Raw genomic sequence first — 54,669 nt, forward strand, 5'->3', positions numbered from 1 at the left:
GAGCTTCGTTGCGTACGGACCGGGCCGACCGCGCATCGTCATACCGTCGCGACCTGCGCACTCACGTGATCACCGGGACTTTGAAACCGCCCTGCCCCCGGGGGTCCCACTCGAAGAGTGTTGATACGCATGCTGGTGCCGGATTTTGCTCTGCTGATGCTCGTACCCTCCAGGGGCGACGCCACTGACAGGCCCGACGACAACGAGTCCTTCCGTTGCCGGGCGGCGGCCTGACCCCGTGCCAGGGTCCCGCGCGTACGCTCTCCCCATGACCCACCCCGGCCTCCGTGAGCGTAAGAGACAGCGGATGTACGAGCACGTCTCCGAGGTCGCCATCCGGCTGTTCCTGGAGAAGGGGTTCGACGCCGTCTCCGTCGCCGAGGTCGCTGCCGCTGCCGAGATCTCCAAGCCCACCCTCTTCCGGTACTTCCCGGCCAAGGAGGACCTCGTCCTCCATCGCATCGCCGACCACGAGGACGAGGCCGCGCGCATCGTCGCCGGTCAGGCGCATCCCGTCGACGCCCTGCGCCGGCATTTTCTTGAGGGGCTGGACGAGGGGGATCCCGTCACCGGGCTGAGTGACCATCCTCAGGTGCTCGCCTTTCATCGGCTGCTCTACGGGTCCCCCTCCCTCGTCGCCCGGGCGTACGCCCATCTCGAACGGTCCGAGGCCGCCCTCGCCGAGGCCCTCGGCGGCGGGCTCGACGCGCGGCTCGCCGCCGGGCAGATCCTCGCCGTGCAGCGGATTCTCGCCATGGAGAACTGGCGGCGGATCTCCGCCGGCGAGCCGGTGGCGGACGTGAAGCCCGATGCCGTCGCCGCCGCCGAGCGGGCGTTCGCGCGGCTTGCGGCCGGGTTGCCCGACCTCACCTAGGTGATACCTGGTAAAAAATTTAACCCGGTTACATTATTCCGGTAGGCTCGGTGGAATGACGTCACCCGACCCTGCTCTCCAAGACGCCCTCCGTCGCGAACGCGCCCACCACGACCGCTGCCGCGCCGCCCTCGCCGCCATGGTCGACGGTGCTCGGGAGCACGTCTTCACCGGCCAGGACGTCTCCGCCTCCGGAGCTGACGCCGAAGTGCTCGGGTACGAACTGCGCAGTCGGGCCAAGGTGATGGGGGAGTTGCCTCAAGGGCCCCTTTTCTTCGGGCGGTTGGACTTCGCCGGCGGCGCGGGACCGCACGCCGGGGAGAGCTATCACGTCGGCCGGCTGCGGATCAGCGAGGAGCCCACCGTCCCGCCTCTCGTCGTCGACTGGCGTGCTCCCGTCTCCCGCGCCTTCTACCAGGCCGGTGCCGGTGATCCGCAGGGCGTTTCCGTACGGCGGCGATTCGGGTGGGCCCCCGGGAGCCACGGTGACTCCACCGACCTCACCGGGCTCGAGGATGAGCCACTCGCAGATCAATCCAAGACTGGACGGCCGCGTGTCAGCGGCATCGTCACCCGTGAGATCGAGCGCCCCCGCGTCGGGCCCATGCGCGACATCGCCGCGACCATCCAGCCCGAGCAGGACGATCTCGTACGAGGGGACCTCGCCCTGTCCGTGTGCGTCCAGGGCGCCCCCGGCACCGGCAAGACCGCCGTCGGGCTGCACCGCGCCGCCTATCTCCTCTACACCCACCCCCAGCGGATCCGGCGCGGCGGTCTGCTCATCCTCGGGCCCAACCGGACCTTCCTGTCGTACATCTCCGAGGTGCTGCCCGCGCTCGGGGAGACCGGGGTGCGGCAGTCGACGCTGGAGGAGGAGATCGCCCGGCACCCGGTCAGGGGGACGGATGGCGAGCGGGCCGGCGTGGTCAAGCACGACGCGCGAATGGCCGAGGCGCTGCGCCGGGCGCTGTACGCCCGTGTCTCGAGCCGGCACGCCGACTCCCTCGCCGTCAAGGACGGGTCGTACCGGTGGCGGGTGCGGGCTGGCGAACTCGTACGGATCGTCGACGACGTGCTGGCCGAGCAGCCGCCGTACGGCGTCGGGCGGGAGCGGGTGCGCGGCCGGGCGGTGCGGTGTCTGCAGCTGCAGGCCGAACGGCGGGCCGGGGCGCAGAGTGCGGCCTGGGTGCAGAAGGTTTCGAGGGCCCAGGCCGTCAAGGAGTACGTGGACGCCGTATGGCCGCGCGTTCGGCCCGAGGAGGTCCTGGCCGAACTTCTCACCGACAGCGATGTGTTGGCTGCCGCCGCCGACGGGCTGCTGGACGCTGACGAGCAGAAGGCGCTGCTGTGGACAAAGCCGCCCCGGTCCTGGAAGTCGGCCCGCTGGTCGGCCGCCGATCTCGTCCTGCTCGACGAGGTCGCCGGGCTCATCGAGCATCCGGAAGGCTACGGCCATGTCGTCGTCGACGAGGCGCAGGATCTCTCCGCGATGGAGTGCCGGGCCATCGCCCGCCGCGCGCCCTTCGGGTCCCTCACCGTCCTCGGTGACCTGGCGCAGGCGACCACGCCCTGGGCGGCACGGTCGTGGGAGACGGTCCTGCGGCACCTGGGCAAACCGGACGCCGCCGTCGTGCCGCTGACCACCGGATTCCGGGTTCCGGAGGCCGTCGTCTCGCTCGCCAACCGGCTGCTGCGACATCTCGACGTGGAGGTGCCCGCCGGTCGATCCCTGCGCACGGACGGAGAGTTGAGGGTGCGCGCGGTGCCGGTGGACGGCGTGCCCGGTGCCGTCGTGGACGCCGTACGCGATGCCCTGGAGCGGGAAGGGTCGGTCGGGGTCGTCGCCGCCGACGGTCAGGTGGAAGGGGTCGCGGACGTGCTCGCCGAGGCGGCGATCCCCACCGCCGGGCCCGACGATCTGCGGGCCCGCGTGGCCGTGGTGCCGGCCTCGCTGGTCAAAGGGCTTGAGTACGACAACGTCGTCGCCGTGGAGCCCGCGGCCATCGCCGAGGCGGAGGCGCGCGGGCTGCACCGGCTGTATGTCGTGCTGACCCGGGCGGTGTCGCGGCTGGAGGTGGTGCACGGGCGGCCGTTGCCTTTCTAGGAGACGCTCCAGGCGGCCCCCCCGGTCGCCCGTGCCCCCTGGGTCACGGGCCGAGGAGTGGGATCAACTCCTCCTCCTCGTAGGTGAGATGTGCTTCCAGGTCGAGCGTCAGGCGCTCCACCTCGGCGCGCGCAGCCGCCGGGTCCTCGGCCTCCGCTCCCACGGCCCGGCGTAGTCGCTCCACCAGCACGGCGATCCGCTCGTGTTCCTCGCGCAGGCGCGCCAGCGCCGGCTCCGCCGACGGGTACTGGGTGCCGATGTGCGGGAACAGCATCGTGTCCTCGCCGGTGTGGTGGTTGTGCAGGCCCTGGCAGAAGGTCAGGCAGTTGATGCGGAGTTGGGCGCCCAAGGTGCCGGTGCCAGTGCCGTTGCCGTTGCCCATGCCGTTGTCGGGGCCGTTCGCCATCTCCTTCCGGATCAGGGCGAGTTCGCGGCGGAAGGCGTCGTGTACGACCTTCATCCCCTCGGCGAAGGGGGAGGCGTTGACGTTCGGCGGGCCGCCCTGGGCGATCGCGGACAGGGCGACCACCGGGATGAGGCGTGTCGTCTTCTCCTGGTACGCCGCCCAGCCGGGGTCCGTCTCCACGGCCCGCGCCCAGGCCCGCTCCCGCTCCTCGCCGGTGAGGACGTCGGCCCGTGCCTCGTAGGTGAACGAGCCGCTTTCCACGGTGACGTGGGGATCGGCGAGAAGATTGCGGTACCAGTCGGGGTGCTTGGGGGAGCCGCCCGCCGAGGCGATGATCAGGACGCGGTCGCCGCCGTCGGGGAGGTAGCCGACGGGGGTGGTGTGCCGGGTGCCGGTGCGGGCGCCGGTCGTGGTGAGCAGGAGCAGACGGGCGTCCGCGAAGTGGCCGGTCAGGCGGCCCTTCTCGGCCCGGAACTCGTCGATGATCTTCTGGTTGAAATCGTTGGGCATTCTCTTCTTTCTCTGTCGCTGGTGGCTTCCGTCGATGTCGATCTCGATGTCGGTCTCGATCTCGAAGGCAACGCAGAGAAAGAGGCGGGCTCCTGGCCCGCCCTGGCCTCACTCAGAGGCCGGGCACCCAACTCGCTCACGGCACATGGCCGACCCGGCAGTCATGGAAGGGGACGGTAGCGTCCGGGACATGACTGACGCCACCGACTTCCAGGCGGTCCCCACGACCACCCTCGCCGGCCTCCTCGGCCGCGCGCGGGTGATGGACATCGGAATCCGCCCGCTGTGGGGTCCGGCCGGGAGGCTGGCCGGGCCCGCCTTCACCGTCAGCTGTCCGCCCGGGGACAACCTGATGCTGCACGCGGCGATCCATCGCGCCGGGCCCGGAACGGTCGTCGTGGCGGAGTCCGGGGACCTCGACTGGGCGCTCGCGGGCGGCAACGTCTGCGCGGTCGCCCGGCGCCGCGGCATCGCGGGCTTCGTCCTCGACGGGCTGATCCGCGACCTGGCCGAGGTGCGGGAGATGCGGTTCCCGGTGTTCGCCCGGGGTGTCATCCCGATCCCGGGCGCCAGGTGCGCGTCGTCTCTCGAGCCCGGCGCCCTTCGCGTTCCGTGCCCGGCACCCTTCGCGTTCCGCGCCCGCCGCCCTTCGTCTTTCGCGCCCGGCGCCGTTCGCCGATCCTGGCAGTGATGCTTCTCTTCCTCGATGTCGACGGCACGCTGCTCCCGTTCGGGGCGGCGCAGTCGTACCCGTCCTACGAGGCGCGGTTCGCGCTGCCGACGGCGGCCGGGGAGCATCCGCTGGTCGACCGCGTCGATCCCGCGCTCGGCGCGCGGCTGACCGCCCTGGGCTGCGAGCTGGTGTGGGCGACGACCTGGATGGACGACGCGAACGTCTGCCTCGCGCCCTGGCTCGGCCTCCCGCCGCTGCCGCTGGTGGACTGGCCGGACGAGGACGAGCTGCCGGCGCCGCTGCACTGGAAGACCCGTCCGCTGGTGGCCTGGGCGGACGGCCGTGCCTTCGTCTGGGTGGATGACGAGATCACCGCCGCCGACCGCGACTGGGTCGCCGCGCATCATCCGGCGCCCGCGCTGCTGCATCAGGTCGACCACCGGTACGGGCTCACGGAGCGGGACTTCGTCGTGGTGGAGGAGTGGCTCGGCGCCCGTCGGGCCGGACGGTGACCCACCCGCCGTCCCCGATGTCACATCTCCGCGGCGGGTGGTGTCTTCATGCCGACAAGGCACGAACCCGCTGACGTACCGGGAGAGAACGATGACGCTACGCGTCCCGAAGGCCGAGCTTCCCGCCGAACTCCGCACCGCCCTGACCGAACAGCTCGGCGCCGTGCCCGAGCCCGTGGAAGTGCTGTGGAACAACCCGAAGCTGGCCGAGGCCAGCCAGTACCACTCGGCGCAGGTGGCCGGGTGGGACGCGGTCGACGCGAGCCTCAAGAGCTTCGCGCACATGGCCGTGGCCGCCCAGGTCGGCTGCAGCTGGTGCCTCGACATCAATTACTTCCTCGCGCTCGACCAGCGGCTGGATCCGGCCAAGGCGAGCCAGGTGCCGCGCTGGCGCGACGCGGACGTGTTCACGCCGCTGGAGCGGGAGGTGCTGGAGTACGCCGAGGCCATGACGAACACCCCGACGACCGTCACGGACGAACTGGCCGCGAGCCTGCTGGAGCAGCTCGGCGCGCCGGCGCTCGTGGAGCTCAACGCCTACATCGGCTACGCCAACATGGCGGCCAGGTGCAACACGGCCCACGGGATCACCTCCCAGGGCTACTCCGACGCCTGCGAGATCCCGCTGGCCGCGCGCCCGTCGGCAAGCGGCAGCACGGCGCCGACGGCATGAACGAAGACCCGTCCGTCCCGCCCGAAGACCCTTCCCTCATGTCCCACGACCCCTTCCTCACCCACCGCAACCTCCTCTTCACGGTCGCCTACGAGATGCTCGGCTCCGCCGCCGACGCGGAGGACGTGCTGCAGGAGTCGTGGCTGCGGTGGGCCGGCGTCGACCGCGCGCGGGTGCGCGACCCGCGGGCCTACCTCGTCCGTATGGTCACCCGGCAGGCGCTCAACCGGCTGCGGACGATGGCGCGCAGCCGCGAGGAGTACGTCGGCGAGTGGCTGCCCGAACCGCTGCTGACCAGCCCCGACGTGGCCGAGGACGTGGAGCTCGCGGAGAGCGTGTCGATCGCGATGCTGACCGTCCTCGAAACGCTCGGGCCCACGGAACGCGCGGTGTTCGTCCTGCGCGAGGTCTTCGAGATGCCGTACGGGGAGATCGCCGAAGCGGTCGGGAAGACGTCGGCCGCGGTGCGGCAGATCGGTCGGCGGGCCCGCGAGCACGTGGCGGCCCGGCGGCCGCGGGTGCGGGTGAGCAGGTCGGAGCAGGAGGCCGTGGTCGAGCGGTTTCTCGCCGCGCTGGGCACCGGTCGGCTCCAGGACCTGCTGGACGTGATGGCCCCGGACGTGGTCATGATCGCCGACGGTGGGGGACTGGCGGCGGCCGCCGCGGAACCGGTCCACGGCGCCGAGCTCGTGGCGAAGCTGCTCGCCCGCCCGGACCGCTCGGTCGCGGTCGTCTGGCTCAACGGCGCGCCCGCCGGCCGGGTGGAGATCGACGGCCGGGTGGCCGCGGTGAGCCTCGTCGTGGAGAACGGCAAGGTCACCCGTATCCACGCGGTCGTCAACCCGCTCAAGCTGACCCGCCTGGACGAGACGACGAAGCTGGCGAGATAGACGACGGAGATAGACGACTGTCCGTTCCCAAAAGATCTGGATCGAGGAGGTGTCTCTGACCTGGGCCTTGTCAGTTCTGCTGGGACGGGTTGGAAGCCGGGCGGCCCAGTGGATCTGGACGCTGCTGCGCCTGCTTGAGTGCGAGCTGAGACGGTCCCATTTGTTCTGTCGGACGGTACGGCCGTGGCCTGGTGTCTTTCAGTTCTGGTGGGACTCATCCCGTAGGGCGTCGTAGTCGTCCGGCGTCGTCACCAGCATCAGTGATCGTCCCAGGGAGTCGGTCCAGCGAAAGAGGGGGTCGTTGGAGAAGGCGTGGGAACGGAGCTTCTCGCGGAGGGTGGGGACGTTCAGCCGGCGCTCGGCCTCTGTGTAGACGGCGTCGATGGTGCGCCGGTGCTGGCTGAGGTTTGTCCGTCGGCCAGGTTCCCGTAGTGCCCGCCAAGCAGGATCGGCCAGTATGCCCAGCAGCGTGACGAATTCGGGATAGGTGGCGATGTACTCCCGCTCGTCGACGCGTCGCCTGATGATGTTCCCGTAGATGGCTTCCTTGGGAGGGAGCTGGGCGAGGCGGTCGTGAAGTCCAGCAGCATCGCGTGATCCCGCTCCAGCCACGACTCGAACCCCACATGCCCGCCTGTTGTGGCCGACCAGTACAGGCCCGGGAAGTTCCGCTGACCGCGGTATGAAGGGAAGCCACGTACTGGCAGTCCCGTCTCGAACTCGACCTCCTCCGCCTCACTCAGCGGTCGGCGGTGTTCACCTTTGGCATCCCGCCAACCGGCCTCGAATCCGCCCACGTCCAGCGGTGCCGTATCACTCGTCCCACCCAACCCCATGGACTTCACTGTCCAGAATCAATGGGAATCCACCAGAATTTTTGGGCTGAAACCCCTCATGTGAGTGATGCTGCGAGCCAGCTCAGTCAGAGTCTTCATGATCACTGGCGAGATCGTCTGAGGCGGGTCGAAGCCTGCGACGCGCCGCGTCCAGGCGTTCGCCATAGTCCGCTGCGAAGATCCCAGGCAGGGACTTGTCGAGCGTTCCGGCCAGCCTATGAATGGGCGCCCAGACGGCCTCGTCGTCGACGAGACGGCTGAGGTCCGTCATCTCCACTCGCTCCAGCCAGTCCGACAGGACCAGCGCTTCATCAGAGGTGAGCTTGATGGTGATCTCCGTGTTCTCCACTGCTCGAACATAGTTCGCCGACCCTGCGGTGTCAGAGGTGCCTGGCACAGTGCCGCCGTGGACATCGATTCCTTCTGGAAGCTCATCGAAGAGTGCCGACGGCAGACGCGGGGCCGGGACGAACGGCTGACGTGGTTGCGTGACGAGTTGTCGCGGAGGCCGCTGACAGAGATCGTGCAGTTCCAGGTTCGCCTGGACGAAGTGACGCACGAAGCCTTCACCTGGGATCTCTGGGCTGCTGCGGAGCGGATCTTCGGCGCCTGGTGTTCGGACGACGGATTCTGCTACTTCGGCCTGTGGATGGTGGGGATCGGTCGGGAAGCCTTCGTGCGTGCAGTGATCGATCCCGACTCTCTGGCCGACACCCCAGAGGTTCAGTGCCTGGTGGGTCGCCCTCGGGAGCTCTGGAACGACGACTGGCCGGAGTGGGAGTCTCTCGACTACGTCGCCATGGAGGCGTATGGACTACTCACCCGCGCGGATGACGACTGCGGCGACGCATTCTATGAAGCCGTCGAAGCCGAGGAGGGCGCTGTAGGCGGCAATCGAGGGCCGCGCGGCGAGCAGTGGGACGTGCGATGCGAAGACGAGGCGATGCGCAAACTGCCGAGACTGAGCGCGATGTTTCCCCTCCGGCCACTGGTCGTGTAGGCGCGAAAGCGCGAGGGATCAGGCCGAGGCTTCGGGGGTGTCGACAGACAGGCGATGCCACGCGTGGCCGCAACCGTCGGAGCAGAAGCGCTCTCGTCGGCGTTCGTCGGCGACGGCCAGCACCGCGATCAGTAGCCGGAATGACTTGAGGCGCTCGTCGTGCGGGGTGAGACTGGCGATCTTTCCGAGTTGCTGGTCGATCCGCCCTCGTGTGATCAGAACTGCCGGTGTGTGGGTGGCGCGAAGTCCGGCGCGTCGGATACTTTCCGGGCCGTCCTCGGCGGTGGCGCGGGCCTGAATGCAGAAATGTGACAGGAGGCGCAGGGTGTTGGACTGCTCCTCAGTCGAGAGGCCCTCGAACCACTCGATGCCCTGTGACATCGACCGAAGCTCTTGGGCGAGCTCGTTCAGGATGATGTACGGATCAGCCATCCTCACGCCCCCGTTGCGCTCGATTCACAGACTTTCCCGGTCATCCAAGCAGACCCTCGGATGCCTAGAAAGGCAGTTCGTCGGCTTCCAACGGCTCTGAGTACCCACGTACCCAGTGGCCGGGGAGGGCGGTGCAGAGCGACTCCAGGTCGGCGAACGTACTTCCCCGAACGTGCAGCCAGCTGTGGTCACTCAGTCCGTCGAGCCGCAAGAGCTTCCCCGGCGCGGAGAACCAGCACACGGGTGACCCTTCCTTCCCCGTCCACATCGGGTACTCGGGAAAGTCCACCGGCGCGAACCGGCTCGGCAGCTCTCGAATCAGGCTGGCGGGAAGTTCGCAGGCGTTGTAGAGCCGTCCTTCGCTGCCCAGCAGCGTCTCGCTGAGTACCAGCTCGACACAGGCCAGGGAGACCCGCTCCAGGAAGCGGACCCAACCATCCCGTGACTGGACGAACACCGGCGGATCGTCCTGACCGAGGTCCCGCCGCCGTACTCCCCAGAAAGCGCACCCCTGGTTCTCGCTGCGGAAGACGAGCACTCCACCGAACTCGTCGTGCACGAACAGCTCAGAAGGGCGCAGCAGCGGGTCCTGGTTGCCGGTGAGGTCGTGACGCGTACCGAGAAGCGAGTACGCCTCGCGCAGCGCGGTCGGCAGCGCGAGCCCCAGCGTCTCCTCGGCTCGCTCCAGCTCCTCCGGTCGCGTACCCGCGCTGTCGGCGAGCGGCTCCGCCCATGCTGCGGCAAAGTCCCGAACGAAGGCCCAGGCTCGCGCCCTGTCGGGTATCCCACCCTGCAGAGCTTGAGCCACATCGAACTCGTCAACCATGCGGTGGACCGTACAGGCCGGCCAGCTTCGCCGGGACTCCGCCAGGTCGTTTGCCAGAACCATTGGGACTCGCCACATCTACTGAGAACGGACAACGACGGAGCTTGCGAGGCAGGAGACCGGACGTGGCGTGGCGCACTATTGCAAGCATGTGCTTGCAATAGTTAGCGAGGGTGGTGCACAGTGGAGGCATGGCATCGCTCAACGTCGGCAATCTCGGCGAGTATCTGCGCGAGCAGCGGCGCTCCGCGCAGCTGTCGCTCAGGCAGCTCGCCGACGCCGCCGGGGTGTCCAATCCGTATCTGAGCCAGATCGAGCGCGGGCTGCGCAAGCCGAGCGCGGAGGTGCTGCAGCAGGTCGCCAAGGCGCTGCGCATCTCCGCCGAGACGCTGTACGTGCGCGCCGGCATCCTCGACGCCGAGCGGGACCGGGACGAGGTCGAGACGCGCGCCGTCATCCTCGCCGATCCCACGCTGAACGAGCGGCAGAAGCAGGTGCTGCTCCAGATCTACGAGTCCTTCCGCAAGGAGAACGGATTCGGGAGCGGCGCGGACGGCGAGGAGGCCGATCAGGCCCCGGTGGACGGCGAGGTGGTCCTGACCGCCGAGCCCGGGCCGGGCCCGGCGGCGGTCCCGGACGCGGAGGACGGCACCGCCCTGGGCAGCGCCCGCACGACCCGTGCGGCCGGGGGACGGAAGTCCGCCGCGCGCCGCACCCGCACGTCCGACGGCAGCGACGCCGAACCGCACGACCCGCAGCGGCCCGCCGGCTGACCACCGGCCCGGGTTGCCCGCGGGATCAAAACCCTCAGCTGAAAGCGACCGGGAGGACCATCGCCATGCCCATCACCGACGATCTGCGCAAGACCCTCAGCGACCCGACGCCGCTGTACTTCGCCGCCGGCACCGCCGACCTTGCCTTCCAGCAGGCCAAGAAGGTGCCCGGCCTGGTGGAGCAGCTGCGCACCGAGGCCCCGGCCCGTTTCGAGGCCGTCCGCAACACCGACACCAAGGCCGTCCAGGAGAAGGCGCAGGCCCGGGTCAAGGAGACGCAGGCGCGCGTCAAGGAGACGCAGGAGTCCCTGCAGACCAAGGTCGGCGAGTTCATCGCGACCCTCGACGGCGACCTGAAGAAGCTCGGCACCACCCTCGACGCCGACCTGAAGAAGTGGGGCGAGTCCGCCCAGGACATCGCGCTGCGCGGTGTCGGCGTCGCCGCCGAGTACGCCGTCAAGGCCCGTGAGACCTACGAGAAGGTCGCCGAGCACGGCGAGCAGGCCGTGCGCACCTGGCGCGGCGAGGCCGCCGAGGGCATCGAGACCGTCGCCGAGGACGTCGAGGACCTCGCCGTCGCCGTCGAGCCCAAGGCCGAGCCGGTCGAGGTCAAGGGCGGGACCAAGCCCGCCGAGACGAAGGCCGGATCCGCCGCCGCGAAGAAGCCGGCCGCCCCCAAGAAGGCGCCGGCCCGCAAGACCACCACCGCGAAGAAGACCACGCCGCCCGCGAAGTGACACGGACGGGTGATCGGTCACGGGTCGGGCACTCCTGGAGGGCCCGGCCCGTTCTCCGTACAGCGGCGCCGTCGGAACGGGTACGGTGACCGCGTAGGAACAAGCCGAGTCTGGTGGTGGACGTAGTGCTGATGCAGGGGTTCGCAGGGTTCATGTGGCTGTTGAGCACGGCCCTGATCCTTTTCAGCGGCTTCGCGCTGATCGACGCCGCCACGCGCCGCGAGGACGCCTACCGCGCGGCCAGTAAGCAGAGCAAGCCGTTCTGGCTGATCGTCCTGGCGATCGCCTTCGTGGTGAACCTGATCTTCAACATCCTGTCGTTCCTGCCGGTGATAGGGCTCATCGCGACCATCGTGTACATGGTCGACGTGCGTCCGGCCCTGCGCGGCCTGCCGGGCGGCGGCCGTAACGGCCGCCGGGGTTCGAGCAGCGACGGCCCGTACGGCCCGTACAACGGCGGCCGCTGAGGCGGGCGGGGCGCCCCGCAGGGCTCCGCTCAGCCCTCCCGGTCCAGCAGCAGCACGGCGACGTCGTCCGTCAGCTCGCCGCCGTTGAGCTCGCGCACCTCGTTCACGGCGGCCCGCAGCAGCTCCTCGCCGCGCAGACCCCCGGCGAGCTGGCGCCGCACCATCTCCACCATGCCCTCCTGGCCGAGCCGTTCCCGGCCCACGCCGATCCGGCCTTCGATCAGGCCGTCGGTGTAGAGCATCAGGCTCCACTCGCGCCCGAGGTCCACCTGCATCCGCGGCCACCGGGCGCCCGGCAGCATGCCGAGCGCGGGACCGTTGTTGTCGTACGGCAGCAGCCGGGCCGGCCGGCCCGGGCGGGCGATCAGCGGGGACGGGTGCCCGGCCAGGCACAGGCCGGCGCTGCCGCCGTCCGGCGAGATGTCCACCGTGCACAGCGTCGCGAAGATCTCCTCGTCGGAGCGCTCGTGCTCCAGCACCTGCTGCAGGGTCCCGAGCAGTTGGTCGCCGCACAGGCCCGCCAGCGTCAGCGCGCGCCAGGCGATGCGCAGTTCCACGCCGAGCGCGGCCTCGTCCGGGCCGTGCCCGCAGACGTCGCCGATCATGGCGTGCACGGTCCCGTCCGGGGTGCGGACGACGTCGTAGAAGTCACCGCCGAGCAGGGCGCGCGAGCGGCCCGGGCGGTAGCGGGCGGCGAACCGCAGGGAGGAGCCCTCCAGCAGCGGCGTCGGCAGCAGCCCGCGCTCCAGGCGGCGGTTCTCCTGCGCGCGCACCCGGCCCTCGGCCAGCCGCCGTTCGGCCGTGTCGGAACGTTTCCGCTCCACGGCGTAGCGGATGGCCCGGCTCAGCAGCCGACTGTCCAGTTCGTCCCGGAAGAGGTAGTCCTGGGCGCCGACTCGCACCGCCTCGGCGCCGCGCTCGGCGTCGCCCGAGGTGGTGAGCGCGAGGACGGCGTGCCGGGGCGCGAGCTCCAGCACGTGCCGGAGCACGGCGAGCTCGTCCTCGTCGGCGCCGCGGCCCGCGGCCGGCAGCGCCAGGTCCAGCAGGATGCAGTGCACGTCGTCGGTCAGCAGCCGCTCGGCCTCGGTGAGGTTGCGGGCCGTGCGGACGCGGATGGGCCGGCCGGCCGCGTCCTGCAGCTCGGGCACGACCGCCGAGCCGCCGGGATCGTCCTCGATCAGCAGCAGCGTCAGGTTCGTGGTGGCGGCGTTGTTGTCGACCGTTGCTTCCTTGCGCGGATTCTCGTCCGTGGAGGTGCCGCCTGGGTGCGCGGCTTGCGCCTGACCACTCTCCGCGGCCGGGATCGCTCTCTGCCGCGGTATGGGTACGGGCATCGTCTTGAGTTCCTTCCCTCCCCCCGAGGGCGTGGTGGGGCGAGAGATCTCGATCCACCGACGGGGACCATAGCGGGTGGTGGTGCAGTAAAGGAATGGTGTGAGACACGCCGCTTGGAGACACGCCAGCGTCATATGCCGCGATCCGTACCGCAGTTGGACAGCAGGGCCCGTCCTTCGGAATGACGAACGTCACGTCCGCCGTGGGTTTGCGGGGGTGTTCGGCGTGCCCTGGGTCACGTGACCTGCCTCTCAGGCGTCGGGCCTGACCACCCCGAGGATCGGCATCGACCCCGCGCCGGTGATCGTCACCGTCCGTCCGGGCCGCGGGGCGTGGACGATCGCACCGTCACCGATGTACATCCCGACATGGGTGGCGTCATGGAAGTAGATGACCAGATCGCCGGGCCGCATGTCCTTCACGTCGATGTGCCTCAGCTGCTTCCACTGCTCCTGCGAGGTGCGCGGAATGGCATGCCCGGCATCGGCCCAGGCCTGTGAGGTGAGCCCCGAGCAGTCGTAGGTGTCCGGCCCCTCCGCGCCCCACTCGTACGGCTTCCCGATCTGGGCGGTGGCGTAGGCGACCGCCTTCCTGCCCTGCGCGGACGCCTTGCCCTTGATCTCGTCGAGGACCCCGGAGTCGAGCCAGGCGGTCTGGGCCTTGAAGGCGGCGTCCTCCTCCAGCTTGGCGAGGCGTTCCTTCTCCCTCTTCGCCAGCCGGGCCTCGAGCTTCTCCGCGGCCGAGATCTGCTCCTTGATCTTCTTCCGGGCGGCGTCCTTCGCCTTGCGGTTGGCCTCCAGCCCCTTCCACCGGGCGGAGGCGTCCTCGGCGTACTGCGCCAAGTCCTGCTGCGTCCGGGTCAGTTCCCCGATCAGGCCCCTGGCGGCGCGCTCGCCCTGCAGGGTCCGGTCCGCGCCGTCGAGGAACTCCTGCGGGTCGTCGCTGAGCAGCAGCCGGGCCTCGTCGGGCAGCCCACCGGTGCGGTACTGGGCGGCGGCCGCGGCACCCGCCCGCTTCTTCAGCCGGTCCAGCTTCTGCTGCCCCTTGACGATCTTCCTGGCCAGCTCGACGATCGCGGCGGACTGCTTGTCGGCCTTCTCCTGGGCGGCGTTGTACGAGTCCGTGGCCACGGCCGCGTCGTGGTAGAGCTTGTCCAGCTTCGCCCGAACGGCCTCGAGGTCCTTGTCCGCCGCGGGGGAAGGGGAGGCCGCCGCGGGGGCGGAGGAGGCCGGCGCGGGGGCGGACGAGGTCGGCGCGGTCGCCGTCGGATCGGGGGCGGCGAACGCCGTGCCCGGCACGGCCAGCACGGTGACCGCGCAGACCACGGTCACGGCCGTCGCGATCAGGCCGCGTGTGCCCGTACCCATAGCGCCGCCCCCAACTGATTTACCGTCAGTAACTTACGGATGCCTGGGGGATCGTGCCACGGCGACGCGCAAAACGACAGAGCGCGTCGCACTTCGGTCGCCCCTTCCGTCCACGCGCCGATGATCTCCCCGCCTCTGTGACGAACGGTTCCACGCGATCGTTCCCCGCAGGTCAGGCCAGGCGTGTTGCGAAAGTCCCGCCTGCCCGGCGGGCGGACGACGCTGCTTTCGCAACAAGCCCTGGCCCCGGCGCCTACCGGCCCCGGCGCCTACCGGCCCCGGCGCCTACCGGCCCCGGCGCCTACCGGCCCCGGCGCCTACCGGCCCCGGCGCCCACCAGCCCCGGCGTTCACCCGCGGGGGGCCAAGGCGCCCCACTCCACCGTCACTTCACCCTGGCGCCACCGCACCGGCCCGTCGGTCAGCGGCCAGTCGCCCGCAAGATCCCGTACGGCCCGCACCCACCGCTGCCGGGCGCCGTAGGAGGCATAGGGGGCGGCCGCCGCCCACGCCCGATCGAAGTCACGCAGAAAGGCATGCACGGCTTCCCCGGGCACGTTGCGGTGAATGAGCGCCTTGGGCAGCCGCTCCGCGAGGTCGGACGGCCGTCCGAGGGACCCCAGCCGGGCGGCGAAGGTGACCGTCCGGGGCCCCTCCGTCCCGAGCGCGACCCACACGTGCCGCCGCCCGATCTCGTCACAGGTCCCCTCGACCAGCAGCCCCCCGGGCGCAAGCCGGGCGCACAGCCGCTCCCAGACCCCGGCGACTTCGCCCTCGTCGTACTGCCGCAGCACGTTGGCGGCACGGACGAGCATCGGCGGCTCCGCGACGGGGATCTCGAACCCGCCGTGCAGAAAGACGAGCCCGTCCCGCTCGTAGGGCTTGGCGGCGGCGACCCGGGCCGGCTCGATCTCCACCCCCACCACCCGCACCCGGGGCGCCACCGGCCGAAGACGCAACAGCAACTCGACGGCGGTCCAGGGGGCGGCCCCGTATCCGAGATCAACCGCCACCGGGTCGTCGACCCGCCGCAGGGCGGCGCCGTGCACCGCGGCGATCCACCGGTCCATCCGCCGCAGCCGGTTGGGATTCGTGGTCCCGCGCGTCACCGTGCCCACGGGACGGCGGGCGGCGCGGGATGTCATGCGTACGAGGGTATGCGCCGGCGGTGTGCGGCTGAGCGTGTGCGGCCGGGCGTCTGCGGGCCCACGGGGCGGCCGTCGCCCCTCTCCGCGTCGCCCCACCCGCCGCCACCCGCCGCCCCGGGCATCCCAGACGTGCCCCCACGCACGCCACCCCCGAACAGTTGAGCGACACCTGGTAATGCCTCGGCAAAATCAACGGCGCCCGGAATGGGAACCCGCCCCTCCGCTGTTGCTCACCTTGGAGGGAGCCCCACACCCTCCCCCAGGCATGCCCGCACAAGGAGGAACGCCACGTGAGCCAGTACGTCAGCAGGCTCGGGCGTCGCTCGCAGGCAACGTCCCCGCGGCTCAGGCTCCACCGCCGCCCCCGCCGGGTGGCGATGCTCTCCGTGCACACCTCGCCGCTGCACCAGCCCGGAACGGGCGACGCGGGCGGCATGAACGTCTACATCGTCGAGCTCGCGCAGCGCCTGGCCGCGATCAACATCGAGGTGGAGATCTTCACGCGGGCCACCGCCGCCGCCCTCCCCCCGGCCGTGGAGCTCGCGCCCGGCGTACTGGTGCGCCATGTCGACGCCGGCCCCTACGAGGGCCTGGCCAAGGAGGAACTGCCCGCCCAGCTCTGCGCCTTCACCCACGGTGTGATGCAGGCCTGGGCCGGTCACCGCCCCGGCCACTACGACCTGGTCCACTCCCACTACTGGCTCTCCGGGCACGTCGGCTGGCTGGCGGCCCAGCGCTGGGGCGTCCCGCTGGTGCACGCCATGCACACCATGGCCAAGGTCAAGAACGCCAACCTCGCCGACGGCGACACCCCCGAACCCGCGGCCCGCGTCATCGGCGAGACCCAGATCGTGGAGGCGGCGGACCGTCTCATCGCCAACACCCGGGAAGAGGCCGACGAGCTCGTACGCCACTACCACGCCGACCCGGCGAAGGTCGCCGTCGTCCACCCCGGCGTCAACCTGGAGCGGTTCCGGCCCGCCGACGGCCGGGCGGCGGCCCGCGCCCGGCTGGGGCTGCCGCAGGACGCGCTGATCCCGCTCTTCGCGGGCCGCATCCAGCCGCTGAAGGCCCCGGACGTCCTGCTGCGCGCGGTCGCCGTCCTCCTCGACCGCCGCCCGGAGCTGCGCTCCCGCATCCTGGTGCCTGTCGTCGGCGGCCCCAGCGGCAGCGGTCTGGCCCGGCCGGAGGGCCTGCAGAAGCTCGCCGCCCGCCTCGGCGTCGCCGATGTCGTGCGTTTTCGCCCGCCCGTCGGCCAGGAGCAGCTCGCGGACTGGTTCCGGGCGGCCTCGGTCCTGGTCATGCCGTCGTACAGCGAGTCTTTCGGGCTGGTGGCGATAGAGGCGCAGGCGGCCGGCACCCCCGTGCTCGCCGCGTCCGTCGGCGGTCTCCCGGTCGCCGTCCGCGACGGGCAGACCGGTTTCCTCGTACGGGGCCACAACCCCGCCGACTACGCGCGCGTGCTGAGCGATTTCGCCGACGACCCGGCCCTGCCCACCCGCATGGGCGCGGCGGCCGCCCGGCACGCGCAGTCCTTCGGCTGGGACACCGCGGCCGCCGCCACGGCGGACGTCTACACGGCCGCGATGCAGGCTCATCGCCGTCGCGTACGCTCCCACCATGGCTGATGCACAGAACGCGGCCCAGGTGATCGAGGACGTCCTGAAGGATGCCGAACTCGCATGGGAGAGCCCCGAAGCCGGCAACTACGTCGTGCAGCTCCCCGGCACCCGCAAGCTGAAGACGACCGTCTCCCTCCTGGTGGGCCGCCACTCCCTCTCGCTGAACGCCTTCGTGATCCGCCACCCCGACGAGAACGAGCCGGGCGTGCACCGCTGGCTCCTGGAGCGCAACCTCAAGCTGTACGGCGTGAGTTACGCGGTCGACCGCCTCGGCGACATCTACGTCACCGCCCGCCTCCCGCTCTCCTCCGTCACCCCGGACGAGATCGACCGCCTCCTCGGCCAGGTGCTGGAGGCGGCGGACGACAGCTTCAACACCCTCCTGGAACTGGGCTTCGCCACTGCGATCCGCAAGGAGTACGCGTGGCGGGTGGCGCGCGGCGAGTCGACGCGCAACCTGGACGCATTCACGAATCTGACCCAGCGCCCCGCTGACTGAATGAAGCCCCGCAGCTGATTCACCCCTGCAGGACCCTTTCCCGCTCTCCGCACGCCATGCCATGCTCACGTCCAACTCACATATGAACGTCGTTCACATCCGTGAAAATCTACAGGGGAAGGACGTACGGAATGAGTACGGCGCACCACGGCATGACCAGACGCAGCGTTCTCGTCACCGCGACTGCGGTGGCCGCCGCCGCGGCGACCGGCGGGCCCGCCCTCGCCGCCCCGGCGCGCGGCGGTCAAGTCCCCACCCTCTGGCGGGAGTTCACCCGCACCCCCTTCACCCATCCGCAGATCCCGTACATCGGCCGGGCCGGCTACGGCGGCGGGGCGGCGCGCTTCCCCCGCCGCCCCGTCGTGGCCGACGTACGCGACCACGGAGCCGTGGCGGACGGCACCACCGACTCCGCTCCCGCGATCAACCGTGCCATCGCCGCCGCCGGAAGGGCCGGCGGTGGCACGGTCACCATCCCGCCCGGCACCTTCCGCATCGACGACCTGATCCTGATCGGTCACGACAACGTGGTGCTGCGCGGCGCCGGAAGCCCCCGTACGACGCTCTACGCCACCAGGAGCCTCACCGAACTGATCGGCGTCTACGGCTCCCGCTACGGCGGCACCAAGTCGGCGTGGTCCTGGGCGGGCGGCCTCGTCTGGCTGTCTCCGAGGGCCCGTTGGGACTCCCTGGTCTCCGCCGTCAAGGAGCGGGCGTGGCCCTTCGAGGGCTGGACCGGCAACCGGCGGGACGAGTGGCGGACCCTGACGCCGATCGAGCCCGCGCGGCAGGGCTCCCGGAATCGGGGCGTCCACGATCGCGACGTACAGGCCACCGGAGCCACGCGCGACTGGAGCTGTATCCCACGACGGACGCGGTCCGCCCACGCAATCTCCACGCGGCACAGCGGGAGCTGGGGGTGGGGCTGGGGCCGGAGCTGTAGCCGGAGCCGGAGCCGGAGCCGGAGCCGGGGGCCCGGGACTCGGACCGGCACCCTGGACCCGAACCGGCACCCCGGGGCCGGACCGGGAGTCAGCCACGCGCCGTCCGGGCGTACCGCCCCGGCGTGACCCCCACCAACTTCCGGAAATGCCGGGTGAGATGGGACTGGTCGAAGAACCCCGTGGCGGACGCGACCTCCCCCGCCGGGCGCCCGTCGAGCAGCAGCCGGCGCGCCCGGTCCACCCGCCGCGAGTTCAGATACTGGTGCGGCGCGATGCCGTAGGCCGTGCTGAACGCCCGTACCAGATGGGCGGGATGGGCGTGGACGAGCGCGGCGGCCTCGTCGAGGGCGAGCCCGTCGACGACGTGCTCGTCGAGGAGTTCGCGCAGCCGGCGCGCGAGGGCGGGGTCGGACCGGGACACGTCGGAGACCTCGCGCGGCCGCAGATGACCGCGCAGCCGCTCGCCGATGAGCGTCAGCCTGCTCTCGGCCTCCAGTTCGTCCCCGGCGTGCGCGAGGGCGGCGTGCAGCTGCCCCACCCGTGTGCGCAGCACGGGGTCGCGCAGGTCGGGCCGGTCGACGGCGGCTCCGATGAGCTCGTCGGGCAGACGCGTGGCGTCGAGGTACAGGACCCGCTTGCGGAAGCCGTACGGCGTGGCGGGGGAGCCGTTGTGCGGGACGTGCGGGGGCAGCAGGGTGACCGTGTCGTGCGGAGTGCCGTGCTCGTGCCGCTCCAGGTCGTAGCGCACGGCCCCGTCGTCCACGATGAGCAGCGTCCACGCCTCGTGGACGTGCATCGGGTACGCGTACTCGGTGAAGTGGGCGTGGAAGACCTCGACGACGCCGGGGACGCGGGGCCGCCAGGCGGACACTTCCGGCTGCGGGGCCATGCAAAGAACGTACAAGACGCGGACGCGGGCCGGTCGGCAGTCTCGGAGCATGAGCGACGACGCACCCATCCGTTTCGACACCAAGATCGCCGTCCTGCTGCGCGCGGACCTGGAGCCCTGGCAGCGTCTGAACGTCACCGCGTTCCTGGTCAGCGGCCTGGGCAGCCAGGTCCCCGAGGTGATCGGCGAACCCTACGAGGACGCGGACGGCGTCCAGTACCTCCCCATGTTCCGCCAGCCGGTCCTGGTCTTCGAGGGCACGAAGGAGACGCTGGGCTCCGCCCACGCCAAGGCCCTCTCCCGCGCCCTGCCGCGCTCGGTCTTCACCTCGGACCTGTTCGCCACGGGCAACGACCGCGACAACCGGGCGGCGGTGCGGGCCGTGGGCACGGACGGGCTCGACCTGGTGGGGCTCGCGGTGTACGGACCGAGGAACGCGGTGGACAAGGTGATCAAGGGAGCACGGATGCATCCGTGAGGCGGATGCCGCGCCCCGGACCTCGGCACGGCTGGTGGGACGGTCCTCAGCCGGGGGAACCGCCGGCGGAGCTTCGGCTCGCGGAGACCTCCGCCGCGCCGGTGGTGGCGGCCGGCGTCGCGGCTTCCGCCGTGTTCGCGGCCCCCGCCGCCGCGGGACGCCGCATCAGGGCCCCGTACCCGGTGGCCGCGACCATGCCGACGACGGCGCACAGCCCCCACAGCCACGCGGCCCCGAACCGGTCGATGACCAGGCCGGACATCAGCGGAGCGACGAGCGCCGCGAGGGACCAGGACAGGGTGTACATGCCCTGGTAGCGGCCGCGGCCGTGCACCGGCGAGAGCCGGACGACCAGGCTGGTCTGCGTCGGCGCGTTGACGATCTCGGCGAGGGTCCACACGCAGACGGTGAGGGCGAAGACGCCGACCGACCCGGCGAAGGCGGTGAGCCCGAAGCCGTATCCGGCGAGCAGCGACGAGATCATGAGCAGCCGGCGCGGGTCCCGGCGTTCGATGAACCTGGTGACGGGGATCTGGAGCACGACGATGATCACGCCGTTGAGCGCGATCGCCGTGCCGTAGTCGGCGGGCGTGAAGCCGGCCTGGCCCATCGCCACCGGCAGGCCGATCGAGCCCTGCTGGAAGACGACGGCGACGAGGAAGGACAGGCCGACGACGGCCATGTAGCGACCGTCGCGCAGGACGGTCCCGAGCCCGACCTCGTCCGCGGCCTTCTCCTGCGCCGCCCGCCGCGGCCGCGACTCGGGCAGCTTGAGGAAGACCAGGACGGCGCAGACGGCCGTCATGCCGGCCTCGATCAGGAATCCGGCGAGATAGCTGAACTCGGCGATGAACCCCGCCGACACGGAGGAGACGGCGAAGCCGAGGTTGATGGCCCAGTAGTTGAGGGAGAACGCGCGGACGCGGTCCGCGGGCCGGACGATGTCGGCCATCATCGCCTGGACGGCGGGCCGCGAGGCGTTCGAGGCCATGCCCACCAGGAACGCGACCGCGGCGATGGCGACCAGGTCCTGCATGAAGCCGAGCAGGGCGACGGAGGCGGCGGTGGCGGACTGGGCGATCAGCAGGGTGGGGCGGCGGCCGAGCCGGTCGGTCATCACGCCGGCACCGAGCGACGAGACGACCCCGCCGAGCCCGTGCAGGGAGGCGACGAGGCCGGCGTACGAGGCGGAGTAGCCGCGGTCGATCGTCAGGTACAGCGCCATGAAGGTGGCGACGAACGCCCCGAGCCGGTTGACCAGGGTGCTGGTCCACAGCCACCAGAACGCGCGGGGGAGCCCGGAGACGCTCTCCCGGGCGGCACGTCTCAGACGGGCGACGGACATCAGGATCCCCCACGGCACGGCAAGAAAATGTGTAAGTGCCCCTACGGGCAGGCACAACTTACTGAACCGTCGTTCTCACCGGCCAGTGGATTAACGGATCCCGTCAACTGTCCGGCTGATGGGCGGGCCTCCTGTGGCCCGAATGCGTGGATTACGCTCTGAGGCATGGCCGACGCACCGTACAAGCTGATCCTCCTCCGCCACGGCGAGAGCGAGTGGAACGCGAAGAACCTGTTCACCGGCTGGGTGGACGTCAATCTCAACGAGAAGGGCGAGAAGGAGGCGGTCCGCGGCGGTGAGCTGCTGAAGGACGCCGGCCTGCTCCCCGACGTGCTCCACACGTCCCTCCAGAAGCGCGCGATCCGCACCGCGCAGCTCGCGCTGGAGGCCGCCGACCGCCACTGGATCCCGGTCCACCGCAGCTGGCGCCTGAACGAGCGCCACTACGGCGCCCTCCAGGGCAAGGACAAGGCGCAGACCCTCGCCGAGTTCGGCGAGGAGCAGTTCATGCTGTGGCGCCGCTCCTACGACACCCCGCCGCCCCCGCTCGAGGACGGCACCGAGTTCTCCCAGTCCGACGACCCGCGCTACGCCTCCATCCCGCCGGAGCTGCGCCCGCGCACGGAGTGCCTCAAGGACGTCGTCGGCCGGATGCTCCCGTACTGGTACGACGGCATCGTCCCGGACCTCCTGACCGGCCGCACGGTCCTGGTCGCCGCCCACGGCAACAGCCTGCGCGCCCTGGTCAAGCACCTGGACAACATCTCGGACGCGGACATCGCGGGCCTGAACATCCCCACGGGCATCCCCCTCGTCTACGACCTCGACGCCGACTTCAAGCCCGTCACCCCGGGCGGCAGCTACCTCGACCCCGAGGCGGCGGCAGCAGCGATCGAGGCGGTCAAGAACCAGGGCAAGAAGAAGTAAGCGCCCACGAACAAGCCCCCTACCTGCGGTTTCTCCGCTGGGAGGGGGCTTTTCGCTGCCTCTGGGCCGTCTCTGGGCCGTCAGGTGTTCGTCGAGGGGTCCGACCGGGCCGTATCGAAGACGGCGGCGACCGCCTTGCGGGTGCGCTCCTGGCTGGACGGCATGAGGTGCGCGTAGACGCGGAGGGTCAAGCCGGGGTCCGAGTGCCCGAGGTACTCGGCGAGGGCCTTGATGTTCTCGCCCGCGTCCAGGAGCACCGAGGCGTAGAAGTGGCGGAGGGCGTGCATGCCGTTCTCGCGTGACTCGGCGTACGAGCCGCCCGGCTTCCGCTCGGGGATCGCGCCAGCCGAGGCGAGGGCCCGCTTCCACACCTCCTCGTTGAGCGACGTACGCCAGACGTGACCACCCCGCGGTCCGGTGAAGATCAGCCGCTTGGTCACCGGAGGCCCGTCCGCCACCTTCCACGGCAAGGTGATCTCGACCGGCGGGAATCGCTTCATGTGGGTGCGAAGGGCGTCAGCGACTGGACCGGGGAGCGGTACGTCCCGGAGCTTGCCACCCTTCGGCGGGGCGAAGACCGGCTTGCTACGGCTCAGCTTGAGCTGCTGGACCACGTGCAGGGTGTCCGACCCGAAGTCGATCGCGTCGACGGCCACGCCCAGGATCTCGCCCTGGCGAAGGCCGCAGCCGCCGCCCAGGTCGACCATGGCTTGGTAGCGGTCGGGCATGCCGGCCCGGACGGCGAAGACCCGTTCCGGCGTCCAGGGCACGATGCGCTTGTTATCCACAGTCGGTGGACGGACCGAGCGGGCGGCGCACGGGTTCCGGGGAAGGTGCCCGTCGTCCACGGCCGCGCTGAGGGCGGCGCGCACGTTGGAGTAGATCGTCCGGGCGTACGACCCACGGACGCCGTTCTCCTGAAGCTGCCGCACCCAGTCGCGGATGTGAGCGGGCTGGAAGGAGCCGAGAGGGCGCGACCCCAGGCAGGGGTAGGCGTGCAACCGGAGCTGTGACTCCATCGAGGCTTGAGTGTTCGGGTCCGGCGCGTGGGTCACCCACTTCTCGGCGTACTGCTGGAAGGTGATCCGGGCCGCGCGGGGGTCGATGTACTGCCCCCGCGTCATGTCCGCCTCTGTCTGCGAGAGCCACTGTTCGGCGAGCCGCTTCTGACGGTCGGGGAAGCTCTTGGACTTCTCGGTACCGTCCGGGCCGATGTAGCGGGCGCGGTAGCGCATGCCCGTGCCATAGCGGTCGGTCTTGACCTTGCGAGTCTTGCCGTCCGGACCCTTCTCTTCCTTGTACCAGCGGTCTTGGATGTGTCCGGCCATCAGGCAGCAGCCCCCTTGAGCTGGGACTCCACCCAGGCGCGTACGTCGTCCGGGTCGAACCGGAGGTGCCGGCCAACCCGGAAACCACGCGGACCGGTGCGCTTGCGGCGCCACTGGTAGACCGTCTCGACGCTGGGCAGCTCGAACATGTCCACCAGGTCATCAGGAGTGAGGAACCGCGTAGGCAGGGCGCGCAGTTCCGCCTCCATCCCTCTGCTGCGTCGGTCAGCCACGGGTGGGTTCTCCTTCCGTTCCGGGTGCGGGTTCGAGGGATGCGGCAAGCCAGGCTTCGGCGGAGGACAGGCCGGTTCCGGCGAAGACCCAGTGGGCGATGACGTATGTCGTCTCGGGCTCGCGGCTGTTGGCCGTGGTTGCCGCCGTCTGTGCGCGGCGCCATTCGGCGCGGGCGTCGCGGAGGGCGCCGAGGGTGGTGGAGTAGCGGCGGGACTTGGTGGAGAAGTGGCCGCGGAAGCCGAGCATGTGGGCCCAGGCGCGTAGGCGGAGGTGTTCGAGGCTCTTGCGGGCGCCCAACGTCCAGGCGGTTCGGACGAGGCGGCGGGCGTGCTCGCTGATGTCGAGCTGGGCGAGTTCGGCGGCGAACTTCAGGGGGCGGTCGAGAGCTCCCGTGGCGGTTTCGGCGCCCTTGGTGGCGTACTTGGCGATGTAGGCGGCGACCGCGCGCTCGGTGAGTTCCTGACCGTCGTTGAAGTCGGCGGATCGGATGGGGCGGACGTCGAGTTGACGGCCGAAGGTGAAGGTGTGGGTGCGGTCGTCGATGGCCGGGCCGGCCACCCGGACTTTGGCGGTGGCGGTGCGGATGGCGTCCGTGAGCAGTTCGGCGGTGGCCCAGGCCGGGGGCGGGGTGTCGCCGCCGGTCGGGCCGTCGATGCGGATGACCGCGTGGAAGTGGACCGCGCCGCGCTTCTGGTACTCGGCGACCTTGGCGAAGGAGACGCGGGCGTGTTCGCGGAACCGGCGCTGTGACAGGCCCGCCCGCTTGGCGACCTCGCGGCGCAGAGAGATGGAGAAGCGCCGCCAGAGCGCTCCCGCGTGGGCGTTCCAGAGCACGGCCGCTTCGTAGTCGTAGGTGTCCGGGTTGAGCGGGGTGCCGAGGGCGTCGTCGTCCTGGTCGTGGGTGGTGCCGCAGCGGCAGTTGCGTCCGCTGGATGGGCGGTTGTGGACCGGGCCGAAGCTCGGGGCGGTGAAGGTGGCGAACACGCGGGGGTGGGTGGCGACGTGTTCCGGGGTGCCCTTGCCACCGCGTAGGCCCGAGGTGATCAGGTGGAAGGTGTCGCGGCGGTAGACCTCGGCGCAGGCCGCACAGCGGGTCGTGCGGCGGTTGTTGCAGCGGACGAGCAGTTGGCCGGCCGGGAGGCTGGTGGAGTCGAGGTGGTGGAGGACGGCGCCGATCTCGCCGGTGGTCGTGTCGACGCCGTACTCGGTGCGGTGGCCGTCCAGGCGGATCGGGTGGGTGCAGCCGCCGAGGCCGGAGAGCTGGCGGAGAATACCCGGGAGCGTGCCCTGGGCGGCCAGGTTCGCGACTTCCGGGAGAGGGGCCGGAGTGGAGCGGGTGAAGATGGCGTTCTCCTTCTGACTGGCTCGGTCGGTAGGAACGGCCCCGGGGCGGCGATGCCTGGTCATGCGACGCCGCCCCGGCGGCCGGAAGCGCGGTCAGCGCCGGTGGTGGTCGCGGAGCAGGGAGCGCAGGACGACGGCGGCGACGGCTACCGAGATGGCCGTGACGGCGACGGCGGCCAGGAGCGCGGTGAGGACGACTCCGCCGAGGACCAGCGCGGCCACGGTGTTGCGGTCGAGGGCCGACGGAAGCGAGCGCTGTACGGGCGTCGGGTCGGTCGAGGTCGGTGTGTGGGTGTGCGCGGGCGGCGGGGTCGGGCTGTCGGGGTACTTGGGCAGGAACACGGCGGCGAACCCTTCCTCATCTACTCGTCTAGTCGTGTGAGCCGTTTATGACGCCCACGCCGGAGCGCGTGCCGGACTCGATGGCCGGGGCCATGAAGGTGTGGGAGAGCCAGAAGCCGAAGAGGGCGATCAGGACGACGACCCAGGTACGGACGCCGAGGAACTTGACCGCTCCCCAGGCGAAGAAGCCGAGGACGAAGACGAGCGGGAGGCTGACGGTCACGGGGCGGCGGATCCTTTCAGCGGACGGGGCAGCGGTGGGTGCGGGCGGCCAGTTCGGCGGCGGCGCGGCTGTCGTAGTCGGCGGAGAAGCCGCAGCGCGGGGCGGTGCAGGCGGCGGTGTGCTTCTCCCGGCCTCGGCCGTCGTAGGAGGTGCCGACCTGGACGGGGCCGATGCGGGTGACGCTGCGGAAGCGGCGGTTGGCGGCCATGGTCAGTCCTCCTGCCGCAGGCTCGGGCCGGGGAACTCGCGCAGGATGCGCGCGGCCTGGTCGGGGTCAGGGGTGCGGTCGGCGGCCTCTTCGGCGAGGAGCCGGGCCAGGGCCGGGCGGCCGGTGGTGACCATCTGTCGGGCCGCTTCGACGTAGTCGGCGGCGGTGTTGAAGCAGAAGAGCGGCATGGTTCCTCCTGTTCAGGCGAGCTGTGCGGCGATGGCTTCGGCCATGGGAGCCGGGACGCCGAGGCGGGCGCGCAGGGTTGGGGTGTCGATCGGTGTGCCGGTGCGTGTGTGGTGTTCGGCGGCGACCTTGCGGGCGTGTTCGACCAGGGCGGCCGGGACTGGGACGGTCGGACGTTCGGGCGGGGCTTCGATGGCCGGTTGGGCGGGTGGCTCATGGGCGGACTCGGGTGCGTCCTGCCGGTCCTCGACGGCCTCGACGGCTGGTTCGGTGCCGTCGCCTTGCTCCAGGGCCGGGGCGGAGTGGGCGAGGAGGGTGCCGCCGAGGAAGGCGATGGCGGGCCAGCCCGCGACGAGGATGCGCAGCCAGGCCGGCACCTGGTGCATGTCGAGCAGTCCGGCGGTGGCGACGTTGGCGCCGAGGGACGCGGTGAGGGCGATGACGAACCAGCACCAGGAGGACGCCTTGCGGCCCCCGGTGCGCAGTCGGCGCCAGGCGGCGACGAGCAGCAGGTCGACCGAGACGGGGTAGGCCCACGCTTTCCACCCGTCCTGTCCGGCCGCCGACGCGATGTCGTGCAGGTGGGCGAAGGACAGCGCTGCGGCAATGAGCGCCTGGACGAGCACCGCGTCGACACGGGCCAGCAGGGCGCGCATGATGCGGCTCCTTCCGGGTTCAGCCATGGCAGGGGTAGGGACGTGGCGCGAGGCGGTCACGCCGACCGGGGTGAGGGGTGGATCAGTCGGTGACCCGGCGCGGCTTCACGAGCGGGACCGGCGCCTCGATCGGCCCTACGGGCACCTCGGGCCGGAACGGCTTGAGTGCGGCCAGTTCGGGGACCAGGTCTGCGGAGACGCGGCAGATCCCGGCGGCGTCGCCGAGGGAGAGGTACGGGGTGCGGATGCGGGACCAGCCGCCGGAGGTGTCACCGGCGACGGCGAGACCGGGCCGTTCGGGGGCGATGCCGCAGGCAGCCGTGACGGCTTCCGGGGCGATGTCGCCGAGCGCCATCTTGGCGGAGGCTTCGTCGTTGACGCGGTGGCAGACGCGCCCGGTGAGCTGGGCCCGGAGCATGGTGGCGCCCTTGCCGAGTTCGGCGCCGAAGCGCTGGCCGCAGACCTCCAGGTAGATGCCGGCGGCGCGGCCGAGCTGGGCGAGCCGGATGAGCTGGGTGACCATCTCATCCCGCCGTTCCTCGTCCTTCTTCGTGGCGACGAGGAAGAGTTCGGCGACCTCGTCGACGAACAGCACGATCGGCGTGGGGCGTTCGCGCTCGGGCAGACCCCAGATGTCGGAGGTGATCTCCTCGTCGGGAGTGCTCGGGGCGATGCCCTGCCGGGCCTTGATCAGGTCGTATCGGTCCTCCATTTCCTGCACCAGTGCGGGCAGCAGTTCGGCCGCCTGCTCCGGGTCGGTGGCGAGGGCGGAGAGCCGGGCCGCGAACGGCGCCAGCTCCACGCCCCGCTTGCAGTCGATGCCGACCAGGGCGACCGGCTGCCGGGCCAGTCCGGTGATCAGGTGCCGCAGGTACATGGATTTGCCGGACAGCGTGGCGCCGAGGGTGAGTTGGTGCGGGATGGTGCGGTAGTCCCGTACGAAGGGCGTGGCGTCCTCGCGCAGCGCGACCGGGATGCGCAGGTACCCGCCGCCGACCTTGCGGGGCATCCGTACGCGCCGCAGGACGTCGAAGCCGACGAGCCGCAGCTCGACGACACCCGGCTTGACGGTGGAGACGTACACGGCGTGCACGCCCCACGCGTGCCGCAGGCGTTCGGCCGAGGCGGCGACGTCGGCGGGCTCCTGCCCCGGTGCGAGCCGGAGACGAATCCGCAGCCCGGTCGAGGTGGGCCGGATCAGGCCCCGGCGCGGCGGAACGGGCCGCACTTCCCGCTGAGTGGTGGCCTTGACCGCGAGGACCCGCAGCCGGGACGGCGCCACGGTCAGCCCGCAGGCTTCCATGACCGAGCCGTAGGAGCCGAGGAGCCGGGCCGTCGATATGGGCAGGCCGACGGTGGACCAGTACACGCCCGGGTGCTGGGCCCGGGTGTAGGCGGCCCCGCCGCCGAGCGCGGCGACAGGCCCACCCACCTCCAGGAGCGTCGTCACATCCGACATCAGGCGGCGGCCTCGGTGCCGGTTCCGGCGGCGGCCGGGAAGGCGGCCGGGGTGACAGCGGCGGCGCGGAAGGCGATCCCGTGCCGCTTCTGCCCGTTGAACACGCTCTCCCACGGCCGGGCGACCAGCCCCGGCAGCGAGACCGGCGAACCCAGCGCCAGCCCCTCGGACACCCCGCTCTCCGGGATGGTGACCTTGAACAGCGACGACTCGCCGTCCTCGATGTGGACGACGCCGATCGTCATGAGCGCTTCCCCGCTCACGGCGTCCTTGGCGATCTCGCCCGTCTGCCGGTCGCGGACCTTCTTCTCGGGAGCCTCGGTCAGCAGGATCGTCGCGGCCGAGGTCTCAACACGGATGGTACGCAAGGAACTTCCCCTATCTACTCGTCTATACATGTAGCGTCCTGCGAACCCGACACCGGGAACGCGTGGACCACTATGCATCACAACTTGCCCACTCGTCTATACGAGTATGCGTGTTGGGGTGTACGAGTCCGGAAATCGCCCCCGCGCACCACCGCAAACCATGACGATCAGGTCGCAGGAAGCTGGTACGACAGCACGTATGCGTCAGCCGCCATCACCGTGTCGCAGACCTCCACGGCCCGCCCCTCGCCATCGAAGGCGGTCCGGACGAGGTGGATGACCGGCACGCCGGAGGCCAGCCGCAGGGTCTTCACCTCAGCAGGCGAAGGCATCCGGGCACGGATCTCCTCCTCGAAGTGGTCGAGGCGGTGGCCCAGTTCCTCGAGGCGGGCATAGATACCGCCGGGCCCGGGGTTGGGCTCGGCGATCTGCGTACCGCGCGCGATATCGAGCGGCAGGAACGACGTGGCGAACTCGACCGGCCGCCCGTCCAGCAGATACCGCCGCCGACGAGCCAGCACCCGGCGCACGGAACCGAGCCGGGCGGAGACGTCCGGACTGGCCTTCTCCTCCTTGACCTCCAGCGAGTCGACCTGCGGGTGACTGCCGGCGGCGTCGGCCTCGACGATGAAGGCGGACTTGCCCTGCTCCCTGTGCCGTCGCGCGAACCGGTCGGAGGCGAGGCGCCGCACGGGCGGGCGGGGCCGTACGTAGACGCCCTTGCCGTGCTCGGCGTGCACGAGCCCTTCCCCCTGAAGGATGGAGAAGGAGTTTCGCACCGTCATCCGGGATACCCCGTAATGATCGACAAGGTCGGCTTCCGAGGGCAGCTTGTCACCCTCGTGGAATCGCCCGCGGTCGATGGCCTCGCGTAGCTGGTCGGCGATCTGCCGGAAGACCGCACGATCGCTCGTGGGGTCCAGGTCGCCGAGGAGGCCGGAAGGAAGAGGGCTCACGTGTACTCCTTTAGGTATCTAGACGTGTGGGCGAGTCTTGTTGCTACGGTGGAGAGCCTAGCCAGCCGAGAGGGCCGAGGAACGTGAGCACCGACCGTCCGCACTCCGTGAGCGTCGCCGGAGTGATCGTCGACGCCCAGGGCCGGGCCCTCCTGATCCAGCGCCGCGACAATGGCAAGTGGGAACCCCCGGGCGGCGTCCTCGAACGCGAGGAGACCATCCCCGAGGCCCTCCAACGCGAAGTCCTCGAAGAGACCGGCATCAAGATCGCACTTCCCGCGACCCTGACCGGCGTCTACAAGAACATGACGGGCCTGATCGTCTCGCTCGTCTTCCGCTGCGAGGCCGCAGACGGCGTGCCCACCACCGGCGACGAGACCCGCGCCCTGCGCTGGGCCACCCGTGAAGAAGTCTCCGACCTTGCCGACGAGGCATACGCGATCCGCGTCCTGGACGCACTTGACGCGACGACCCCGCCGGCCATCCGCGCCCACGACGGCGTGAAACTCGTCTAGCCCGAACCCGCTACACATGGCGGCCTACCAGCACGAAGGAACTTGTATGCACGAGTATACGAGTACAGCCCGGGTCTGGGGCCTGTCTTGCCCAGGATTTCCGGAAGAGGTCAGCCGGGCCCGCCGCTGGACCCGCGACATCCTGCGCGGCTCACCCCTGGCCGAGGACGCCGAACTGATCGTGAGCGAGCTCAGCGCGAACGCCATCCTGCACACGGCCAGCGGGCACGAACGCGGCAGCTTCCATCTGGCCGTCGCGGTATCGCCGCAGGTGATCGCCCTGTCAGTCACGGACGAGGGAGGCACCGGCACAGCCCCGAAGATCGAGCTCCAGGACCAGGACCAGGAGGCCGAGCACGGCCGGGGCCTGGGCATGGTCAGCGTCATCGCTCACCGGGTCGTCGTCCACGACAGCGACAACGGCCACACGGTCACCGCGGAGCTCTACGCGGACCAGCACCCAGGAGGCCACCCGTGCTGACCGACAAGCCACGGCGGGGCTATTGGTGCGAGTGCTGGACCGAAGACCTCACCGCCGACGAGACGCGGCCGGCACTCCGAGCATCCTTCGACGCCTACAGCGCCGCCCAGGCAGACCGATGGATCGCGGTAGCACTCCGCACCCTCTCACCGGCCCTCGACGCCGACGCCTCCCAGGACGCATGGACCTGGCTGTATGACGGCCGCGTAGCAACGAGAAAGGCCCTCATACGCGCCGAGCCCTGCGAGGTCTCAGTCACCCAGACCAACACCCGCATCACCTGGACGATCCGACCCGCACTCTTCCTGCCACTCGCACACCGCCAAGACGGCGAACTCCCAGCCTGCGCACACGCCTTCAAGCCCCACACGGCCGACTGAGTTACAACTTTCTCTACTGGTTCAAGGCGGCTCGCTCCGCTCCCCGCGCGCGGCCCGGCCCCCGGCCGGGCCTGCGCTCCTGCCTCCGTCCCGCTCCAGCCCGGCCGGCGCCCGTGCCGCGCCGAAAGCATGCGGCCACCTGATGCCAGAGAAGGGGTACGTCGTGGCTGGGGCGGTCGGCTCCACGGCTTTACGGAGCCACTTTGGCGCGAGCCTCGAAGATCATGGCCCCAACGTCGTGCTTTACCGGGCAGGTCCACAGACTGCCCGACGCGCCGGAAGCTTACGGGGCCATGATCACTCGCGCCAAAGCAGCGCCACCCCAAAGCCGCTCCTCCGACCGCGAGGTTTACCCGCTCAGTAGCCATGGAATCTCGGCTTTTAAGGTCAGGGGGGCTCAGCTATCCCGCGTATTGTTTTCAATCCACGCTTCAATGGCCCGAAACATGGGCTCGTTAGTCAAACTAGGCGTATCGACACAGGACATCAGGACCACTTCCAGAACATCAGAGTTCTGAAGCGGGCGTCTGGCATCAGAGTTAAAGACACTCGGGCACTCGGACTTTAGGAATCTGACGATTACCAAGCTCACATCATGCCCGTTAACAAAATTGCGAAACTCCGAATCAACTAACCCTTGATATTCAATGTACTTTGCATAGAGCTTCTCCGGGGTCTGCTCGTTACGTTCACGCACGGGCACACCATTCAAAGCCAAACGGAAAACTTCACCCACCTTGACCTCAGACTGGTCATCCAAGTCCCACTTGGCGAGGGTCTTATTAGGGATGGTTGCTCCAGTCCCGCTGTCTCTAAGGCAGAGACGGATCAGGAAGAGAGCGATCAAGGCTGGCTTCACCGCCGATATAAGACTGGAAGCACTAATATAGTCAGGTGCACCAAGGGAGACTCGGAGCAACTTTGTGAGAGTCACCTCATTGAGGGCGTAGGCTTCCATGGAAGAATAGTCGGTGTAAAAAAGGCCATGAACGTCCTCTTTGACATCTGCCTTTAGACTTGCAAAATCCTTATCGGCCACCAGCGCTACAGATGAATGCCCGGGGATCCTCGTGGACAGTTGTTGCGCGAGCCACAGGATTCTACCCCTCTCGCCCACCATAAGTCCTGCCGCCATTAGCTCACCATCAGGAATATGGACGCGATCAGACACGGCGTAGATGTTGCATAGTGCGGTTCCAGCCCCGTTTAGCAGATGGGCCTTGAGGAAGTTCCTGTCGGATCTCCCTTCTACAAAAAGGTCTCGAACCTCTGGTTCCAACTCGTATAGAGTTACGAGTTCATCCAACGTTCGTCGAGCTTCCCCGTCCTGCATGCCTTCCCCTCCGCTTGTCTCAAGAATAGCTACTTTTCTAGCTTCTTAGGGGCAACTCTCGCCAGGGAATCTCGATGGCCGGTAATTACTTCAATCGAATGCGTGGCTACAATAAACTGGACGGGAGTTCCTTCCGTCAAAGCCAAAAGGGCGCCCATGAGCTGCCTCTGCCACTTAACGTTTAGACTCAATTCAGGTTCGTCGATGAGGAAAAGGCGAGTGCTCTGACGAGCTAGAACAGTGTTCAGCAACAGCAGAAGAATCTGACGCTCGCCGGACGAGAGATTGTCAAGCTGCAGCAGTTCGCCGTCCTCGGAAAGGACCCTAATGCCTGACGGTGCCCTATACCTCACTCGCTTCCCGCTACTTTCAAAGAAGCGATCTACTTCCCGAGTTAGAGTGGCCAAGAGTCGAGCAACGTGACTCAGAGCATCCAAACGAGCCACTTGAGCTTCAAGGAACGGCTGGAGTACGTCTTCGGCAACGTCAAGCCGACTATCCGGAGTACGGTTAAGGACCTCCAAAAAGGACTCTTCCCTGATGGTTGGCATCAGGCCGTATTTACTGTATTCAGCGGTCTTCTTTGCGATATCCCTTAGATTGCCACCAAGCCTCCGCCTGGTTTCCCTATCGGCCTCCTTCGGGGTAGCTTGAGAAATCTTTTCCAGGATGCCAAGGTAGACGTTATTAGACCCCCTTGAACCGGAAACGTTTCCATCGATGATCATTTTCTGGATCATGTCGTAAGCACGCTGAACTGCGATCGCGAGTTCCGCTGTGACTCCGCTTGCAGGAGACGAACCAGCCCCCTCGTCCGCTTCGACTACAACCCGTCGACTGCGATGCCTGTTATTCTTGCGCTCAATGTCGTCGCCATAAATGCGGCGGTCATCAGCGAGCATGTACGGGCCAGTCCCAAGATTTTCCAGATACTTCACAAAAGTATCTGGTTGCCTCTCGAATGCTCTAAGACTCTTTTGGATCTCAAACTGAAAGTCCGCTGCGAGATCTTCCCAAATCACGCCAACATGGCTTCTCGGATCTCGACTCTCAACTTCAAACAGAGGCTGCTGGTGAATGTCTTGCTGGCTGGACTCTCGTCGAGGGCCAACTGCAGTTATCGTGCCATCAGGTAGAGCGCTGTAGAACTGCTCTACGATTTTCTTCTCATTCTTCGTAACGGTTGCCGTAAAGTCGCCGACTAGCCCACCCGTTTTGACGAAGGTAATAACGTCTCCGCGACACAGGAAGATTGTGAACCGTTCAAAGGGCGTTCTGGCAATTTGATTACGATGCCCCTCTTTATCGGAAGGGGAGAGAGCATGCCACAACAACTTGAGCGCTGTCGTTTTCCCGCTTCCATTGTTCCCATATAGCAGCGATAGACGCCGCCCCTTCGAGCGTTCTACGCCCTCTCCGACCAAGTCAACGTGAAGGTATCTGTTCCCAAAGAGCCCGTGAATTTCAAACGCCGATACGAGCGCACTTTCCTCGGCTGTCATGACAATCCTTACGCAGTGAGGCGGAGCTTCCTGAGCAGTCGACGATTGCGGCTTCAGACTATCCTCCCGACTCGTCACAGGATGAGCTTTCTGCGTACCTTCCTGTGCGCACCACCCAACCGACGGTCTTGGCACCTCTGCTTGGCCAGGCCTCAGACACGGCAGCTGTAGTTCCGGCGTCTGCGCTGGTCGGCGGCTTGGGAGGTCGGGTGCGGGCACAGGTACGGCCACCTTGATCATGAACGTTTGTGACGACGTTTCAAGACCAGGTGGCCGTGGAGGCCACGATAGCCCAGGCTGCCTGGGACCGGATGTTCCGGGCGGCGATGGATGCGATCGCGGGCTGCTTCGCCCGGCGTGAGACACGTGCGACGGCAACGGAGATGATCACCGGGCTGCTGACGGAGGTGGACACGCGGAACTGCTGGACGCTGGCTGAGGTGCTGGGGCATCCAGGCCCGCACCGGCTGCAGCACCTGCTGTCACGGGCGAGGTTCGACCATGATCGGGCCCGGGAGGAGATTGCCCGCCTGGTCGTGCGTGAACTGGCAGGTCAGGACGTGGTACTGGTCGCGGACGAGACCGGGGACGCGAAGTCCTCGACCGACTGCGTCGGCGCCGGCCGCCAGTACTCCGGCGCGATCAAAGGCGTCGGGCTGTGTCAGGTCGCCGTGCACCTGGCCGTGGTCACCGAGTCGGTGCGGGTGGTGATCGACCGGGCCCTGTACCTCCCCAGGGACTGGGCTGCGGACGAGGAACGCCGCGAAGCAGCCGGCGTCCCGGAAGGGATCATGTTCGCGACGAAGCTGCAGCAGACCGCCACCATGGTCAAAAACGCGCTCGAGCTGGGTGTCCGGGCACGCTGGTTCGCCGGTGACGATGTGTACTCGGGCCGTGAACTCCGCAGGAGCATGCGGGAGTTCGGGCTCGGCTACGCGGTCGGCGTGTCCCAGTCATACACGGTCACGGACGGAGCGGGCCGCAGGTGGAAGGCCCACCAGATGATCAACAAGGTGCTGCCGCACCAGTGGATGCGCATGCAGACCGGACACGGAACGAAGGGCACCCGCGAGTACGACTGGGCCTGGCTCGATGTCCGTGCGGACGACACCCCCAACGGACACGGAGATGACGGCACCAGCGTCCTGGTCGCGCGCCGGCACCGATACACCGGCGAGATCTCCTTCTTCCTCTGCTGGTCGGCCGAAGACGTCACCCTCGCCCGACTGGTGGAAGTGATCTGCCGACGGTGGCGGATCGAGGAGACTTTCCAACTCGGCAAGACCTTCACCGGCCTGGACGAAGGACAGGTGACCTGCTGGAACTCCTGGATGCGCTGGTCGCTGTTCTCCCTTGTCGCATCCGCCGTCCTCGCCTTGACCGCCGCTGCCACGACCACCACCGGCCCTGCCGGACCGGCCCATCTCGTCCCGCTGACCTGCCCCGAACTCGTCCGACTCCTTCGGGCGTTCGTCCTCACACCACCCGTCCGGGACGCGGAGCACATCCTGCATTGGATGGCCTGGCGCCGCCACCATCAAGCCATCGCACGAGCCTGCCACCAGCACCGACACGCTCTTCAGGACCAGCCATGACCAGAACTACAGCTGCCGTGTCAGAGGGGGTGTCGCGTCAGCATGCGTCCGGTTGGGTCCGTGACCACGCTGCCGGAGGTTGGGGACGAAGCGCCCGTGCCAGATCCATGCCAGATCGTGCGGGGAACCACGGGGAATGGCGGGGATCAACTTGCTGGCCAAGCAGTGTCTGAAGCCGCTCAGCCGCAGGTCAGCCAGGCAACCGACAGTAACCAACCCAAGCTTCCCAAGCTGAGGGCGCTCGTCGCTATGGCAACGTCCAACGGCTAAGCCGGGTTTAGGGCTCAGGTAGAGAGCCAAAATGAGAGGCATGGGTAGCTGGGGGGAGCTAGCGGGCCAGACACTCACTGCGCTCATCGGGACCTTGGCCGGCGGAGGCATCGCGGTGTACGTGGCACGCTGGCAAACCGCAAGGACAATCGAGTCCCAACTTGAGCTCGCCGCTTCTCAGGAAGCTGCCACTAGCGCGCTGGCCCTTCGGCAATGGACGCAGCAGCGCGCCACCGAGGCTGCGCAACGGCTCTTGGAGCGCCTCGCGGAACTCTATGCATGGCTACCATCGCTGCCAGACCTTGCACGGGACGAGCCGCAGTTGAACCCGCAAGCTCGGGAGCGTTGCGCAGTGGCCCTCGGCTCAGTCCGGCAGGGTATGCAAACCGACCTTCTCTCCATTGGAGATGACCGTGTCCGCGCCCGGTACAGGGCGCTAGTGGGGTTGTGCTTCGACGTCGGGTACCGAGGCATCGGCCAGAGCCATCGCGAGCGCCACATTCGCGACGCACGCGGGTACCTGCGCTATGTCCAGTCCACACTTGAATCCGTGATCGACGGGAGCCCTTTGCCTGATGACTGCGAGGCACCAGTGCTTGAGCGCAGTGACAGCGCTCCCTGGCTACCGCCAGCGCTGCCCTGGCACTGGCAAGACCCAGCCGACGGCAGTTGAAGCCTCGCCCCCTTGGTTACTTCGGCGACGCGTCACCAAGTCCGTGACCAAGGCGTCGGCAACACCTGTCCGTCTCAGTTTCCGTCTCATTCAGCCCCGTTCACGGCCGTTCAGGCTAGACCGGGAGCCGCCGCTGCGCCGACGGCCAACCGTCCATGAACCCAGGTGAACGCCCCCGAACGACGCCCACTACCCCACCACCACAGTTGGAAAGCGTGTGGGTCGACGGCAAACGGGATGGGAGCTGGGGGTGAGGGGTGGGTTGAGGTAGAGGATGCTGCCATGGCAGATGAACCGAGACGCCCTCTCAACGAGCTTCGCCAAGGCGAGAGAGTCCAAGCAACGATCACTAGTCACCAGCCATGGGGCCTCACGGCAAGGCTCGACGAGTACGACCCGGTGGGCGCCTCATTGGACACGATTCGCCGCAGAAGCGAGCCGGGAGTGAAGCGACTCGTGCAGGAGCTGCCGCCAGTGGGGGCAACCGTCGACCTGGTCATAGGCGAGGTGCGCGACTGGCACAGGAAGCCGTGGATATGGGTCGACCTCACGGCACCCAAGCCCGAGGAATGACGGTCCTTCGCACCACAACCGCACCAGAACGAGCGGGGAACAGCGGGGAACCACGGTGAAAGAGCTGAGCCCACCGAGGCCCGCGCTCGACCGTTCCCCCAGGTCAGTCCCAGAACCGCCCTCAAATGCCCGCAGCTTCCCAAGCTGATGACTCAGCTCAGCACCGTCATAGCGGTCCGGCCGTCGTGGCTCGCTCTGGTCGACGGCATTGGCAGCGTGGCTGAAGCCGGTGGGGGTGCAGCGAGGCACACGCGTGCGTGGTTGGTTGGCGCGCCCGCCGTCGTGGCTGACTGTCGTCGGCTGAGGTTCAGGCGGGGCGCATCGAGGGTGCGGCCGTCAGTTGAGTGCGGCAGCGCTGGGCCGCCCCTGGGCCGTCCGAGGACGCTCAACAGTGGCCAATGATGACCACCGAGGACCACCAAGCGCACGAGCCCACCCCTCCCGACCAGCAAAAACCCAGCTCCCCAAGATCCCCGACAACACCCAGGGCAAGAAGAAGTAGCCCCCCAACGCCCACGACCAAGCCCCCTCCCGCTGGGTTCTCCGACGGCGGTGGGGGGGCTTGGTGTTGGGGGTCGGTTCAGCCGATGGGTGACGGTGAGGGGCTGCGGTCGGCCGGAGGGTGCGGCTGTCCGGTGAGGATGGTCTGCTCGGCCCGGGTGGTGGAGCGGCGCCATTCCGGGGCCCGTGCGGCGTACGTGGTGACGTCGTGCCAGCGTCCCTGGGTGTGGAACAGTTCGCGCAGCGTCGCCTCGGGGTGCAGGCCGGCGGCGAGCATGACCTCGTGCATGCGGGTGTGGTCGGCCCGGTGGCCGGCCCAGATGCGGTGCAGGCCCAGTCGGCCGAAGCCGTAGGCCATCAGCAGGCGTCCGGCCTCGTGGCCGTGGCCGCGCACGGGTGCGTCGGGCAGCAGGACCAGCCCGGTCAGCATGGCGTTGCGGCCGTAGTCCTCGACCAGCAGCCCCATGGTGCCGACCATGGCATCGTCGCCCGGTGCGCAGATGGCGAGGGTGTGCCGGCGCCGGGGGTGGGTGTACGGCTGGGCGAGGCACTGCGCGAAGGCGTCCTGCGCCCGGCGGGCGTCCATGCGGTCGATGCCGAGATAGCGGGTCAGGACGCGGTGCGTGTGGATGCGTTCGAAGGGCGCGAGGTCGGTGGCGCGCAGCTCACGCAACCACAGGTGCTCACCGTGCAGTTCGGGGATGTGGGTCATGACGCGCTTCCGACGGGTGCGGTCTGCTCGGCGGCGATGAGGGCTTCGAGGTCCACGTAGTAGCGGCCCGAGGGCACCGGGGCGCCCAGCAGGATGCGCCGGGCGGTGTCGGTGACCAGGGCTCCGCCGAGCATGACGCCGCTGGCCAGCTGCGGCCAGCTCGACAGGGTGTCGCCGATCCGGCCGACGGCGTCGGCCATGGCGGGGCTGAGGCGGCTCCCGTCCATGATCTGCAGCAGGAGTCCGAGCGCACCGGCCCGGTCCAGCCCGCGAACGGCGTCCGCGGTGAGATGGCCGGCACGGCCGTGGAAGAGGGGCCGGCCGGGCTCCTCGTCGAAGCGTTCCACGTCCAGCAGACCGCGGTCGTTCGCGTCCATCAGAACCGGGATCCGCCGGGCACGGGCGTACTCCCGGGCACGGACCTTCGCCCACAGGGTGTCGCACTCCTCGACGAGCAGGTCGAGCCCGGAACCGGGGGCGGTGCCGAAGAAGTCGTCGACGGTCTCCTCCGTCACGCCCCGCGGGTGGATCTCGATGTCGAGGTACGGGTCGAGCTCGTACATCTGGCGTGCGCACAGGACCGTCTTCTCCACGCCGAGGTCGTGGACACCGGCGCGCAGCCGGTTGAGGTTGGACAGGCCCAGCCGGTCGAAGTCCGCGAGGCGGAACGATCCGCCTACGCCTTCCATCGCGCAGGTGAGCGCCGCACTGTTGCCCACGGACAGACCCAGGACGCCGATCCTGCGGCCGAGCAGCGCCTGCTGTTGCGCGCGTGTGATCTTGTCCCGGTTGCGGTCGGTGCGCACCAGCCGGAACTCCTCGGCCGGCAGCACGTGCACCAGCCGCCCCGACCACGGATACCAGACCCAGGTGCCGTAGCGCCGACGGGGAACTCCGGCGCACGCGTCGCCGACGGCGGCGGCCAGGGCGGGCCCCTGCGGCGGCTGTCCCGGCCGCAGACAGCGGACCAGTTCCTCCAGTTGCTCGTCGATGCGGTCATGGACCTCCCGCACCGCACCCGACTCCCGCAGCTCCGTCAGCGCCGCCTCGCCGTCCTTGTCCGCGGGGTCGAACAGGACGGGCCTGAAGGCGTTCCGCGCGCCGGGGACCGCTTCTGGGCAGGACCGTGCGGGCTGTTCCGCAGTGGTATCCGAATGCTTCACGAGCCGGAAGCTAGCAGCCGAACGATCTTGGAAAGCCCTTGTCACACGGGGGTGCGCAGTCGAATTCATGCGCGACCGCTCACTACCCGTGCGCCCCGTTCATCTCACTACCTGCGCGCCCCCGTTCCGCCCACCGTCCGCGGGCCCCGGGACGCGAGCAGGGCCCCGGGACGCGAGCAGGGCCCCGGTGCGTACCGGGGCCCTGCTCGGCGTACGGAGTCGTCGGGCGGTCAACCGCACTGACAGGGATTGCCCGACTGGCACCCGCAGCCGCAGCCCGAGCCGCAGCCGCACGCGCCGAAGAGCGGGAGGCTCTTGATCTCGGCGGGCTGTTCCGTCTCGCGCTCCTGCGTCGGGTCGGGCGGGGTGGGGGCTTCGGCCATGCGTCCTCCTGGAGACCTAGAGGCTGATGCCTCTGCCCATTGCATGCCCGCTGCACCGGGCGCATCAACGGCGCACTGTGGCGCCCGCACGCCCTGACCCCTGGGTTTACGCCCCCTCGGCCCCCGCCACCGACTGGATCTCCGGCTGGATGTCGCCCTGGAGGTCGTCCGCGTGCTCACCCGTCACCAGGAACACCACGCGCTTGGCGACGGCCACCGCGTGGTCGGCGTACCGCTCGTAGTAGCGGCCGAGGAGGGTGACGTCCACCGCCGTCTCGATGCCGTGCTTCCAGCGGTCGTCCAGCAGGTGCTGGAAGAGGGTGCGGTGCAGCAGGTCCATCTCGTCGTCGTCCTGCTCCAGCTGCATCGCCAGGTCGACGTCCTTGGTGACGATCACCTCGGCCGCCTTCGCCATCAGGCGCTGCGCGAGCTGGCCCATCTCCAGGATGGTGGCGTGCAGGTCGTGCGGGATCGCGCGCTCCGGGAAGCGGAGGCGGGCGAGCTTCGCGACGTGCTGGGCCAGGTCGCCGGAGCGCTCCAGGTCGGCGGACATACGCAGCGAGGTGACGACGATGCGCAGGTCGGTGGCGACCGGCTGCTGGCGGGCGAGCAGGGCTATCGCACGCGCCTCCAGGTCGTGCTGGAGCTCGTCGACCTTCTTGTCGCCCTCGATGACGCTCTCGGCGAGCTTGAGGTCGGAGTCGAGGATGGCGGTCGTGGCGCGCCCGATCGCCGACCCGACGAGCCGGGCCATGTCCACCAGACCGTCGCCGATCGAGTCAAGTTCCTCGTGGTACGCGTCCCGCATCAGGGATCCCTCTCTTACGTGTTCTTCGGGGCTGCCGGGGCAGGGGCGGGGGCCCTTGTCCGTCGTCCGACCGGCGCTTGGCAACCCCACGCTCCCACGTTCCGGCTCGTACGCGTCGTTTTCCGCCATCCCAAATGAACCAATACTGGCTCCAAGGTGAACTCTGGGCGACGAGTGTTCGAGGTCGCACCCGGACGGCTGTGGGGATGTCCGACGTCATGCCTAACCTGGAGCCATGGACGTGAACGCGGCGGTCGCCGCAGCGGCGGCGATCGCCGGGGTGCTCACCGGCGTGATCGCCATGCTGGCGTTCCGCTGGAGCGAGCGGGAGCAGAAGCGCCCCACGCGTACCTCCCTGCACACCGACCCGGTGCTGCCGCCGGGTGTGGACACCGTCCTGTCCGTGCTCCGGTCGTCGGCCGTCGTCCTCGACGAGTCCGACGCCGTCGTCAAGGCAAGCTCCGCGGCGTACGCCCTGGGGCTGGTCCGGGGCGGCCGGCTCTCGGTCGAACCGATGCTGCAGATGGCCCGCGACACCCGGCGGGACGGGGAGATACGCCAGGTCGAGCTGGACCTGCCGCGGCGGGGGACCGGGCGGGGCGAGGCCCTCGCCGTCTCCGCGCGCGTCGCCCCGCTCGGCTCCCGGCTGGTGCTCCTGCTCGTCGAGGACCTCACCGAGGCCCGCCGCATCGAGGCGGTACGGCGCGACTTCGTCGCGAACGTGAGCCATGAGCTGAAGACACCCGTCGGAGCCCTCTCCCTTCTGTCCGAGGCCGTCATGGACGCCTCCGACGACCCGGAGGCGGTCGAGCGCTTCGCCGGTCGTATGCAGATCGAGGCCACCCGGCTGACCAACCTGGTGCAGGAGCTGATCGACCTCTCCCGGGTGCAGAACGACGACCCGCTGGAGGACGCCGAGCCCGTCCGCGTCGACGAGCTGGTCGCCGAGGCGATCGACCGCTGCCGCCACCAGGCCGGCGCCAAGCAGATCACCATGGCCGCCGGCGGCACGGCCGACCTGCACGTCTGGGGCAACCGCGGCCAGCTGGCCGCCGCCCTCGGCAACCTGGTCGAGAACGCCGTGAACTACAGCCCGGCCCGCACCCGTGTGGGCATAGCCGCCCGCCGGCTGACCGCGCCCGGCGGGGAGCACATCGAGGTGGCCGTGACCGACCAGGGCATCGGCATCTCGGAGAAGGACAAGGAGCGCATCTTCGAGCGCTTCTACCGCGTCGACCCCGCTCGCTCCCGTGCCACCGGCGGTACGGGCCTGGGGCTGGCGATCGTCAAGCACGTGGCCGCCTCGCACGGCGGGGAGGTCACGGTGTGGAGCTCGGAGGGTCAGGGCTCCACCTTCACCCTGAGGCTGCCGGAGGCGGGGGTTGCCCGCGACCGCGCGCACCAACATCCCGACCCGGACGATCTCGACGACGAGGCCGGCCGCACCACCCCCCAGTCATCCCCGTACGAACCGCTTCCCGCCCCGGAGGTCCTTCCGTGACCCGAGTGCTTGTCGTCGAGGACGAGGAGTCCTTCTCCGACGCCCTGTCGTACATGCTCCGCAAGGAGGGCTTCGAGGTCGCCGTGGCGACCACGGGCCCCGACGGACTCGACGAGTTCGAGCGCAACGGCGCCGACCTCGTCCTCCTCGACCTGATGCTGCCGGGCCTGCCCGGCACGGAGGTGTGCCGCCAGCTGCGCGGCCGCTCCAACGTCCCCGTGATCATGGTGACCGCCAAGGACAGCGAGATCGACAAGGTCGTCGGCCTGGAGATAGGAGCCGATGACTATGTCACCAAGCCGTTCTCCTCGCGCGAGCTGGTCGCCCGCATCCGGGCCGTCCTGCGCCGCCGCGGCGAGCCCGAGGAGGTCACCCCGGCCGCCCTGGAGGCCGGCCCGGTCCGCATGGACGTGGACCGCCATGTGGTCACGGTCTCCGGCTCCAAGGTCGACCTGCCCCTCAAGGAGTTCGACCTGCTCGAGATGCTGCTGCGCAACGCCGGCCGCGTCCTGACCCGTATGCAGCTCATCGACCGGGTCTGGGGGGCCGACTACGTGGGCGACACCAAGACCCTCGACGTCCACGTCAAGCGCCTGCGCGCCAAGATCGAGCCGGACCCGGGCGCCCCGCGCTATCTGGTCACCGTCCGTGGCCTCGGCTACAAGTTCGAGCCGTAGACCGTCCCGGGCGCACCGCACGGCCCGCGCGGACAGCGACGAAGGGCGGGACCTCTCCGGGAGGTCCCGCCCTTCTCGGCTACGGCGCCTGCCGCGCCGCCCGCGGCGACACGGCCGCGGGCGATGTGCTCACTGCCCGGAGGCCGTCGCGCTCGCGGAGGCCGCGTCCGTCGGGGTGGCCGAGGAGTTCGGGGTGTTCGCGGCGGACCCGGCCGTCCCGGTCGGGGTGGGGGAGCCCGAGGCGGTCTTGCCCGGCTTGGCGGTGGAGGTGGCGGGAGCCGCCGGGATCTCGCTCGGGCCCCACTTCTCGAAGTAGCTCTTGGCCGGCACCACGAAGGCCTGCAGGCTCACGTCGCCGGTCTTGCTGAACGTGAAGGTGACCTTGCGGACACTGCCGTCCTGGACCGCCTCGCGCCCGTTGGGCAGGACGGCGCTGGCGTTGCCCTTGCCGCCGACCACCACGGAGCCGTGGGCCGGGACGACGAGCTTGCCGCCGCCCTGGGCCGGCTTGACCTGGGCGGTCGCGTTGACGTTCGGCAGGGCGATCGAGTCCACGGTCTGCGGGGTGTCGCCGTTGTTGAACAGGGTCGCCGAGACCACGGCCGGGCCGGTCGCGTTGATGTCGGGCTGGGTGACGATCAGCGCGTTCTGCACCTTGATGTCACCGACCTTCACGGCCGCGTTGTCCGGCTTGACCTCCAGGGTCTGCGCGTCACTGCCGGCACCGCACGCGGCGAGCGAGGCGATCGAGAACGCGATGGCGGCGGCGGCGAGAGCGCCGCGTCGAAGGCTGCTGCTCACGGCGGCGGCAACTCCTTGACTCGAGCGTGGCGACCGGTTCGGCCGCCCCAAGTGTCTGTCAGTGGCCCTTAGGCTACCGAGCCGTTCCCGGCTCACCGCACCCGACCCTCCCTCGGGGTGCCGTGATCGCTCACGCGGGGGTGGCGCACTCACCCGTCCGGCATTCACATAAGCCGCTTCCGCATACCGCGCACGACGGGGCGCGGCATTTCCCCGCCGGAATGCGCGATCACCCCGGAATTGATCACGCCGGGGAACAACGGGGAACAACGGGGGACGTCGGCGGGGTCCCGTGATCAATTCCGGAATCGACGCGGAAGCACCTCCCGGCACCGAACGGAGTAGCGAAAGTCGCACATCTGGAACCAGACATATGCGGACGTTCATCCCCTTGGAGGGGGCTCCGGATGTGTGTAACGTACGCGTTTCTCCTCCCCCGGAGAGCGGCTCCGACCTGCGAATACCTTCTTCCGCCGGCCTCGCGAAGCACGTTCCTGTTGCTGTTGTCAAGCCCCGAGATATGCCCTGACCTGCGAAAACGCCATTCAGAACCCGCCGTTTCCGTGTTACCCTGGATAGCCACGGAAGGGGTACCTGTCACATGACGTTCAAGGTTGGCGACACCGTGGTCTATCCCCATCACGGGGCCGCGCTGATCGAGGCCATCGAAACTCGCCAGATCAAAGGCGTGGACAAGACCTACTTGGTGCTGAAGGTCGCCCAGGGTGACCTGACGGTACGTGTGCCAGCGGACAATGCGGAGTTCGTCGGCGTACGTGATGTGGTCGGTCAGGACGGGCTGGACCGGGTCTTCGAGGTGCTGCGCGCGCCGTACGCCGAGGAGCCCACGAACTGGTCGCGTCGATACAAGGCAAACCTGGAGAAGCTCGCCTCGGGCGATGTCATCAAGGTCGCGGAAGTGGTGCGTGACCTGTGGCGTCGTGAGCGTGAGCGCGGACTGTCCGCCGGTGAGAAGCGGATGCTCGCCAAGGCCCGCCAGATCCTGGTGAGCGAACTCGCCCTCGCGGAGAACACGAACGAGGACAAGGCCGAGGCCCTGCTCGACGAGGTTCTCGCGTCCTGAACCTGACGCAGGCGCAAGCCCGCTTCAGCACTCAGTACATCGAAATGCCGCGGTGCCCGATGACGTATTTTTTGTCGCCGGGCGCTGCGGCATGTTCGCACTCGGACGCCGTGCCTACAGCTACGTTCGGAACAGGGCGGTGCCCTTTACTGGCGTGCCGGGCCCGGGCTGCAGGCTGACCAGGGTCACGGAAGGGTCCGGTCAAGGCGTCGCGCCCGGCACTTCCCAGGCCATACCCACGCCTGGACGGCACACAAACCTGACAGGAACCGATGTCTGACGAATCGCGCCCTTCCCCCGCGGAAGCCCGCACGGCTGCCGTGATTCCGGCCGCCGGACGGGGCGTACGCCTCGGTCCGGGCGCCCCCAAGGCACTCCGCGCGCTGGGCGGTACCCCCATGCTCATCCACGCGGTGCGCGCGATGGCCGCGTCCCGCGCCGTCTCCCTGGTCGTCGTCGTGGCACCGCCCGACGGCGCCGCCGAGGTCAAGTCGCTCCTCGACGCGCACGCGCTGCCCGACCGGACCGACTTCCTCGTCGTCCCCGGCGGCGGGAGCCGCCAGGAATCCGTGCAGCTCGGCCTCGACGCGCTGCCGCCCGACTACGACATCGTGCTGGTGCACGACGCCGCGCGGCCCCTGGTGCCGGTGGACACGGTCGACGGCGTGATCGAGGCGGTACGGGCGGGCGCGCCGGCCGTCGTGCCCGCGCTGCCTCTGTCCGACACCGTGAAGGAGGTCGAGCCCGCCGAGGTCCCGGGCGCCCCCGAGCCGGTGGTGGCCACCCCGGTGCGGTCCCGGCTGCGCGCCGTGCAGACACCCCAGGGCTTCGACCGGGCCACGCTGATCCGCGCCCACGAAGAGGTCACCGAGGACGTCACCGACGACGCGAGCATGGTCGAGAAGCTCGGCAGCACGGTCCTGCTGGTGCCCGGCCACGAGGAGGCCTTCAAGGTCACGCGACCGCTGGACCTGGTGCTGGCCGAGGCGGTCCTGGCCCGCAGGAGGCTGAACGATGGCTTCTGAGACGTCCGGTCCCCGGCCGCCGGCGGACACGCCCGTGCTCCTGCCCCAGGTCGGCATCGGCACCGACATCCACGCCTTCGAGGAGGGCCGCGAGCTGTGGTGCGCGGGCCTGAAGTGGGAGGGCGAGGGGACGGGGCTGGCCGGCCACTCCGACGCGGACGTCGTCGCCCACGCCGCGTGCAACGCGCTGTTCTCGGCCGCCGGCCTCGGTGACCTGGGACAGCACTTCGGCACCGGGCGCCCCGAGTGGTCCGGCGCTTCCGGCGTCACGCTGCTCACCGAGGCCGCCCGGATCGTCCGCGAGGCCGGCTTCCGGATCGGCAACGTCGCCGTGCAGGTCGTGGGCCCCCGTCCGAAGATCGGCAGGCGCCGGGACGAGGCGCAGAAGCTGCTGTCGGAGGCGGCGGGGGCACCGGTGTCCGTATCGGGTGCCACGACGGACGGGCTGGGGTTTCCCGGACGCGAGGAGGGGCTGATGGCGGTGGCCACGGCACTGGTCGTGCGGGAGCGGTGACGGCCACGGCGCCGAGGGGCGCGGGACCGCGCAGGCGGGCGGCTCCGCCGTGCGGGTGCGAACGGCCGCCGCGGGGCCGCGTCCGGCGCCGGCCGAACCACGGGAAGGCGCAACGCACTGCCCCACGCCCACTACCCTTGGAGACGTGACTATTCGCCTGTACGACACCAGCGCCCGGCAGATCCGTGACTTCACCCCGCTCAAGCCGGGCTGCGTCTCGATCTACCTGTGCGGCGCCACCGTGCAGGCGGCCCCGCACATCGGGCACATCCGCTCCGGGCTCAACTTCGACATCATGCGCCGCTGGTTCGCGTACCGCGGCTACGACGTGACCTTCATCAGGAACGTCACCGACATCGACGACAAGATCATCGCCAAGGCGGCCGAGCAGAACCGCCCCTGGTGGTCGATCGGTTACGACAACGAGCGCGCCTTCGACGAGGGGTACACCGCGCTCGGCTGCCTCCCGCCGACGTACGAGCCGCGGGCCACCGGCCATGTGACCGAGATGGTCGAGATGATGCAGGGGCTGATCGAGCGCGGGCACGCCTACGAGGCGGAGGGCAACGTCTACTTCGACGTGCGCTCCTTCCCGGGCTACCTGGAGCTGTCGCGGCAGGAGCTCGACAATCTCCAGCAGCCCGCCGGCGCCGGCGAGTCCGGCAAGCGCGACCCGCGCGACTTCGCCATGTGGAAGGCCGCCAAGCCCGGTGAGCCGACCTGGGCGACCCCGTGGGGCCGCGGCCGTCCGGGCTGGCACCTGGAGTGCTCGGCGATGGCGCACAAGTACCTCGGCACCGCCTTCGACATCCACGGCGGCGGCCTGGACCTGATCTTCCCGCACCACGAGAACGAGATCGCCCAGGCCAAGGCCTACGGCGACGACTTCGCCCGGTACTGGGTGCACAACGCCTGGGTCACCATGGCCGGCGACAAGATGTCCAAGTCGCTGGGCAACAGCGTCCTGGTGAGCGAGATGGTCAAGCGGTGGCGCCCGATCGTGCTGCGCTACTACCTCGGCACCCCGCACTACCGCTCGATGATCGAGTACAGCGAGGAGTCGCTGCGCGAGGCCGAGTCGGCGTTCGCGCGCATCGAGGGCTTCGTGCAGCGGGTGAGCGAGATGACGGGGAAGGCCGGCGTCGTCGAGCCGTCCCCCGAGGTGCCGCCGGCCTTCGCCGCGGCGATGGACGACGACCTGGGCGTGCCCCAGGCCCTCGCGATCGTGCACACCACCGTCCGGCACGGCAACTCCGCCCTCGCGGCCGACGACAAGGAAGCCGCCGTGGCCCGCCTCGCCGAGGTGCGCGCCATGCTCGGCGTCCTCGGACTCGACCCGCTGGACGAGCACTGGGCCGGCGAGACCGACCGCGGCGAGGATCTGCACGGCGTCGTCGACAGCCTCGTACGCCTGGTCCTGGACCAGCGCGAGGCGGCCCGCGCCCGCAAGGACTGGGGCACCGCGGACGCCATCCGCGACCAGCTCAACCAGTCGGGTCTCACCATCGAGGACGGCCAGCAGGGTCCGCGCTGGAGCCTCGGCCCACGCTGAGCCCGCCGCCCAGCAGAAGATCGATTGTGCCGCCCGGCCGTCCGGGCGGCACACTTCATAGACGTACGCACACCCGCTTCACGACAGACAGGTAGGTCATGGCCACCAACAACCGCCGCATGTCCGGCAAGAAGGGCGCGCAGGTCGGCAGTGGCGGCCAGCGGCGCAAGGGCCTGGAGGGCAAGGGCCCGACCCCGCCCGCCGAGATGCGCAAGGGGCACAAGAAGAACCGCGTCGCCAACGCCAAGGCGCGGCAGACCGCGCGGCGCCCCGCACCCCGCGGCCGCGCCGGCAGGTCCTCGTCCGAACTGGTCGTCGGCCGCAACCCGGTCGTCGAGGCGCTGCGCGAGGGCGTGCCCGCCTCGACGCTCTACGTCCAGCAGTTCATCGACAACGACGAGCGGGTGCGCGAGGCGCTGCAGCTCGCGGCGGACCGCGGCGGCATCAACCTCATGGAGGCGCCCCGCCCCGAACTCGACCGCATGACCAACGGCCTCAACCACCAGGGGCTCGTCCTCCAGGTCCCGCCGTACGAGTACGCCCACCCCGAGGACCTGGCGAGCGCCGCCTACGACGACGGCGAGGACCCGCTGATCGTCGCGCTCGACGGGGTGACCGACCCGCGCAACCTCGGCGCCGTCGTCCGTTCCGTCTCCGCCTTCGGCGGCCACGGCGTGGTCGTGCCCGAGCGGCGTGCGGCCGGCATGACCGCCGGTGCCTGGAAGACGTCCGCCGGTACCGCCGCCCGTACGCCCGTCGCCCGCGCGACCAACCTGACGCGCGCCCTGGAGGCGTACAAGAAGCAGGGCATCGTGGTCGTCGGCCTCGCCGCCGACGGGGAGGCCGAGATCGGCGACCTGGAGGCCCTGGAGGGGCCGGTCGTCATCGTCGTCGGCAGCGAGGGCAAGGGTCTGTCCCGCCTGGTCGGCGAGACCTGCGACTTCCGTGTGCGCATCCCGATGCCGGGCGGCGCGGAATCGCTCAACGCCGGTGTGGCCGCGGGAGTCGTTCTGTACGAGGCGGCACGGCGGCGCGGCTGAACACGCGTCCGCACCGTCACCCGTGCGGGTCGATCTGGGCGTCGGGGGACACGATTGACGCGGTCCGGACACATCCGGCACGAGTCGGAGCAGTGTCCTAAACGACCGTCACTCGGTTAGATGAGTGTGGACACCAGAACACCCCGCACACCCACGGGGGACGGCCCGTCGGGATTCGATGACGCTCCCGCGCTGAGCATGGTGAAGGTGCCGAGCGATCCGGCGCAGGTGATCGTCAACCATGCGAGCTTCCGCGTGATGCTGGGCGCCTCGGCGCGTGCCCAGTCGCCGCGTGTCGCACGGCACTTGAGCGCCTCCCAGCAAGGCGCCCGGCAGCCGGTCGTCGGCGCCCCGGCGGGCAGAGCGGGGGCCGCCGCGGGCGCCCGGCGCCGGCCCGTCGTGTGGAGCGGCAGGTCCGCCCCCGACGACACCGGCGCGCACCGCCTGCTCCAGGCCGTACGGGGCGGCAGCGTCGGGCACGGCGAGGAGCCGGCCGCCGACGCGGGCGCCACCCAGGTCATCCCGCGCGTCGGCGACGGCGGCTACGACGAGGTCTACGACGAGCTCGACGCGACCGTGGAGACACCGGTCGTCGGCGCCCAGCGCCGGCCCCGGGACGACGACCCCGGCGGCACCCGCCTTTTGCCCGCCATGCGCACCGTCGGCAGCGCCTACGACGAGGAACAGGCCTACGGCGCCGAGGAGTTCGAGGACTTCGACGAGCCCGGGGAGGCCGACGGCACCGACCAGCCGGCCAGGCGCCACGGCGACGACCCGGCCCGGCACGCCTACTACCCCGGCCGCCGGTTGAATCTCGGCGTCGTCCTGCTCCCGCTGCGCATCTTCCTCGGCTTCATCTCCATCTACGCCGGCATGGGCAAGCTGTGCGACCCCGTCTACTTCGACGGCGGCAAGCGCGGCTCCATGGTCAAGTGGCTCAACACCCTGCATCCGTGGGAAGTCGCCGAGCCGCTGCACCGGTTCGCCCTGCACCACCCCGTCGGCTCGGGCCTGGTCATCGCCTTCGCGCAGGTCGTCGTGGGCGTGTTGACGGTCCTGGGCTGCTGGCAGCGCGTGGCCGCCGTCTTCGGCGCCCTGCTCTCCGCCGCGCTGATCGTCACGGTCAGCTGGAAGACCGTGCCCGCCTACGACACCCCCGACATCATCTACCTCGCCGCCTGGTCCCCGCTGATCATCGCCGGCGCCCCCGTCTACTCCGTCGACGGCCGCCTCGCGGGCAACGCCTGGCGGCGGCTCGGCCCGGGCTCCGACATCTGGGAGCTGCGCCGCTACGTCCTGCGCCGCGGCGCCCTCGTCACGGCGGTCGTGACCGGCCTCACGCTGCTCGTCGGCTCGCTGCTCGGCGGCGCGGTCCGCGACGCCGACCGCGTGACCGTCCCGGGCCCCGGCGAGGCCCCGCGCAACGAGCTGCCGGGCTCCCCGCTCCCGCACACGCCGGGTGCGCGGCACAGCCACTCGCCGTCGCCCTCCCACTCGCCCACCCAGGGCGCCACCGCCGGCTCCACCCCGTCGGGCACGGCGGCCACGCCGGGCGCGACGGCGACCGGCGGCAGGCCCAGCCAGAGCCAGAGCACGGCGGGCCAGGCTCCGCCGCAGCAGTCCTCGCCGAGCGGAGGCGCTCCCAGCACCAGCGCCGGTCCCACCTCGGGCGGCGGCGCGGGTGGTAACGGCTCGACCGGCGGCACCGGCTCCGGAGGCTCCTCCTCCGGCGAGCCGGGCCTGGTGGGCGGCCTGTTGGGGTAGCCGAGCCGGTGGGCGGCATCTTGGGCACCCCCACCGGCTGACTCACCGGGTCCATACGAAGGGGCCCCGCACACGGTGTGCGGGGCCCCTTTCGAGAGCCCCGCCAGGGGCGCGGGAGGAACTGCGCGACCGACCACACGCGGGGCCCGCAGCCGCAGGACGGCCGCCCTCCGCGCGAGCTGTCAGCGCCCCAGCGCGGCCAGCTCCTTCGCCGCCTCGGTCAGGTCCTTCGCCGTGTCGATGGCACGCCAGTACGCGCCCTGCGGGATGGGGAAGCCGGCCAGCCGGCGCTCACGCGCCAGATGCGGGAAGGTCGTCCGCTCGTGGTCGCCGCGCTCGGGGAGCAGCCCGGCGAACCCGGGCGAGAAGACGTAGACACCGGCGTTGATCTCGAACGTCGACGGCGGCGCCTCGATGAAGTCCGTGATGTGCCCGAAGCCGTCCGTCCGCACGGCTCCCCAGGGCAGGCGCGGGCGGGCCAGGGCGAGCGTGGCCGTCGCGTCGCGCTCGGTGTGGAAGTCCGCCATGTCGCGCAGCGAGAAGCGGGTCCAGATGTCGCCGTTGGTGGCGTACCAGGGCCGGTCCGGGTGCGGGAGGCGGGCGGCGGCGTACTTCAGGCCGCCGCCGCGCCCGAGGGGCTCCTGCTCCACGACCGTCGTGACCTCGACCGGCAGGTCGGTGGAGTCCAGCCAGTCCTGCAGCACCTCGGCGAGGTGGCCGCAGCTGATCACCACGTCGGTCACGCCCTCTTCGGCCAGCCAGGCAAGCTGATGGCCGATGATCGGAGTCCCGGTACCGGGTATCTCGACCATCGGCTTGGGCCGGTCGTCGGTGTAGGGGCGCAGCCGGGAGCCCTGGCCACCGGCCAGGACGACGGCTTGAACGGGGCGGGAGGCGGCGTTCGGATCGGTCATGACCGAACTGTACGGCGCGTCCCGCCCGGGTCCCGAGCCGGAAGCTCTTCCTCGATCAGCGCTTACCCTCCTCCGAACCGGCCACGGGGGAGGAGGGCCGGGGTCAGGAGTGTGCGGCCGCGACGCCGGAGGCGAACGAGGTGTCGCAGACGGGGCGGGCGTAGGACTGGGCGCGGGTGGGGCCGTAGACGCGGACCGCGGCGCGGCCCACGGCGCGGGCGATGGACGCGCAGTGCCGGGCGAGCGACGGGCGCTCCGCCACGGCCTGCTGGAGGTGCGTGAGCACCACGCCCGGATCGTCGTCCTGGAGCTCGGCCAGGAGCTTGTCGCGCAGCACGTCCTGGGGCGCGCGGTGGGCCGCCTTGGCGTCCTTGCTGATGTCGGTCGCGTCCGAGGCGGTGAGGACCGAGGTGGACTGGCTTCCCGTCCAGTTGACTCGGGTGACCGCGAGGGTCCCGGAAAGCACCAGGACGACGGGCAGGACGAGGGCGAGCGTGCGGCCGATACGGCGGGCGGGGCCCCGGCCGCATCGCGTCTGTCGGTTAGTGGAGTGCTTCACGCGAGTGAGAGTAGCGCCAGGTGATGATTTGGCGACATTTAGTCACCGTTTCGGGGGATGAAGAACCGCCTCGCACGGGGTACGGGGTTGACGCACGCTGATCGAAATGACCGGTCTGCCGGGGTATTTGTCGACAAGAAGAAGGGCCCCGCAGGTGTTTGCGGGGCCCTCTTCGTCAACGCGGGTGAATTTTCCGGGATGGGCGTTTCGGCGGTTGCCGTCGGCCCCGCCCGTCTCAGTCGGACAGGCGCTCGCCCGTGGAGGTCGAGAACACGTGGGTCTCGCCCGGCCGCGGCACGACGTGCAGCGTGCCGCCCTTCTCGGGCACCCGGCGGCCCTCGACGCGCACGACGAGCTCCTTGCTCTCGCCGCCGACCTCGGCGGCGCCGTACACGTAGCCGTCGGCGCCGAGCTCCTCGACGACGTTGACGGAGACCGCGAGACCGGCCGGGGCGTCCTCGGCGTCCTTGGACAGGGAGGCGGAGGCGCCGCCGTTGCTCTCGACGATGTCGAAGTGCTCGGGGCGGACGCCGACGGTGACCGTGCGGTCGCCCTTGTCGGCGGCGGCCTTCAGGGCGTCACGGTTGACCGGGACGACGCTGTTGCCGAACTTCACACCGCCGTCGGTGATCGGCACCTCGACCAGGTTCATGGCGGGGGAGCCGATGAAGCCGGCGACGAAGAGGTTGGCCGGGCGGTCGTACATGTGGCGCGGCGAGTCGACCTGCTGGAGCAGGCCGTCCTTGAGCACGGCCACGCGGTCGCCCATCGTCATGGCCTCGACCTGGTCGTGGGTGACGTAGACGGTGGTGATGCCGAGACGGCGCTGGAGCGAGGCGATCTGCGTACGGGTGGAGACGCGGAGCTTGGCGTCGAGGTTCGACAGCGGCTCGTCCATGAGGAAGACCTGCGGCTCCCGGACGATGGCGCGGCCCATCGCGACACGCTGGCGCTGACCGCCGGACAGGGCCTTCGGCTTGCGGTCCAGGTAGTCCGTCAGGTCGAGGATCTTCGCGGCCTCCTCGACCTTCTTGCGGATCTCCGCCTTGTTGACGCCGGCGATCTTGAGCGCGAAGCCCATGTTGTCGGCGACGGTCATGTGCGGGTACAGCGCGTAGTTCTGGAACACCATGGCGATGTCCCGGTCCTTCGGCGGCAGGTGGGTGACGTCGCGGTCACCGATGCGGATGGCGCCGGCGTTGACGTCCTCGAGCCCCGCGAGCATCCGGAGCGAGGTGGACTTGCCACAGCCGGACGGACCGACGAGGACGAGGAACTCGCCGTCCCCGACCTCGATCTCCAGACCGTCCACGGCGGGCTTCTCGGTGCCCGGGTAGATCCGGGTCGCCTTGTCGAACGAAACAGTGGCCATGGTGAATGGGCCCCCTTCTACCGGCAGGAACGTGCCGGACGATCCGTTGTAGGAAGGTGGTGGTGTAGTCCACGAGGGTGAACTGGCTCAGGACGCTACCTGGCGTTCGCCCGATCTGTCAGTACCTGCGGGGCAGTGAACTTCGCGGAAATTTTCGACAGGGGGCCTCCGGGACCTGGGTACACTGCACGGGCACGTTCGCGCGGCGGACGTGCAGGCCTCCTTAGCTCAGCTGGTCAGAGCGCCGCTCTTGTAAAGCGAAGGTCGTCGGTTCGAATCCGACAGGGGGCTCTTTCACTACCTGGGACAACGCCCCCATGATCACTGATCACGGGGGCGTTGACGGTAGTTCTTGACGGCAGTCGCCTCCGGGGGCCCTGTGCTTGCGCATCTGGGCATACTTTTAATCGTGGAAGCGGATCGGTCCGATGCGGAGCACGTGTCAGTCGACGCCGCTGCCGACGAACGTGAGCGGACGGCCGACGAGCGTGAGCGGACGGCCGACGAGCGTGAGCGGACGGCCGACGAGCGTGAGCGGACGGCCGACGAGCGTGAGCGGACCGCTGACAAGCGCGAAGAGCGGTTCTCCGTCTGGGCGGACCGTCTGGAGAGACAGGCCCGCAGGTTGGGGCAGATGACCTCTGGTAATCGGCAGAGTTCGTTTGAGGCGATCGAGCGGGCCCGAGGCCTGTTGGAGGCCAGTCTGGAGCGGCTGGACCGCACTAAAGACGCACTGCGGCGCGCGAACGCTCGCGATGATCGGGAACAACGCACCGTCGAGCGCGAGACAGCCGTCTCCAAAAGGCAACTAACCAGTGCAGAGCCCGTGCCGGGGGAAGATCTGGAAGCCAAGGCCCGCCGCCTCAACAGGCGATTGGCAGCGACGGTGTCCACTTTGGACGCCACCCTCGGTGCACTGGTCGACGCATACGAACGGCTTGCTCTGGAACGGCCTCAGCACGCCGCTGAATACAGACGTCGCGCTGAGCGGGCGCGCCAGGCGACGGCCAACCTTCGCGACACCGAACTGACCGGTGACCAGGACAGCGGCTGACCTCGCCGGGACGGGAGCGCCGCGCACCCACGAATCCTCGACTGCGACTGCGCTACTGAGGTGCAGGGTCGTGATCCTGCCCGGCTGGCGGCCTGGAGAGAGGCCGGCAGCCGGACACTTGGCTTCACAGCTTGTCAGGCACCCGGAAGGCGGCGCTTGAGCAGACGATCCATGTGACCCATGGCTTCCCTTCGGTCGCCGTCGCTCACGTGCGTGTAGACGTTCATTGTCACCGCGATCTGTGAGTGTCCAAGGATCTCCATCACAGTCCGGGGTGCCACGCCGGCCGCGAACAGGAGCGACGCGCAGCCGTGGCGGGTGTCGTGCAAGCGGACCTGCGGCAGCTCTGCGGA

General features: G+C 69.7%; 58 protein-coding genes, 1 tRNA gene and 2 pseudogenes (1 of these 61 only partly in view). 29 read left to right on the forward strand and 32 right to left on the reverse strand.

Going from position 1 to position 54,669, the window contains the following annotated elements; translation table 11 throughout:
• The first annotated feature begins 268 nt into the window (after positions 1–268).
• Positions 269–874 (forward strand): TetR/AcrR family transcriptional regulator, encoded by a 606-nt coding sequence (locus tag ACIRPX_RS30510; protein WP_404201217.1) that lies wholly within the window; start codon positions 269–271, stop codon positions 872–874.
• 55 nt (positions 875–929) lie between these two features.
• Complete coding sequence (locus ACIRPX_RS30515) at positions 930–2,978, forward strand: HelD family protein (RefSeq protein ID WP_404201219.1); 2,049 nt, start codon at positions 930–932, stop codon at positions 2,976–2,978.
• A gap of 43 nt (positions 2,979–3,021) precedes the next feature.
• Here ACIRPX_RS30515 and ACIRPX_RS30520 read toward each other — a convergent pair whose 3' ends face one another.
• Positions 3,022–3,894, reverse strand: coding sequence for a nitroreductase/quinone reductase family protein (locus ACIRPX_RS30520; protein WP_404201221.1), 873 nt, complete (start codon positions 3,892–3,894; stop codon positions 3,022–3,024).
• A gap of 190 nt (positions 3,895–4,084) precedes the next feature.
• On the opposite strand from ACIRPX_RS30520, the pseudogene ACIRPX_RS30525 reads away from it, so the two are divergent.
• The 4 genes and pseudogenes from ACIRPX_RS30525 to sigJ all read left to right on the forward strand — a co-directional run.
• Positions 4,085–4,501 (forward strand): annotated as a pseudogene (locus ACIRPX_RS30525) (RraA family protein); the annotation flags it as partial.
• Positions 4,502–4,584: 83 nt separating this feature from the next.
• Positions 4,585–5,079, forward strand: coding sequence for an HAD domain-containing protein (locus ACIRPX_RS30530; protein ID WP_404201223.1), 495 nt, complete (start codon positions 4,585–4,587; stop codon positions 5,077–5,079).
• A gap of 91 nt (positions 5,080–5,170) precedes the next feature.
• A complete protein-coding gene (locus ACIRPX_RS30535; RefSeq protein WP_404201224.1) occupies positions 5,171–5,752 on the forward strand; it encodes a carboxymuconolactone decarboxylase family protein in 582 nt (193 codons plus the stop codon).
• Between the two features lie 38 nt (positions 5,753–5,790).
• Positions 5,791–6,642, forward strand: coding sequence for an RNA polymerase sigma factor SigJ (sigJ, locus tag ACIRPX_RS30540; RefSeq protein ID WP_404201226.1), 852 nt, complete (start codon positions 5,791–5,793; stop codon positions 6,640–6,642).
• A gap of 198 nt (positions 6,643–6,840) precedes the next feature.
• On the opposite strand, the gene ACIRPX_RS30545 is transcribed toward sigJ, so the two are convergent.
• A complete protein-coding gene (locus ACIRPX_RS30545) occupies positions 6,841–7,254 on the reverse strand; it encodes a hypothetical protein (protein ID WP_404201228.1) in 414 nt (137 codons plus the stop codon).
• Positions 7,255–7,560: 306 nt separating this feature from the next.
• Positions 7,561–7,827: a hypothetical protein gene (locus tag ACIRPX_RS30550; RefSeq protein WP_404201230.1), complete on the reverse strand. Its 267-nt coding sequence runs from the start codon at positions 7,825–7,827 to the stop codon at positions 7,561–7,563.
• Between the two features lie 57 nt (positions 7,828–7,884).
• On the opposite strand from ACIRPX_RS30550, the gene ACIRPX_RS30555 reads away from it, so the two are divergent.
• Positions 7,885–8,478, forward strand: coding sequence for a DUF4240 domain-containing protein (locus ACIRPX_RS30555; protein ID WP_404201232.1), 594 nt, complete (start codon positions 7,885–7,887; stop codon positions 8,476–8,478).
• An 18-nt stretch (positions 8,479–8,496) separates the two neighbouring features.
• Here the strand turns inward: ACIRPX_RS30555 and ACIRPX_RS30560 are convergent, their stop codons facing one another.
• Positions 8,497–8,910 (reverse strand): DUF5958 family protein, encoded by a 414-nt coding sequence (locus ACIRPX_RS30560; RefSeq protein ID WP_404201234.1) that lies wholly within the window; start codon positions 8,908–8,910, stop codon positions 8,497–8,499.
• A gap of 64 nt (positions 8,911–8,974) precedes the next feature.
• Entirely contained in the window at positions 8,975–9,736 is a 762-nt protein-coding gene (locus tag ACIRPX_RS30565) for an SMI1/KNR4 family protein (RefSeq protein WP_404201235.1), read from the reverse strand.
• A gap of 191 nt (positions 9,737–9,927) precedes the next feature.
• Between ACIRPX_RS30565 and ACIRPX_RS30570 the strand changes: the two genes are divergently transcribed.
• The 3 genes from ACIRPX_RS30570 to ACIRPX_RS30580 all read left to right on the forward strand — a co-directional run bounded on the left by ACIRPX_RS30570 (position 9,928) and on the right by ACIRPX_RS30580 (position 11,713).
• Entirely contained in the window at positions 9,928–10,509 is a 582-nt protein-coding gene (locus ACIRPX_RS30570; RefSeq protein ID WP_404201236.1) for a helix-turn-helix domain-containing protein, read from the forward strand.
• A 65-nt stretch (positions 10,510–10,574) separates the two neighbouring features.
• The gene (locus ACIRPX_RS30575) at positions 10,575–11,246 is read left to right on the forward strand and encodes a hypothetical protein (protein ID WP_404201238.1); all 672 of its coding nucleotides are present in this window, start codon (positions 10,575–10,577) and stop codon (positions 11,244–11,246) included.
• Between the two features lie 131 nt (positions 11,247–11,377).
• Positions 11,378–11,713, forward strand: a complete 336-nt coding sequence (locus ACIRPX_RS30580) for a DUF2516 family protein (RefSeq protein WP_404201448.1) — start codon at positions 11,378–11,380, stop codon at positions 11,711–11,713.
• A 29-nt stretch (positions 11,714–11,742) separates the two neighbouring features.
• Here ACIRPX_RS30580 and ACIRPX_RS30585 read toward each other — a convergent pair whose 3' ends face one another.
• From ACIRPX_RS30585 to ACIRPX_RS30595, 3 genes are all read right to left on the reverse strand, one after another.
• Entirely contained in the window at positions 11,743–13,047 is a 1,305-nt protein-coding gene (locus ACIRPX_RS30585) for a PP2C family protein-serine/threonine phosphatase (RefSeq protein ID WP_404201240.1), read from the reverse strand.
• A 252-nt stretch (positions 13,048–13,299) separates the two neighbouring features.
• Positions 13,300–14,415, reverse strand: coding sequence for an NlpC/P60 family protein (locus tag ACIRPX_RS30590; RefSeq protein WP_404201242.1), 1,116 nt, complete (start codon positions 14,413–14,415; stop codon positions 13,300–13,302).
• A gap of 349 nt (positions 14,416–14,764) precedes the next feature.
• Positions 14,765–15,559, reverse strand: a complete 795-nt coding sequence (locus ACIRPX_RS30595) for a class I SAM-dependent methyltransferase (protein WP_404201244.1) — start codon at positions 15,557–15,559, stop codon at positions 14,765–14,767.
• Between the two features lie 293 nt (positions 15,560–15,852).
• On the opposite strand from ACIRPX_RS30595, the gene mshA reads away from it, so the two are divergent.
• The 3 genes and pseudogenes from mshA to ACIRPX_RS30610 all read left to right on the forward strand — a co-directional run.
• Positions 15,853–17,190 carry a D-inositol-3-phosphate glycosyltransferase gene (mshA, locus tag ACIRPX_RS30600; protein WP_404201246.1) on the forward strand — a complete coding sequence of 446 codons (1,338 nt, stop codon included), beginning with the start codon at positions 15,853–15,855 and terminating at the stop codon, positions 17,188–17,190.
• Entirely contained in the window at positions 17,183–17,683 is a 501-nt protein-coding gene (locus ACIRPX_RS30605; protein WP_404201248.1) for a YbjN domain-containing protein, read from the forward strand. The genes mshA and ACIRPX_RS30605 overlap by 8 nt, the downstream gene beginning before the upstream one ends.
• 131 nt (positions 17,684–17,814) lie before the next feature.
• Positions 17,815–18,522 (forward strand): annotated as a pseudogene (locus tag ACIRPX_RS30610) (glycosyl hydrolase family 28-related protein); the annotation flags it as partial.
• Positions 18,523–18,715: 193 nt separating this feature from the next.
• Here the strand turns inward: ACIRPX_RS30610 and ACIRPX_RS30615 are convergent.
• Positions 18,716–19,516, reverse strand: a complete 801-nt coding sequence (locus tag ACIRPX_RS30615; RefSeq protein ID WP_404201250.1) for an AraC family transcriptional regulator — start codon at positions 19,514–19,516, stop codon at positions 18,716–18,718.
• Between the two features lie 49 nt (positions 19,517–19,565).
• Here ACIRPX_RS30615 and ACIRPX_RS30620 point away from each other — a divergent pair, with 49 nt between their 5' ends.
• Positions 19,566–19,994, forward strand: a complete 429-nt coding sequence (locus tag ACIRPX_RS30620; protein ID WP_404201252.1) for a DUF2000 family protein — start codon at positions 19,566–19,568, stop codon at positions 19,992–19,994.
• 46 nt (positions 19,995–20,040) lie between these two features.
• Here ACIRPX_RS30620 and ACIRPX_RS30625 read toward each other — a convergent pair whose 3' ends face one another.
• Positions 20,041–21,339 carry an MDR family MFS transporter gene (locus ACIRPX_RS30625; RefSeq protein ID WP_404201254.1) on the reverse strand — a complete coding sequence of 433 codons (1,299 nt, stop codon included), beginning with the start codon at positions 21,337–21,339 and terminating at the stop codon, positions 20,041–20,043.
• Positions 21,340–21,504: 165 nt separating this feature from the next.
• Between ACIRPX_RS30625 and ACIRPX_RS30630 the strand changes: the two genes are divergently transcribed.
• Positions 21,505–22,266: a phosphoglyceromutase gene (locus ACIRPX_RS30630; RefSeq protein ID WP_404201256.1), complete on the forward strand. Its 762-nt coding sequence runs from the start codon at positions 21,505–21,507 to the stop codon at positions 22,264–22,266.
• A gap of 80 nt (positions 22,267–22,346) precedes the next feature.
• Here ACIRPX_RS30630 and ACIRPX_RS30635 read toward each other — a convergent pair whose 3' ends face one another.
• From ACIRPX_RS30635 to ACIRPX_RS30685, 11 genes are all read right to left on the reverse strand, one after another.
• Positions 22,347–23,594 (reverse strand): tyrosine-type recombinase/integrase, encoded by a 1,248-nt coding sequence (locus ACIRPX_RS30635; RefSeq protein ID WP_404201258.1) that lies wholly within the window; start codon positions 23,592–23,594, stop codon positions 22,347–22,349.
• Entirely contained in the window at positions 23,594–23,803 is a 210-nt protein-coding gene (locus ACIRPX_RS30640) for a helix-turn-helix transcriptional regulator (protein WP_404201450.1), read from the reverse strand. The genes ACIRPX_RS30635 and ACIRPX_RS30640 overlap by 1 nt, the downstream gene beginning before the upstream one ends.
• A 16-nt stretch (positions 23,804–23,819) precedes the next feature.
• Positions 23,820–25,127, reverse strand: coding sequence for a replication initiator (locus tag ACIRPX_RS30645; protein ID WP_404201452.1), 1,308 nt, complete (start codon positions 25,125–25,127; stop codon positions 23,820–23,822).
• Positions 25,128–25,265: 138 nt separating this feature from the next.
• Positions 25,266–25,514 carry a SpdD protein gene (locus tag ACIRPX_RS30650; RefSeq protein ID WP_404201260.1) on the reverse strand — a complete coding sequence of 83 codons (249 nt, stop codon included), beginning with the start codon at positions 25,512–25,514 and terminating at the stop codon, positions 25,266–25,268.
• A gap of 28 nt (positions 25,515–25,542) precedes the next feature.
• On the reverse strand, positions 25,543–25,737 hold the full coding sequence (locus tag ACIRPX_RS30655; protein WP_404201262.1) for a hypothetical protein: 195 nt from the start codon (positions 25,735–25,737) through the stop codon (positions 25,543–25,545).
• A gap of 16 nt (positions 25,738–25,753) precedes the next feature.
• Complete coding sequence (locus ACIRPX_RS30660) at positions 25,754–25,945, reverse strand: mobile element transfer protein (protein WP_404201264.1); 192 nt, start codon at positions 25,943–25,945, stop codon at positions 25,754–25,756.
• A gap of 2 nt (positions 25,946–25,947) precedes the next feature.
• Positions 25,948–26,133, reverse strand: coding sequence for a hypothetical protein (locus tag ACIRPX_RS30665; RefSeq protein WP_404201266.1), 186 nt, complete (start codon positions 26,131–26,133; stop codon positions 25,948–25,950).
• A gap of 12 nt (positions 26,134–26,145) precedes the next feature.
• On the reverse strand, positions 26,146–26,787 hold the full coding sequence (locus ACIRPX_RS30670) for a DUF2637 domain-containing protein (protein ID WP_404201268.1): 642 nt from the start codon (positions 26,785–26,787) through the stop codon (positions 26,146–26,148).
• Between the two features lie 82 nt (positions 26,788–26,869).
• A complete protein-coding gene (locus tag ACIRPX_RS30675; protein WP_404201270.1) occupies positions 26,870–28,246 on the reverse strand; it encodes an FtsK/SpoIIIE domain-containing protein in 1,377 nt (458 codons plus the stop codon).
• Entirely contained in the window at positions 28,246–28,614 is a 369-nt protein-coding gene (locus tag ACIRPX_RS30680) for a hypothetical protein (protein ID WP_404201272.1), read from the reverse strand. Before ACIRPX_RS30680 ends, ACIRPX_RS30675 begins: the two co-directional genes overlap by 1 nt.
• Positions 28,615–28,781: 167 nt before the next feature.
• Positions 28,782–29,570 (reverse strand): GntR family transcriptional regulator, encoded by a 789-nt coding sequence (locus tag ACIRPX_RS30685; protein ID WP_404201274.1) that lies wholly within the window; start codon positions 29,568–29,570, stop codon positions 28,782–28,784.
• Positions 29,571–29,677: 107 nt separating this feature from the next.
• Between ACIRPX_RS30685 and ACIRPX_RS30690 the strand changes: the two genes are divergently transcribed.
• Genes ACIRPX_RS30690 through ACIRPX_RS30700 form a run of 3 tightly spaced genes read left to right on the forward strand, consistent with a single transcriptional unit; the run spans position 29,678 to position 30,946 of the window.
• Entirely contained in the window at positions 29,678–30,085 is a 408-nt protein-coding gene (locus ACIRPX_RS30690) for an NUDIX hydrolase (protein ID WP_404201454.1), read from the forward strand.
• Between the two features lie 46 nt (positions 30,086–30,131).
• Entirely contained in the window at positions 30,132–30,566 is a 435-nt protein-coding gene (locus tag ACIRPX_RS30695; protein ID WP_404201276.1) for an ATP-binding protein, read from the forward strand.
• Complete coding sequence (locus ACIRPX_RS30700; RefSeq protein ID WP_404201278.1) at positions 30,560–30,946, forward strand: hypothetical protein; 387 nt, start codon at positions 30,560–30,562, stop codon at positions 30,944–30,946. Before ACIRPX_RS30695 ends, ACIRPX_RS30700 begins: the two co-directional genes overlap by 7 nt.
• A 397-nt stretch (positions 30,947–31,343) precedes the next feature.
• On the opposite strand, the gene ACIRPX_RS30705 is transcribed toward ACIRPX_RS30700, so the two are convergent.
• Together ACIRPX_RS30705 and ACIRPX_RS30710 are read right to left on the reverse strand one after the other, a co-directional pair.
• On the reverse strand, positions 31,344–32,279 hold the full coding sequence (locus ACIRPX_RS30705) for a hypothetical protein (RefSeq protein WP_404201280.1): 936 nt from the start codon (positions 32,277–32,279) through the stop codon (positions 31,344–31,346).
• Positions 32,280–32,308: 29 nt separating this feature from the next.
• Entirely contained in the window at positions 32,309–33,781 is a 1,473-nt protein-coding gene (locus ACIRPX_RS30710; protein WP_404201282.1) for an AAA family ATPase, read from the reverse strand.
• A gap of 248 nt (positions 33,782–34,029) precedes the next feature.
• Here ACIRPX_RS30710 and ACIRPX_RS30715 point away from each other — a divergent pair, with 248 nt between their 5' ends.
• On the forward strand, positions 34,030–35,376 hold the full coding sequence (locus ACIRPX_RS30715; RefSeq protein ID WP_404201284.1) for an IS701 family transposase: 1,347 nt from the start codon (positions 34,030–34,032) through the stop codon (positions 35,374–35,376).
• 2,096 nt (positions 35,377–37,472) lie between these two features.
• Here ACIRPX_RS30715 and ACIRPX_RS30720 read toward each other — a convergent pair.
• The 4 genes from ACIRPX_RS30720 to phoU form a co-directional block, all read right to left on the reverse strand.
• Positions 37,473–38,105 carry a GNAT family N-acetyltransferase gene (locus ACIRPX_RS30720; protein WP_404201286.1) on the reverse strand — a complete coding sequence of 211 codons (633 nt, stop codon included), beginning with the start codon at positions 38,103–38,105 and terminating at the stop codon, positions 37,473–37,475.
• Positions 38,102–39,268, reverse strand: coding sequence for a ThiF family adenylyltransferase (locus ACIRPX_RS30725; protein WP_404201288.1), 1,167 nt, complete (start codon positions 39,266–39,268; stop codon positions 38,102–38,104). The genes ACIRPX_RS30720 and ACIRPX_RS30725 overlap by 4 nt, the downstream gene beginning before the upstream one ends.
• A gap of 230 nt (positions 39,269–39,498) precedes the next feature.
• A complete protein-coding gene (locus ACIRPX_RS30730; RefSeq protein WP_384251370.1) occupies positions 39,499–39,651 on the reverse strand; it encodes a hypothetical protein in 153 nt (50 codons plus the stop codon).
• Positions 39,652–39,757: 106 nt separating this feature from the next.
• Complete coding sequence (gene phoU / locus ACIRPX_RS30735; RefSeq protein WP_404201291.1) at positions 39,758–40,459, reverse strand: phosphate signaling complex protein PhoU; 702 nt, start codon at positions 40,457–40,459, stop codon at positions 39,758–39,760.
• 235 nt (positions 40,460–40,694) lie between these two features.
• On the opposite strand from phoU, the gene ACIRPX_RS30740 reads away from it, so the two are divergent.
• Positions 40,695–41,960, forward strand: a complete 1,266-nt coding sequence (locus ACIRPX_RS30740) for a sensor histidine kinase (RefSeq protein ID WP_404201293.1) — start codon at positions 40,695–40,697, stop codon at positions 41,958–41,960.
• A complete protein-coding gene (locus ACIRPX_RS30745) occupies positions 41,957–42,637 on the forward strand; it encodes a response regulator transcription factor (RefSeq protein WP_015659563.1) in 681 nt (226 codons plus the stop codon). The genes ACIRPX_RS30740 and ACIRPX_RS30745 overlap by 4 nt, the downstream gene beginning before the upstream one ends.
• Before the next feature lie 129 nt (positions 42,638–42,766).
• Here the strand turns inward: ACIRPX_RS30745 and ACIRPX_RS30750 are convergent, their stop codons facing one another.
• Entirely contained in the window at positions 42,767–43,438 is a 672-nt protein-coding gene (locus ACIRPX_RS30750) for a DUF461 domain-containing protein (RefSeq protein WP_404201295.1), read from the reverse strand.
• A 601-nt stretch (positions 43,439–44,039) separates the two neighbouring features.
• Here ACIRPX_RS30750 and ACIRPX_RS30755 point away from each other — a divergent pair.
• The 6 genes from ACIRPX_RS30755 to ACIRPX_RS30780 all read left to right on the forward strand — a co-directional run bounded on the left by ACIRPX_RS30755 (position 44,040) and on the right by ACIRPX_RS30780 (position 50,417).
• Positions 44,040–44,522: a CarD family transcriptional regulator gene (locus tag ACIRPX_RS30755; RefSeq protein WP_003953493.1), complete on the forward strand. Its 483-nt coding sequence runs from the start codon at positions 44,040–44,042 to the stop codon at positions 44,520–44,522.
• Between the two features lie 272 nt (positions 44,523–44,794).
• Positions 44,795–45,547 (forward strand): 2-C-methyl-D-erythritol 4-phosphate cytidylyltransferase, encoded by a 753-nt coding sequence (gene ispD, locus ACIRPX_RS30760; RefSeq protein WP_404201297.1) that lies wholly within the window; start codon positions 44,795–44,797, stop codon positions 45,545–45,547.
• Positions 45,537–46,061 (forward strand): 2-C-methyl-D-erythritol 2,4-cyclodiphosphate synthase, encoded by a 525-nt coding sequence (ispF, locus tag ACIRPX_RS30765; RefSeq protein ID WP_404201299.1) that lies wholly within the window; start codon positions 45,537–45,539, stop codon positions 46,059–46,061. The genes ispD and ispF overlap by 11 nt, the downstream gene beginning before the upstream one ends.
• 145 nt (positions 46,062–46,206) lie before the next feature.
• A complete protein-coding gene (cysS, locus tag ACIRPX_RS30770) occupies positions 46,207–47,613 on the forward strand; it encodes a cysteine--tRNA ligase (protein ID WP_404201301.1) in 1,407 nt (468 codons plus the stop codon).
• Between the two features lie 98 nt (positions 47,614–47,711).
• Complete coding sequence (gene rlmB / locus ACIRPX_RS30775) at positions 47,712–48,653, forward strand: 23S rRNA (guanosine(2251)-2'-O)-methyltransferase RlmB (protein ID WP_404201303.1); 942 nt, start codon at positions 47,712–47,714, stop codon at positions 48,651–48,653.
• 120 nt (positions 48,654–48,773) lie between these two features.
• Positions 48,774–50,417, forward strand: coding sequence for a DoxX family membrane protein (locus ACIRPX_RS30780; RefSeq protein WP_404201305.1), 1,644 nt, complete (start codon positions 48,774–48,776; stop codon positions 50,415–50,417).
• A gap of 182 nt (positions 50,418–50,599) precedes the next feature.
• Here ACIRPX_RS30780 and ACIRPX_RS30785 read toward each other — a convergent pair whose 3' ends face one another.
• From ACIRPX_RS30785 to ACIRPX_RS30795, 3 genes are all read right to left on the reverse strand, one after another.
• Positions 50,600–51,331, reverse strand: a complete 732-nt coding sequence (locus tag ACIRPX_RS30785; RefSeq protein ID WP_404201307.1) for an NDP-sugar synthase — start codon at positions 51,329–51,331, stop codon at positions 50,600–50,602.
• 103 nt (positions 51,332–51,434) lie between these two features.
• Positions 51,435–51,890 (reverse strand): hypothetical protein, encoded by a 456-nt coding sequence (locus ACIRPX_RS30790; protein WP_404201309.1) that lies wholly within the window; start codon positions 51,888–51,890, stop codon positions 51,435–51,437.
• 235 nt (positions 51,891–52,125) lie between these two features.
• On the reverse strand, positions 52,126–53,262 hold the full coding sequence (locus tag ACIRPX_RS30795) for an ABC transporter ATP-binding protein (protein WP_404201311.1): 1,137 nt from the start codon (positions 53,260–53,262) through the stop codon (positions 52,126–52,128).
• 217 nt (positions 53,263–53,479) lie between these two features.
• Here ACIRPX_RS30795 and ACIRPX_RS30800 point away from each other — a divergent pair.
• Both ACIRPX_RS30800 and ACIRPX_RS30805 read left to right on the forward strand, forming a co-directional pair.
• A tRNA-Thr gene (locus ACIRPX_RS30800) sits at positions 53,480–53,553 on the forward strand.
• 118 nt (positions 53,554–53,671) lie between these two features.
• Positions 53,672–54,316, forward strand: a complete 645-nt coding sequence (locus tag ACIRPX_RS30805; RefSeq protein WP_404201313.1) for a hypothetical protein — start codon at positions 53,672–53,674, stop codon at positions 54,314–54,316.
• 134 nt (positions 54,317–54,450) lie between these two features.
• On the opposite strand, the gene xerC is transcribed toward ACIRPX_RS30805, so the two are convergent.
• On the reverse strand, positions 54,451–54,669 hold the 3' portion of the coding sequence (gene xerC, locus ACIRPX_RS30810) for a tyrosine recombinase XerC (RefSeq protein WP_404201315.1). 930 nt of this gene lie beyond the right edge of the window; only the last 219 of its 1,149 coding nucleotides appear in the window; its start codon lies off the right edge, out of view; its stop codon occupies positions 54,451–54,453.

This window comes from Streptomyces sp. NPDC101225 (assembly GCF_044767585.1).
In the GTDB taxonomy this organism is placed as follows: domain Bacteria; phylum Actinomycetota; class Actinomycetes; order Streptomycetales; family Streptomycetaceae; genus Streptomyces.

What these genes read in the sequence shown, in the direction of transcription:
- ACIRPX_RS30510 (WP_404201217.1), top strand. Translation starts at nt 269, where the DNA reads ATGACCCACCCCGGCCTCCGTGAGCGTAAGAGACAGCGGATGTACGAG.
- ACIRPX_RS30515 (WP_404201219.1), top strand. Translation starts at nt 930, where the DNA reads ATGACGTCACCCGACCCTGCTCTCCAAGACGCCCTCCGTCGCGAACGC.
- ACIRPX_RS30520 (WP_404201221.1), bottom strand. Translation starts at nt 3,894, where the DNA reads ATGCCCAACGATTTCAACCAGAAGATCATCGACGAGTTCCGGGCCGAG.
- ACIRPX_RS30530 (WP_404201223.1), top strand. Translation starts at nt 4,585, where the DNA reads ATGCTTCTCTTCCTCGATGTCGACGGCACGCTGCTCCCGTTCGGGGCG.
- ACIRPX_RS30535 (WP_404201224.1), top strand. Translation starts at nt 5,171, where the DNA reads ATGACGCTACGCGTCCCGAAGGCCGAGCTTCCCGCCGAACTCCGCACC.
- sigJ (WP_404201226.1), top strand. Translation starts at nt 5,791, where the DNA reads ATGTCCCACGACCCCTTCCTCACCCACCGCAACCTCCTCTTCACGGTC.
- ACIRPX_RS30560 (WP_404201234.1), bottom strand. Translation starts at nt 8,910, where the DNA reads ATGGCTGATCCGTACATCATCCTGAACGAGCTCGCCCAAGAGCTTCGG.
- ACIRPX_RS30565 (WP_404201235.1), bottom strand. Translation starts at nt 9,736, where the DNA reads ATGGTTGACGAGTTCGATGTGGCTCAAGCTCTGCAGGGTGGGATACCC.
- ACIRPX_RS30570 (WP_404201236.1), top strand. Translation starts at nt 9,928, where the DNA reads ATGGCATCGCTCAACGTCGGCAATCTCGGCGAGTATCTGCGCGAGCAG.
- ACIRPX_RS30575 (WP_404201238.1), top strand. Translation starts at nt 10,575, where the DNA reads ATGCCCATCACCGACGATCTGCGCAAGACCCTCAGCGACCCGACGCCG.
- ACIRPX_RS30580 (WP_404201448.1), top strand. Translation starts at nt 11,378, where the DNA reads ATGCAGGGGTTCGCAGGGTTCATGTGGCTGTTGAGCACGGCCCTGATC.
- ACIRPX_RS30585 (WP_404201240.1), bottom strand. Translation starts at nt 13,047, where the DNA reads ATGCCCGTACCCATACCGCGGCAGAGAGCGATCCCGGCCGCGGAGAGT.
- ACIRPX_RS30590 (WP_404201242.1), bottom strand. Translation starts at nt 14,415, where the DNA reads ATGGGTACGGGCACACGCGGCCTGATCGCGACGGCCGTGACCGTGGTC.
- ACIRPX_RS30595 (WP_404201244.1), bottom strand. Translation starts at nt 15,559, where the DNA reads ATGACATCCCGCGCCGCCCGCCGTCCCGTGGGCACGGTGACGCGCGGG.
- ACIRPX_RS30605 (WP_404201248.1), top strand. Translation starts at nt 17,183, where the DNA reads ATGGCTGATGCACAGAACGCGGCCCAGGTGATCGAGGACGTCCTGAAG.
- ACIRPX_RS30615 (WP_404201250.1), bottom strand. Translation starts at nt 19,516, where the DNA reads ATGGCCCCGCAGCCGGAAGTGTCCGCCTGGCGGCCCCGCGTCCCCGGC.
- ACIRPX_RS30620 (WP_404201252.1), top strand. Translation starts at nt 19,566, where the DNA reads ATGAGCGACGACGCACCCATCCGTTTCGACACCAAGATCGCCGTCCTG.
- ACIRPX_RS30625 (WP_404201254.1), bottom strand. Translation starts at nt 21,339, where the DNA reads ATGTCCGTCGCCCGTCTGAGACGTGCCGCCCGGGAGAGCGTCTCCGGG.
- ACIRPX_RS30630 (WP_404201256.1), top strand. Translation starts at nt 21,505, where the DNA reads ATGGCCGACGCACCGTACAAGCTGATCCTCCTCCGCCACGGCGAGAGC.
- ACIRPX_RS30635 (WP_404201258.1), bottom strand. Translation starts at nt 23,594, where the DNA reads ATGGCCGGACACATCCAAGACCGCTGGTACAAGGAAGAGAAGGGTCCG.
- ACIRPX_RS30640 (WP_404201450.1), bottom strand. Translation starts at nt 23,803, where the DNA reads ATGGAGGCGGAACTGCGCGCCCTGCCTACGCGGTTCCTCACTCCTGAT.
- ACIRPX_RS30660 (WP_404201264.1), bottom strand. Translation starts at nt 25,945, where the DNA reads ATGGCCGCCAACCGCCGCTTCCGCAGCGTCACCCGCATCGGCCCCGTC.
- ACIRPX_RS30665 (WP_404201266.1), bottom strand. Translation starts at nt 26,133, where the DNA reads ATGCCGCTCTTCTGCTTCAACACCGCCGCCGACTACGTCGAAGCGGCC.
- ACIRPX_RS30670 (WP_404201268.1), bottom strand. Translation starts at nt 26,787, where the DNA reads ATGCGCGCCCTGCTGGCCCGTGTCGACGCGGTGCTCGTCCAGGCGCTC.
- ACIRPX_RS30675 (WP_404201270.1), bottom strand. Translation starts at nt 28,246, where the DNA reads ATGTCGGATGTGACGACGCTCCTGGAGGTGGGTGGGCCTGTCGCCGCG.
- ACIRPX_RS30695 (WP_404201276.1), top strand. Translation starts at nt 30,132, where the DNA reads ATGCACGAGTATACGAGTACAGCCCGGGTCTGGGGCCTGTCTTGCCCA.
- ACIRPX_RS30705 (WP_404201280.1), bottom strand. Translation starts at nt 32,279, where the DNA reads ATGCAGGACGGGGAAGCTCGACGAACGTTGGATGAACTCGTAACTCTA.
- ACIRPX_RS30710 (WP_404201282.1), bottom strand. Translation starts at nt 33,781, where the DNA reads ATGACAGCCGAGGAAAGTGCGCTCGTATCGGCGTTTGAAATTCACGGG.
- ACIRPX_RS30720 (WP_404201286.1), bottom strand. Translation starts at nt 38,105, where the DNA reads ATGACCCACATCCCCGAACTGCACGGTGAGCACCTGTGGTTGCGTGAG.
- ACIRPX_RS30730 (WP_384251370.1), bottom strand. Translation starts at nt 39,651, where the DNA reads ATGGCCGAAGCCCCCACCCCGCCCGACCCGACGCAGGAGCGCGAGACG.
- phoU (WP_404201291.1), bottom strand. Translation starts at nt 40,459, where the DNA reads ATGCGGGACGCGTACCACGAGGAACTTGACTCGATCGGCGACGGTCTG.
- ACIRPX_RS30740 (WP_404201293.1), top strand. Translation starts at nt 40,695, where the DNA reads ATGGACGTGAACGCGGCGGTCGCCGCAGCGGCGGCGATCGCCGGGGTG.
- ACIRPX_RS30755 (WP_003953493.1), top strand. Translation starts at nt 44,040, where the DNA reads ATGACGTTCAAGGTTGGCGACACCGTGGTCTATCCCCATCACGGGGCC.
- ispD (WP_404201297.1), top strand. Translation starts at nt 44,795, where the DNA reads ATGTCTGACGAATCGCGCCCTTCCCCCGCGGAAGCCCGCACGGCTGCC.
- ispF (WP_404201299.1), top strand. Translation starts at nt 45,537, where the DNA reads ATGGCTTCTGAGACGTCCGGTCCCCGGCCGCCGGCGGACACGCCCGTG.
- rlmB (WP_404201303.1), top strand. Translation starts at nt 47,712, where the DNA reads ATGGCCACCAACAACCGCCGCATGTCCGGCAAGAAGGGCGCGCAGGTC.
- ACIRPX_RS30780 (WP_404201305.1), top strand. Translation starts at nt 48,774, where the DNA reads ATGAGTGTGGACACCAGAACACCCCGCACACCCACGGGGGACGGCCCG.
- ACIRPX_RS30785 (WP_404201307.1), bottom strand. Translation starts at nt 51,331, where the DNA reads ATGACCGATCCGAACGCCGCCTCCCGCCCCGTTCAAGCCGTCGTCCTG.
- ACIRPX_RS30795 (WP_404201311.1), bottom strand. Translation starts at nt 53,262, where the DNA reads ATGGCCACTGTTTCGTTCGACAAGGCGACCCGGATCTACCCGGGCACC.